Origin of the sequence: Enterococcus gallinarum NBRC 100675, assembly GCF_001544275.1 — a bacterium.
GTDB classification, from domain to species: domain Bacteria; phylum Bacillota; class Bacilli; order Lactobacillales; family Enterococcaceae; genus Enterococcus_D; species Enterococcus_D gallinarum.
In genome coordinates, this window is record NZ_BCQE01000003.1 from 115,344 (window position 1) to 164,190 (window position 48,847).

Consider the following 48,847-nt stretch of genomic DNA (forward strand, 5'->3'; position numbering starts at 1 on the left):
CGATGGGTATGGCCAAAAACTACTTGACGCACATTGTCCGCCTCATCAATAACTGCCCCAAATTCTGGTGAACCTAGAAACGCGTTCAAATGATTCCAACGAACATACTTCCCCGTTTGTTTGACGATAAAGGTTGCTTTCGGAACAAAATGAGTCGTTACGATAACTTCTTTATCTTGAGGGAGCCCTCGCAATGTTTGACGCAGTCTTTCATTGATCTGATGACTGATTTCCGGATCGGTTCCTGTCCGCTGAATCATACGATCATACCAAAAGAGGTGCTTGAGACGAAGGATCTCTTCTGTGCTTTGCAAGTCAGAATAGCCGTAGTCATACCAGCCATTGACACCTAACAAGAGTGTTTTTTCCGATAAAGCGACTGTTTGAAAGTTCAAGAAAGCTGGATCAGGATAGGTTTCGATCAATGATTCTGATAAATCAGCCATTTCATGATTGCCCCAATGAAAGGTAGTAGGCAGCTGTCTTTGAAAGAAATCAATGACGGTCATCGCTGCTGTCTCTTTGTTTGCAATATCTCCAGCTAGATGCAAGTGCGTCGCTTGATTGGCGTCTAGCAATTCGGCTATCAGCTGCAAGTCTGTTGCACTGAAATGATTGATATCGACATGCAAATCGCTGATAACGGCTAATTTCCCCATATCAGTTTCCTGCCACCTTTTTGTCCATGCGCAACAGTTGAACGTTAGATGCCAGCAGACCGCTGTCACTAGTCAACTGCAAGCGCTGATAGTCAGGATCGACCACCAAGCGTGTCCGCTCTTCTAAATACATTGCTGCGCCTTGTTTTAACCAAACTGTTCCAATTGCTGTATCCAGCTTCGTATCATAGATAGACAATCCGTCTTCTGGATAATCTGCTGGTACGAGGATCAAGCGAAAACTAATATCTAACCGGCAAGAGATCGCCGTAGCCGGAAAAGGTCCCACACCATCTTCAAAATCTAGATAAATTCGATCTCCCTCCTGTTTGACTTCTAAGATTTTTGCTACTGCTGCTGCATCCATATCAATCGTTATTTCCATATCGATTCTCCTTTACATGATTCGTTTTTGCCACTCGTCTCGGGTAATTCCCCGCATCACTTCGTCCACTACTTGCCCACGAAATCTTCGCGCAGCCGGAATCTGTGCTTCCACTTTCATGCCAATTTTTTCCATCACGCGACCAGATCGATGATTTCGCTGATCGTGCAGTGCATAAATACGAACAAGCGCTAATTTTTCAAAACCCAAAGACAAAAGCATCCGAGCAGCTTCCGGTACGATCCCTTGCCCCCAGAAAGCTTTATTCAAGGTATAGCCTAGTTCTGCCACTTCCTTTAGCGGGTCCACCCGCAAGTCAATCGTTCCGATCATTTTGCCACTCATTTTCTCTTCAATAGCAAATTTACCTAATGGCGCCGCTAAAAAATACGTTGCAATGGCGATTTTTGTATCCACAAGTGATTGATGCCTCGGAAAAACAAACTCCGTCGTTTCTTCATCACTTGCGTATTCGAATAAATCATTGGCATCTGCCATCGTCACAGGACGCAACCATAATCGTGGTGTCTCGATTCGTTGATTTTCTGCTAAAATCAATAAGTGGTTCTTTTGGATTTCCATGTTTTCACCAGCTTTCTTTCTGATCTTTTTTAGTCTTTCTTATGACCTCACTGAAATAGCTAAATGTTTCTAATAATCGACGCTCCCTTTTTTGTGCTATAATATAAAGCAAGAAAACGCTTAGGAGGATTTTCAATGTCCGATGAATTGGAGAAACGCCTAGATACAGGAATGTACGGGACACCTCGTGTTAATCCAGATGAACAAAGAAAATACTTGGGAACGTTTCGTGAACGTTGTTATCTAAGTATGACGGTAGCAGAAATGAAGAAAAAGGACAACCAAGAAACGTTACAGTCGGTTCTCCCTAACTATCAAGGGGCACTGATCTTGATCAACGGAAAATTGCCCGAAACGCTTCAGACGACCTTTATTTCATTGATTACGAAACAACAGCTCGATTTTCGAGTGGTGACTGACGCCCAGACTGCTGATCCTGACAGTATCGGTTTACTGATCGTTGCCAATGAGGCAGTGAATGAAGAGGTAATCGATATCGAAGAAAAGTATCCTCAAAAGACAAAATCATCTTCCGAAGAAGATCCCATCAAAGAAAAAAAACCATTCTGGGAACGATTCTTCCGCTAAACAAACCAACGGATCAATTACTAGTGATCCTTAACTAGTACGAACAGCAAAAGAAGTTGTATTAGAAATGGTCAGCTTTAAGATATTTCGGCTTATTTCCGAAGAAGCTACTTCTAACCATTTATTCTAAAAAAAGGAACAGTGACAAAAGCCTTGTCACTGTTCCTTTTTCAACTTCTGACTGTTAAACAGCTGTTAAAATCGTTCCGGAAAAAGCAGCTTGAGGACAGACATGGTTAAGCGGCGGCTTTGTCCTTGGTACGGGTAAATATGCATATGCATAGCGGGATTGAAGTTCGCTTCAATAATGCCGTATGCTCCCGGATCCTCCGCGGGCTTTTCCTTGTCAGGAATAATCAAATCAATCCCACTGATTCGTGCCTGTAATGCGGTCACGGCATCTGCAGCGATTTTTTTGTAGTCATCATTAAATTGATCGGTGACATCGATCGAATCGCCGCCCGTGCTGATATTGGAATTTTCCCGCAAGTAAACGATTTGTCCTTTTTCTGGGACAGAATCTATGTGATAGCCTTGCTCTTTCAACATCAATTGTTCCAATTCACCTAATTGGATCTTCTCCAACGGTGTCCGATGGTGGGTCCCCCGTAATGGATCGGTATTTTTCTCTGCAACTAATTCCTTGATCGTGCGCCGACCATCTCCTATTACATTTGCCGGTATTCGTAGCAAAATTGCTTCAACTTGACCATCGATCACAAAGAAACGATACTCTGTTCCAGCAAGGAATGCTTCAACTAAAATCGACTGGTCTTCAGCAAAAGCTAAACGGACAGCAGCTTGATAGTCCTCCAACGAAGCGCCATCCTTAAAGATCGAGATTCCCACGCCATAGTTGGTTGTTTTGGGTTTGACGACAAAACCTCTGTCAGCAAATTGCGGGTAAGCAGCAAGCGCCTTTTCTACAGTGGCGAATTCTGCTCCTGCAGGAACCCGAAAGCCATTCTCAGCTAAAATCTTTTTTGTGACCGTTTTATTGGCCATGATCAAAGGAACGATATAACGATCCTTACTTGTCATATTAGCGTTTTTGACATATTCAACATGTTCATCGATCGATAATTTCAAGAACTGATCAGATTCATCCAACACTTCCACCTTGATTCCCTTTTGAATCGCATCGAACATCAAAATTTGTGTTGACAGTTCCATGTTGGTGAAGCCTGCTAACTGATAAGGTTTTTCCCAGGCAACTTGATGATAAAATACTCCTAGTTCAGTTGCCACTTGAGCCTGACTTGACCTTTGGCTGGCTTGATATAAACGACCGGCAAAAGTTTTGCCGGGATCTTCCAACATTGGCAGCAGTTGATCCAGTAAAGGCATTGTCGGCAGACTGATTTCCTTTGCAAAAGCGATCAATTCTTCCGCAACTGCTTTAGCTTCTTCAAGATAGATCGTTTGATTCAATGGGTGTTCCAATGCCACTTGATTGTTTTTGCGATTTCCTTCTTCGACCCAAGCATCGGCATCAGCGCCCTCCTCTTTCGTTGCTAAGTATAACAAGAAAAGGTGCAGAAATTTCACTTGATCTTGCGAAATACCGTACATTTCAAAGGGATTGATATCAATATTGCGTAATTCAATGTAACGAATTCCCGCTGTTGCTAAGTTGGCAACCTTTTGCCCCCCTCGCAGGCGAACTGGTGCATAAAACTCTTTTTCCTCAGATAGTTTGCCAGTTTCTACCAGCTCAGCGATATCCGCCAGATAGGTCTCAAGAGAGGCATAAGACACGTTGACATCGGTATGATTCGTGTAGCCATAGCGGCTGTTACGAATGCTGCGGACAGGTTCTTGCGGTCCAGAACCCGCCATAAAATAATTGGCTTCCGTTTGCGGCGTTGCTCCAAAGAAATAAGTCAAAAACCAGCGGTAATGCAAGTAATTTCGGGTAACTTTCAAGTAAAGTTCTGTTTTAAACCTACGATAATCTGTTTCTGACGACTTGGTAAATAACTTTCTTAAAAAATCATCCCCAAATTCAAAATTGAAGTGGATGCCGCTGACCATTTGCTTACGACGCCCATACGTCCTTGCCAAAAACCGACGATAAAGAACATCTTCAAAACGATCCAGCTTTGCGATCACGATATCCTCTTCTTTTTCCGGCAACGCAGGCGGCATACTTAATGGCCAAAGCATCTCCTCAGGTGCCATCGAACGATAAGCAACATCATGGATCGCAGCCAGATAACGAAATAGTTCCTCTGAGCTTTCCGCGACTGGCGTGATCAATTCCAACTGATTTTCAGCAAAATCGGTTTGTATGTACGGATGAAAACTACGATTGCCTAATGCTTCAGGATGATCTGTCCCAGCAAAACTTCCGTCTAAACGTGCACGCTGCGCCTCACGTTCGATCCCATAACGCCCATCAAATAAGTAGGGACGCAGTTCTTCTTGTATAAAAAGTGATTTTAGTGTCATATCATTGCCCTCTTTGTCTTAGATTCTTCCTTATTATAGTCAATAATCCAGCAGAAAAAAATGAAATTGTGCGATTCTCTTTGCTAGTTTTTTAAAAATTACCAAGTTTTTACAAATTACTTGAATAAATTTGATATTTGACCTCTAAATAAAGTATACTTACTATATAATAGTAAATTATTATGTCAATATTACAACTTTTTTGAAAGGAAGAATAGTGAATGAAACCACTCAATCTTACCAAACGCGAACGTCAGATCATGAATATCTTCTGGAATGCTGAAAAACCTTTGTCTGCAAATGACATTGCGGTTCAACAACAGGACTTAAGTAAAAACACGATCCAAGCCGTTGTCCGAAAATTAAAGAACCATGATTTATTGAAAGTAGCTGACATCGGCTACAGCGGTACTGTCTTGACCCGCTTGTATTCTCCAAATGTTTCTCAAGAAGATTTTCTAGCTGCCGAACTCTCTGAACAATCGTTGCTGAATCTAGTCTCGAATTTCATTGAAAACAGTGAGGATGCCGAGACATTGAATGATTTGGAAAAAATCATCAAAGAGCGGCAAGCACAGCTAAAAAACTGATTTCTGAAACAAGTTGTTCTTGTTCACAGAGAAATGTCCACGCTGAACATTTCTGACAAGACAAGGAATCTTTCTTGGAATGATTTCAATTTCAGGAACAGCAGCTACATCCTTTTAGCTGCTGATGGGGAGGTTTTGTGAACCAGAAGTCACACGTCATCTGTTACGTATTCTGCTGTGGTACTTCATGTACATCGCAGCTGTCAAACAAACGTATGCCTATAAAGTTTATTTCCATAACCGAGGAGCTTTATGCAAGTTCCTTAACAAAAAATATCCGAACTACTACTGATTACTCCTACCGTTAACGCCATCGCGAGATGATGAAGAGGAATAATCAAACATAGTTCGGATATTTTTGTCTTATTTCAAGCGATGAACAGCATCAACCTTCGTTGATGAGACCTTTAAATAGCCCAACAACAAACTCATTTGGATCAAACGGCTCAAGGTCGTTGATTCCTTCCCCTAATCCGACCAATTTAACCGGTAAACGCAATTCATTGCGAATCGCTAAAACGATCCCACCTTTGGCAGTTCCATCTAATTTCGTCAAGACCAATCCTGTAACATCCGTGGTTTCTTTGAATTGTTTGGCTTGGTTCATCGCATTCTGACCAGTCGTCGCATCTAACACGAGCAACACTTCATGAGGCGCATTCGGCTCTACTCGTTGAATGATCCGTTTGATTTTCTCTAACTCATTCATCAAATTGACTTTATTTTGCAAACGACCAGCGGTATCAACTAATAGAACATCTGCTTGCTCTGCTTTCGCTCGTTCCATCGCATCAAATACGACGGCTGCCGGATCACCACCAGCTTTCCCTCGAACGACTTCCACACCTGCTCGATCCCCCCAAACGACGAGCTGATCGATTGCTCCAGCTCGAAAGGTATCCGCAGCTGCCAACAACACTTTCTTGCCTTCTGATTTGAATTGATGCGCCAGTTTTCCAATGCTGGTGGTTTTACCGACGCCATTCACACCGACAAATAAAATGACGGTCAATCCAGGTTGCATATTTAGTTCGTTGACTTCGTCGACACCCGCTTCACCGTAAAGATCGACTAGTTTTTCAATAATAACATTTTGAACCTCTGCCGGCTTCTTGACATTTCGCAACTTGACCTCTTGACGCAGTGCATCCGTGATCTTGATCGCTGCATCAAAGCCTACATCGGCTCCAATCAATGTCTCTTCGACTTCTTCAAAAAAATCTTCGTCTACAGAGCGAAAATTCGCGAACAGCTCATTGAGTCGTTGCCCGAAAGTTTTGCGAGATTTCGATAGTCCCTTCGTGTACTTATCTTGTACATCCTCTTTGTGAACCGCTGTTGGCTGAGGTTGTACTTCAGGTTTTTTTACCGTTTCACTAGGTGTCACGACGTCGAATGGTTCAGCTGATTTCAGATCTTGTGCTCCTTCTGATGATGAAGTATCAGCCGCGGACTCCTCTGTTTCTGTTGGCTGCAACGCGGAATCGGTAGTAGTTTCTGGACGAGAATCCAGTGTTGGTTCCGTCGATTCTACTGTTTGTTCTTGTGCGGAATGGTCATCTGCGACGGATGACTCATCGACAGATGACTCTGGAGATTCAACTGGTTCCTCTACTTCACCTTGCACTTTGTCTTGCTCTTTTGATTCACCAATCAAAGCTTTTTTAATTTTGTCAAAAAATCCCATTTCAAACGCCTCCTTTCAAAACATATTTTTCGATGACAGTTGCTACACCGTCTGCTTCATTCGAATCTGTTACCACATCTGCGGCTTCCTTGATTAAAGGCACGGCATTAGCCATCGCTACACCGAGTCCTGCATAGCGAATCATCGGCAGATCATTTTCTTCATCTCCGATCGCCATGACTTCATCGATAGTGATACCTAAATCCCGAGCCAGCAATTCAATCCCATAGGCTTTCGTAATTCCTTTAGGCATAAATTCCAGCAAATTATTCCGAGTTTTGATTACTTCATATTTCTCTCTGATTGCTGAAGGAATTGCCAAAATCTTCGGATCCAGTACTTCTTGATGATAAGCAATCACAGCTTTATTATAGAGTTTCGACTCATCCAGAGCTTCTATCGCATACGGGCGGCAATCCAGCAATGGATTCAGCGAACCATAGATCGACTGATTCGTTGCTGAAGTCGGCAAGCACAAAACGATTTCTTCGGATACGACATCCAGCGGCAAATCCAGTTCTGCTGCGACAGCAACCAATTCATGAATATCAGCCAATTGCAAAGCGGCTTTTTCCATGATTTCTCCCGTATCGTTTTTTTGCACCAGACCACCATTAAAAGTAATGCTATAGTCCCCTGATTCATTCAATGACAACTCTTCTAAATAAGGACGAATTGCCCGTAAAGGACGACCTGTGCAAAGGACGATTTTTACTCCTTGTGCTTTTGCTTGGGCAAGAACTTCTTTATTTTTTTGCGATACTTGTTTCTTTCCATCCAGCAAGGTACCGTCTAAATCAATTGCGACTAATTTGATCATTTTGCTACTCCTTCTTGATCTGCGACAAAATTTCCGCCTTCTTTGACATCTTCCAAACGCACAGAAACGGTCTTAGATACACCGGATTCCTGCATCGTCACGCCATACAACACATCTGCCGCTTCCATGGTCCCTTTGCGATGTGTGACAACGATGAACTGTGTATCATTTTGGAAGTCGCTTAAATAATGGCCAAAGCGTGATACATTGGCTTCGTCTAAAGCAGCTTCAACTTCATCCAGCACACAAAACGGGACGGGACGGACTTGAATGATCGAAAACAGCAGTGCGATGGCTGTCAGCGCTCGTTCGCCTCCAGAAAGTAGACTCAAGTTTTGCAGCTTTTTACCTGGTGGTTGGGCTTCGATCTCAATACCAGTATTTAGTAAGTCCTTTGGATCTGTCAAAATCAATTCCGCATGTCCCCCGCCGAACATATTGGGGAAAACTTGCTTGAACTGCAGACGAATCGCATCAAAAATCTCACCGAAACGTGTTTTGACTTCTTCATCCATCTCGGACATTGTATCGAATAATTGTGCTTTTGCAGAAAGCAGATCATCTCTTTGACTGGTCAAGAAGCTGTGACGCTGTTCCACTTGATCATATTGCTCGATAGCATTCAAATTGACTGGTCCAATCGCATCGATTTTTCCTTTTAGATCTTGGATTTCTCGTTTTGCAGCTTCCGGGTCATCGATTGCTGGATAGTCATTGGCCGCTTTTTCAAAGCTCAATGCATATTCTTCCTGCAAGTAAGCCAACCGATTATCCATCACCAAATCCGCGCGGTTTTTCTCAATTTCTACATTGGTCTTTTCGGATAGTTTTTCTTTTTGTTGCAAGTTTGCCAAACTGAGAGCTTCATCCAACTGTCCAATTTCCTGTTGGACGATTTGTCTTTGTTGCCGAATGTCCGCCAATTCTTGTGTCAGTGTTATTTTTCGTTGAGTAAAATCACTGATTTGCTGATCCAGGCTTTCTTCCGAAATTTCATGGTCACTCACATTCGAATTGATTGCTGCTAACTGCCGTTCTAGCGACTGTTGGCGTGCTTCATTCTCCGCTAACGCTTCCGCATTCGCAGCAATTTTTTGTCTTAAATGTTCCACTTGTTCTTTTTGAACAGCAAAATCAGCTTGTAATTGGGCGGCTGTCGCTGCTAACTGGCTTCTTTTTGCTTCGATTAAATCTTCTTCTGCATTCATGCTTTGAATGTCGTGATCGATTTTTTTCAGCTGCTGCGCAATGGTTTGCTGTTCCGATTCCAACCGAGTCTTCTTCTCGTTATACTCTTCAAAAAAGGCCTGAATCTCGCGATTTTCAAAGTCAAAGACTTGCTGCTCTTTTCTCAACCGTTCCAACTCGTTGGTGAGGTTTTGCAGTTGATTTTTTAGTTCGTGTTCCGTCATTCGAGCCGTTTCACCGGTGGTTCGCAGCTCTTCCAAGGCTGCTTGAGCATCTTTTGTCACCGTTTCGAAGTGCTGCACTTGTTTCTCTGTTTTTTGCAGGCGTTCATCCAATTGAGCGGCTTGAGCCGTTAATTGCTGCAACTCATTGCTTTGACTAAATAGGCTGCCGGCATTTTTCTTCGTCGCTCCACCGGTCATCGAACCCCCGGCATTCATCACGTCGCCTTCCAGTGAAACGACACGATAGCTATAGTTCAGCGCTTTAGCTAATGCATTAGCACTTGTCAGATCTTCTGCGATGACGATACTTCCCAATAGATTTTCGGCAATGTTTTTTACATTTTCATTGAAACGCACCAGCTCACTAGCAACGCCGATAAATCCTGGTACTTGTTGTGCTTGAGAAACAGCATAACTAGGTAATTGGCGAGACTTGATTGTCGTCAACGGAAAGAATGTGGCCCGACCACCACGATTTTGTTTCAAATAGGTAATCGCTGCTCTGGCATCACGTTCGGTTTCTACTACTACGTGCTGGGCAGAAGCGCCCAGTGCTGTTTCGATAGCAACTGTATATTCTTCTGGTACTTCGATCAATTCTGCAACAGCACCCACGACACCGGTTAGCTGCTGCTTATTTTTTAGAACTAGTCTGACGCCTTGATAAAAGCCAGCATAGTTTTCTTGGATATCCTGTAAACTCCGTTGTTTTGCCCGCACTTGTTGGACTTGGTTCATTAACTGATACATTTTTTTCTGTGCATCATCAAATTTTTCTTTGTTATCTTTGGCTTTCTCTTGTAAATGGATATATTGCTTCCGCTGTTCGTCCAACTGTTGCTGCACGGCTTGCAAGCGTTCATTAACGATTTCTGCGGCTGTCGCTTTTTCTTTGATCGCTGTCGACAGTTCTGTCTGCTTCGTAACGGCTGTCTGATTTTTTGCCGATTCTTGCTGGTATTGGCGCTCAAGATATTTGAGCTCATTGCCGACCGTTGCTTGCTCCTGCATTGCTTCAACATATTGACTGCGTAGTTCTTCGATGATCTCTTTGGCCGATTTCTGATACTTTTCTTGTTCCGCTCGACAATCAGCAATCGCTACTTCTGCCTCTTGGACACTGCGATTCTTTTGCGACAGTTCATGAATCAATTCAGCTTTTTCGTCATTCAACTGTTGGAGGCGTTCACTGACGGCATCCAAGGTCTCTTGATATTCTGCTGTGCTTTTTTGCGTATGCTTGGAGCGCTCCAACAGTACTTCTTTTTGGCCTTCGGCTTGCTTCAGCCCTTCCGTTACTTGCAACAGCTGCTGATTGAGCTGCTCCAATGATTCATCGAAGGCTGCTCGACGCTGCCGCAATTGCTGCACACTGCGTTCATCGGTATTGATTTGCTGCGTGATTTCAGCCAACTGATGATTTAATAGTTCCAGCTGTTCTGTAGCTGTTTCCCACGCCCGTTTGGCTGTCTGGATCTCCATGACAGAAAAAGCCACGTCTACTTCCGTTAATTTTTCCTTCAATGACAAAAATTGTTTGGCCGCTTCACTTTGAGCAGCTAACGGAATCAATTGATCCTCTAACTCATAAATAATATCTTGTAGACGGTTAAGGTTGTCTTCTGTTTCAAACAATTTCTGTTCTGCTTTTTTCTTACGCTGTTTGTATTTCAAAACACCGGCAGCTTCTTCAAAAATACCGCGACGATCTTCTGGTTTGCTGCTGAAAATCGCTTCGACTTTCCCTTGAGAAATAATCGAAAATGATTCTTTTCCTAGCCCGGAATCCATAAAGAGTTCCTGGACATCTCGCAGGCGGCAACTTTGTTTGTTCAAATAAAAGTCGCTTTCACCGGTTCTCCTTAACCGGCGAGTCACACTGATCTCACTGTAATCCATTGGTAAATAGTGATCGGTATTATCTAAAATAATCGTTACTTCCGCTACATTTAATGGCTTGCGAGTGTCAGATCCTGCAAAAATGATATCAGGCATCTTGCCACCACGCAGGCTTTTGGCAGACTGTTCTCCTAAAACCCAACGAATCGCTTCAGTAATATTGCTCTTGCCGCTGCCATTTGGTCCTACGACCGCAGTCACACTATTTTCAAAATCAATGATCGTGCGGTCTGCAAAGGATTTGAAACCGGCAATCTCTATTCGTTTTAAATACACTCCGCCATTCCTTTCTTATTGATCAAGACTTGCTAAGGCATTTTCTGCCGCTGCTTGCTCTGATAATTTCTTTGATTTTCCTTGCCCCTCGCCAATCAGCACATCGTCACAATAGACTTCTGTCCAAAAGATTCGTTCGTGGGCAGGACCTTCTTCTTTCGTTAAACGATAGTTGATGGACACATCGCCAGATCGCTGCAAGACTTCCTGCAATCGGGTCTTGTGATCCATCTCATGGGAAAAAGCACCTGCTTTTACTTTTGGAAAAACAACAGCCGTCAAGAAACCGTCGACGCTCTCCAAACCTTGATCCAAGTACAACGCACCTAAAAAAGCTTCAAAAAGATCGCATAACAATGAGGGACGCTTACGTCCGCCAGAGTTTTCCTCTCCTTTGCCTAACCGAATATATTGATCAAAACGGCAATCTTTGGCAAACATTGATAAGCTATCTTCGCGAACGATTGCTGCCCGCAGCTTTGTCAACTTCCCTTCAGGAAGGTCCGGCAGTTCACGGTACAAATACCGTGAGACGATCAATTCTAAAACAGCATCTCCTAGAAATTCTAGGCGCTCATTATCGGATAGGTGCAAATTGCGATGCTCATTCACATAAGATGAATGCGTAAACGCTTGTTCGAGTAAATCTACATCATGGAAGACAATGCCGTAATCCTCTTTTAATTCGTTCATTAGCTGTGTATTCATTTGCCACATTCCTTCATTAGTTTATCGACACTTCCCTATTATACTGGTTTTTGGCTAATTATGAAATGTTTCGTCCAAAAACTTGAAGCCTCCATAAAAAAATTTTAACTGTTTATTCTCCTGCTCTTTGTTTCCATGACTGATTCATTGTTTTTTATTGATTTTGCCGCGAACAAAATAAAAAAAGACGTTCCCGAAAGAACGTCTTTTCCTAAATTAGCGAGATTCTGCTGTTACAGAAACTGTTGCCCATGGATTGTGATCTGCATCATATGCCCATGTGAAATCTTTGACGCGATTAGATACTGGTAATACTTCGTTACGGTAAAGCGAAGGAATAACAAATGCTTCATCCGCAGCGTATTCTTGCCATGCATCAAATGCTTCTTTACGTTTTGCTTCATCAAATGAATCTTTAGAGTCGATTGCTTCTAATAGCTTCGTATTTTCATCAGATTCAAAACGAGTGTAGTTAAATGCTGAGTTTGGTCCATAAAGTCCGGTTGGTGAAGGATCTGAACCTGTTCCCCATGCACCTTGATACACATCGATTTCAGGATCATCATTTTTCAATTTATCATAGAATGCTTGGAAATCAATCAAACGACCAGTTGTGTATTTCACATCTAAGCCGATTTCATTCCATTGTTGGATGTAGTAATCAGCCAATGGTTGAGCTGTTTCGCCACCTGACATTGAAGCAAAATTGATGGTTAATTTTTCACCGTTTTTGTCTTCACGCATGCCGTCGCCGTCAACATCTTTGTAACCAGCATCGTCTAACAATTTGTTTGCTTTGTCGATATCTTGTGTGTAACCTTTAACTTCTGTATCGTGCAATGTTCCAAATACCGGTGGGATCAATGTTGTCGCATTTGAACGTAGGCCATTATAGAAACGGCTACCGACAGCATCATTATCTAGTGCGTAACCCATTGCTTGACGCAATGATTTGTCCGCCATTTTTGATTCAGGATTGTAGTTAACTTTTCCTTCTTTATCATCCCAAGTACCTAACTTAAATCCAATATACGTATAAGCTTGCTCAGGACGGCCCAAGATTTGGTAGCCATCTGCATCTTTGTAAGTTGGGTAAGTATCTGTTGGCATTGACAATGCTAAATCATATTGCTTCGCTTTTAAACCTTCTACGATTGAAGCTGCTGGAACTGCTTTAAATGACAATTTATCCATTTTAGGTTTGCCACCGTAGTAATACTCATTTGGTACGTATTCTACAGATTCACCGGCTACGATGTTTGACATTACGTAAGGTCCGAAAACGATTGGTGTTTTACGAACAGGATCACTTGATTCCATATCTTTGACTGCAATACCTTCAAACGCATGTTTTGGTAAAGCAGAAGACCAGATACCGCCGCCTGCTTGCATCATACCAGGGTGAACTTCTTTGTATTGAATTTTAACGACTTTGTCGCTTTCTTTTGTGATTCCTGAGATTGTGTCAGATTTGCCATCGTGGTAATCTTCCATCCCAACAATATTTGTAAAGTTGTTGTCATAACGGATTCCTGTGTAATCTTTGTTACCGATCACTTCATAGGAGAAAATCACGTCATCTGCTGTTACATCTTCGCCGTCTGACCATTTCAAATTGTCGCGTAATGTAATCGTTGCTGTGTTATTATCTTCATCTAATTTAAGATTTGCAGCCCCACCATCAACAATTCGAAAATCAGCATCTGTTAAGAATAAACTTTCATTACTTGGTTGCATGAACTGAGAATCATAATTGTCTTGATAAAATTCAGTTTGGAACAAACCTTGGAATTGTGTATCCATAACTACTGCGACGTCCAATGTACCGCCTTTGATTGCTTCTGCGTCATTTTTGACTTCAACCGGCATAGAGCTAATATCTTCTGTTTCAGTTGCTGAGTTGCTGCCGCCTGATGAATCTGTTCCGCCACTATTGCCGCCACAAGCTGCCAATGCTAAGACTGACAAAAGTGTGACCATACCAAAAATATTTTTCTTCATCCTGTATCCTCCTTGTTTTAACCTAGTCGTTGACGTGCATCGGCTGAACGCTTAAATGCCTGACCAACGTAGTTTATACTCAACATCAATACTAAAATCAATATTGACGCGGGTAACCATATCCATTGTCTGTTGACCAGCACATCACCGCTGCTGGCGTACCCAATCAATGTTCCCAAACTTGGAACATTCGTTGGCAGACCAAAGCCCAAGAACGTTAGAGTTGTTTCGATACCGATATTTGCTGCAAAGTTCATCGTCAAGTTGGTGATGATCAATGAGCTTAAGTTCGGCATGATTTCGCGAAACATGATCACAAAATCATTGGTCCCTAATGTTTTTGACGCACTCACATAATCTCGGCGCCCTTCAGAAAGGGTCTTACTGCGGAAGAGTCTCGCTTTTCCGACCCAATAAAAGGCACTCATGACCCAGATAAACGTCCAAACATTGTAGCGAGGTATGATCGAAACAATAACGATAATGATCAACATGATCGGTAAGATCATGACAAAATCGACGATACGCATCAAGATATTATCAATCAACCCGCCATAGTAACCTGAAATGATCCCCAAGCCAACTCCGACGATCGATGTAATGATCGTGATGGAAAACCCAATCAAAATCGAATTACGCGCTCCAATGATCAATTGTCCCCAAACATCACGGCCACCTTCATCCGCCCCTAATAGGTAGGTGCCGCCATTTGGTGAGACTGCTCCTGGTGCAGCATATTTATCTAGAATACTTACATGCATGACTTGGCTTTGATCAATGACTGCCGAGCCGATGAATACGAAAAGCAGTACTGCTACCAACAAGACCAACGAAAAAATAGCGATCTTGTCTTTTAAAAATTCACGAAAAATCATTTGTAATCCCATAGGTGGGATACTTTCTTGTTTTAACACTTTTTCTTTCTTTTCAGACACGTTTATCCCCTCCTACTGGATTCTGATTCTTGGATCAACAATACTCATAATGATGTCTGATAGCAATGTACCGATCAATGTCGCCAGACCTAATATCAAAGTCAACGAAGTGATCACGGCATAATCCCGCTGTACAATACTATCGATAAATAATTTTCCGACACCTGGGTAAGCAAAGATTTTTTCAATGACCACTGAACCAGCGATCAATGAAGTGATCTCATACCCCATTTGAGATGCGATCGGCAAGGATGCATTTCGGAACACGTGACGTGAGAAGACTTTACTAGTTGGCACCCCTTTCGAACGAGCAGTTCGCACGAAATCCAATGATTTGGAATCAATCACTTCACTCCGCAGATACTGGATCGTCACAGCGGTACCTAATAGCGCAGAAGTGATAGCCGGTAAGATCAGATGATACAGACGGCTCCAAAACTCAGCCATTCCCGTTACGCCTGGTGCTACAGACCCCCCAGTTGGGAACCAACCTAAACGATAACCAAAGATAAACAGTGCAATCAATGCAAAGATAAACAATGGTACCGCAAAACTAAAGAAGTTATACACGACAACGACTTTATCTAAAATCGAATTTTGGTAACGTCCAGCCAACATTCCTAAAGGAATCGCGATCACATACGTTAAGATAACTGTTAACAAAGATAGCCACAATGTGTTGCTGATCCGTCCTGAAAGTAATGTTGCTACTGGTAGTTTATAGATAAAACTTTGACCAAAATCTCCTTTAAGTGCATTTCCGATCCAACGGAAATATTGTGTATACCAAGGATCATTCAATCCGGCTGCTTCCCGCATCCGTTCAATAACTGCTGGATCTTGGTTCGGATTAATCAATCCTGTAAATGGATCCCCGGGCATTGCTTGTGCAATCAAGAAAATTAAGACACTCAAAATAATGACTTGCGGGATCATTAATATCAAACGACGTAGAATTGTTTTCCACATTATTCAGCACCCCCATTTTTCAAAGCGACTTGATGTGTTCCTGTGATGGTTCTAAGGTCATAAACACGACCTGTTTCATCATAGTAATCTTTTTGGTGAGTGACATATTCCAACTCTACCCGACGGCGGTTTTCTTTATGCGCCTCACGATTTTTCACATCAATTTGAGGAATAGCTGACAATAACCGCTTCGTATAAATATGACGCGGATCTTGATAAATATCTTGGCGTGTACCGATTTCAACAAAACGACCTTTATACATGATGGCGATATTGTCGCACATGTGTTTCACAACACCCAAGTCATGAGAGATGAATAAGAAACTTAAGCCAAACTCTTGTTGGATTCGTTTCATAAAGTTGAGCACCTGTGCCTGTACAGACAGGTCCAATGCAGAAACAGGTTCATCAGCAACGATCAATTTAGGGTTCGATGCCACTGCGCGGGCAACCCCCAAACGTTGTCTCTGTCCACCAGAGAATTCATGTGGGTATTTGTATAAAGCATCTTCTGGCATCCCAACGATATCCAAAAGCCGTTTCACCCGTTGTTTTTCTTCTTGGTCACTCAAACGTTCAAAATTCCGTAGCGGTTCAGCAATAATATCCACTACCCGCTTTTTAGGATTCAGACTTGACATAGAATCTTGAAAAATCATTTGAACATCCTTGTTGTAATTCATTTTTTTGCGGACAGAGCGCTTTGTGACATCTTGTCCTTCGTAAATGACTTCACCGCTGGTAATCTTTTCCAAGCCAACGATTGCTTTCCCTGTTGTTGATTTTCCAGAGCCTGATTCTCCTACCAGACCGTAAGTTTTTCCCTTTTCGATGATGAAATCCACACCGTCAACAGCATAGACATAGTCCGTTACGCGGTTGAAAAAACCGCTGCGAATCGGATAGTGGACTTTCAGATCTTTGATTGTGATTAATTCTGACATCTACACTTCTCCTTCTTCGTCTCTAAAATGAAAATGCTTATAGCAAGTACAGCGAACTAAATGATCTGGTGCAACTTCATGCAGGACAGGATTTTCTTCGTGGTCACTAGCTGGGATCCAAGGGATACGAGCAGCAAAACGGCAACCAGTTCTTGGCATGTTTTTCAATGAAGGAACGACGCCTTCAATCACGTGCAGTTCACTGTCTTGAGAATCTTCTTGTGGAATTGAGTTCAGCAAAGAGCGTGTATAAGGGTGTTTTGGATTTGCAAACAACTCTTCCGCTGTGGCAACTTCAACAAACTGACCGCCATACATAACGGCTACACGATCAGCCATTTCTGCCACTACACCTAAGTCATGGGTGATCAAAATGATTCCCGTTTGTGTTTCAGCCTGCAAATCTTTCAACAAATCTAGGATCTGTGCTTGGATGGTTACATCCAATGCAGTGGTTGGCTCATCAGCAATAACAATTGGCGGTTTGCATGCGATGGCAATGGCAATGATCACCCGTTGCCGCATCCCACCGGATAATTCGTGGGGATACTGGCGACCCACCCGTGCTGGATTTGGAATTCCTACTTGATCTAGTAATTCAAGGGCCCGGGCTTGTCTCTGTTCCGCATTCATATTTGTATGATAAGATAAACCTTCTTTGATTTGGTCTTCAATACGCATGAGTGGGTTCAAAGCGGACAATGGATCTTGGAAAATCATCCCAATGTCGTTCCCGCGAATTTTGTTGTAAAGTGTTTCATTTAAGTTTGACAAATTCAAGTCTTTGTATAAGATTTCACCGGTGATTTTGGTATTGTTTGGATCATGCAATCCCATAATCGTTGTAGCTAAGGTACTTTTTCCACATCCGGATTCGCCTACGATCGCTAAAATCTCATTGCGTTCCAACGTAAAAGAAACACCGTCTACAGCGTCATAGTAATCATCTTTAATACGAAAACCTGTATGTAGGTTTTGAACATCTAGTAATTGATTATCAGTTGACAATCGAATACCCCTCTCTTTTTTATAAGATGAAGTGCCCTCTAATGTAAAAAAGTAGGAATTATAAGTCAAATTCCAAATGCTTTCTTAACATCGTGTAATATTTTCTTAATAATTATATAGAATCACTCACTAGATTGCAAGTCTATAAATTTTTAAGATACTGAATTTTCAGAATACTTACATTCCATTTACATTTTTTCAGGATGGTGCAAAGAAAAGGCACTTTTTTTCGAGAAACGAATGGTTATTAAACAAATTCTGATAAAGAAAGAGCTGGGTCATCTATGACTCAGCTCCTGTATCTGTCTTAAGCAAGATGGCTTGAAATATAATCAACTGCTCCGCCGACTGTTTCAATCTGTTCGGCATCTTCATCAGAAATCTCCGTACCAAATTCATCTTCTAATTCTAAGACGAATTCCATCACACTGATTGAATCAGCATTTAAGTCGTCTTTAATACTCATTGTATCCGTTACTTTATCTGCATCGATCTCAAAATGGTTTGCGATCACTACTGCAACTTTCTTGAATACTTCTTCTCGCGTCAATTGCCTTCACCTCCACGCGTTCGCACAAAACATAGAATGGCTAACAAACATTGTACTGCTTACATGCAAATTTGTCTAGTCCTTTTTTGCATTTTCATTACAATGATTGCAGTCTCATTGCGTTGGCTCTTCATGCTTAGGTGTTTCTTCAAAATGAGCCACCAATTGAGGAACCACATCTGCCTGCAACATGGTATAGATTTGTTTGATGGTTGCTGCCACGGCATCTGGTCCAGTCGCTCCATGTGTTTTGATCACTGGTGCTTTCAGACCAAACAAGACAGCCCCTCCGTGTTTGGCATAATCCATCTCATTTTTTAAATTGCGCAAGGCATCTTTCAATAATAAAGCCCCTAATTTCCCTTTGGTTCCGGAATTCATGATGGATTGTTTCAATAACGACATCATATTCAATGCGGTTCCTTCAATGGATTTCAAGACGGCGTTCCCAGTGAATCCATCTGTGACCACAACATCCGCTGCACCGTTCAAAAGTTCCCTAGCTTCAACATTTCCGATAAAGTGAATCGATGATTCTTTGGTCAACAATTCAAACGCTTTTTTGGTTAACTCGCTGCCTTTGGTCTCTTCCGTCCCATTGTTTAGCAACCCTACTCGCGGTTGTTGAATGCCTCGGACTTTTTGAGCGTAAAAAGAACCTAACACAGCATATTGAACGAGATGTTCTGCTTTATTGTCAGCATTCGCTCCTAGATCCAGCATATCAAAGCCAGTTTCTTTCCCAAGTACAGGCATCGTCGACATTAAGCCAGGACGTTCGATTCCTTTGATACGACCTACGATAAACAAACCTGCAGCTAACAAAGCACCGGTATTTCCAGCAGAGAAAATGGCATCCGCTTGACCTTCTTTGACCGCTTGGGCTGCTAAGACCATCGATGCGTTCTTTTTGCGGCGGATCGCTTTAACAGGTTCATCATCACTGTTGATTTTTTCATCGGTATGAATGATTGTAAGCTGACTTTCGTCTGTCACATATTTTCTGATTTCATCTTCTTTTCCGTATAATAGAAATTCGATTTCTGGATATTCTTTTTTTGCTAACATGACGCCTTCAACGATCGCTTTTGGTGCGTTATCGCCACCCATGGCATCTACGGCAATTTTCATGACATACGCCACTCCCTTCATTTTTCCAAGTTAGTATACCATATTCTTTAATCAAAAAATTGATTGTCTCGTTTTTCTGCTGCTAAATAATCGGCTAGCGCTTGATACTCCGGTAAAATCTGCCATTGGTGCTTCTGCCAGATTTGAGTTGCTTCTACTTGTGCAACTTCAAGAATATGGGCATCGGCTACTAAATCGGCTGCGGCGAATTCAGGTAAACCTGATTGACGATTACCAAAGACTTCCCCGGGACCTCGCAATTGCAGATCTTTTTCACTGACGACAAAGCCATTGGTGGTTTCAGTCATGATTTTCATCCGCTCTATTCCGGTTTCATTTTTGGGATTTGCCACCAAAATACAGTAAGAAGCATCTGCACCACGGCCGACACGCCCCCGCAACTGGTGCAACTGAGCTAACCCAAAACGATCTGCATCAATAATCAACATGACTGTCGCATTGGGTACATTTACCCCTACTTCAATAACTGTCGTTGATACCAAGATCTGTAACTGGTTGTCCTTGAACTCTTCCATGATCGCGTCTTTTTCTATATTTTTCATTTTGCCGTGGAGAATGCCCACTTGGTAGTTAGGGGCAAAATAAGCCTGCAGCTGCTCGTAAATCTCCGTAGCATTCTTGACATCTAACATTTCTGATTCTTCAATCAGCGGACAGATCACATACATTTGATGTCCTTTCGCTAATTCCTGACGAGCCCAGTCCAGCACAGATTCCAATTGAGGTGGTCGTACCCAACGCGTTTCGACCGGAATCCGGCCAGCTGGCATCTCATCGATGATGGAAACATCCATCTCACCATAGGCCGTGATGGCCAAGGTTCGTGGTATCGGCGTCGCCGTCATGAACAAAACATCCGGCAAATATCCTTTTTCTCGCAATATTTTTCGCTGATTGACACCAAAGCGATGCTGCTCATCTGTGATGACTAAACCTAGACGGGCAAAATTGACCCCTTCTTGGATCAACGCATGCGTCCCTACGACAATATCGATCTCACCTGCAGCCAATTGCTCCAAGATCACTCGCCGTTCCTTTGTCTTGGTGGACCCTGTCAGCAGTGCCGTTGTCACTTCTAGCGGATCAAATAACTGGTTAAGGCTTTCCAAATGTTGTTGTGCCAGAATCTCAGTTGGTACCATTAACGCCCCTTGAAAGCCAGCTGTCATAGTGGCGTACAGTGCGATAGCAGCCACAACTGTTTTGCCGCTACCGACATCTCCTTGCAGCAGTCGCTGCATATGTTGCGGACTTTTGAGGTCATGACAGATCTCGTTGGTGACTCGCTTTTGAGCAGCAGTCAATTCGAAAGGCAGTGTCTGGGTGAAAGCTTTTAACCGCTGAACATCATAGTCAATGGCTAAGCCGTTCTTTTCAGCCTTTTCGGAAATTTTCAATCCTTGGATCTGCATTTGAAATAGGAAGAACTCTTCAAAGATGATTCGCCGCTTTGCTTGATGACTTTCTTGCGGATCTTTTGGAAAGTGCATAGCTCGCATAGCAGTCTGGCGATCCAATAACCGATATTTCTCCGTTAAAGTTAGAGGTAAGATTTCCTCGATCTGGTCTCCGTATGATTCAAATGCCTGCCTGATCAAGTCAACCAGCACGCTTTGCCGTACCGATTTGTTTACATGATAGATAGGAGCGAAATCACCTGGCTTCTTGCTGCCAAGAATCTTCATCCCAGCTAGTGATTTCCGTTTCGCATCCCATTTCCCGTAAACCGCGATTTCTTCAGACAAAACAACTTTATCTTTTAAATAGGGCTGATTAAAAAAGGAAACATTGAATACATCATGATCTTGCATCATTCGAAACTGCAGCCGACTCTTTTTGTAACCAAAACGATTTACAACAGCCGGGGAAACAACGATTCCTTTGATCGTGACTTTTTCTTGATCTTGTATCTCGTTCAATTGACGCTCTTGAATATCTTCGTAGCGAAAGGGGTAATATCGCAATAAATCTTCGATTGTCTGGATTCCAAGCGCTGCGAGATCTTTTGCTCGCTTTTCTCCGACACCAGACAAAACAGTGATTGGCTGATCAAGCATTTCTTCCCTCCTCAAAACTAGTTGTTTGCAGATTGCTTTCTTTATTTTACTCTTCTCTGTTTAAATTACGAAGAATTTGAATGAAAAAAGATGAGCAAAAACAGGCTGTTTCTCTATCAATCAAAAAAGAGACGGAAACAAAAATCGCCCTGCGACTTTTGCCCCGTCTGCTTTCAAGTTTTATTCAGCCGAGAAAAGATACGGATAAACAGGTTGATCTCCTTGATGGATCTCCACTTCGATCTCCGGATAGATTTCTGTCAATGCTGCTTCGATTTTTGCTGCTTCTTTTGCTTTTCCTTCTTCGCCGATAATAATCGTAACGATTTCTGTTTCATCTGAAATCATCTTCTGCAATGTATCCATGGAAGCAGAGAAACAATCGGGTACAGAAACCACGATTTTCCCATCAACCATTCCCAAGAAATCACCTTCTGTGATTTCAATTCCATCGATCGCTGTATTACGAATCGCGTGTGTCACCGAACCACTGACAACACTTGACAAGATTTCAGTCATCGCTTGTTGATTTTCCGCTAACGTTGCTTGTTCATTGAAGGCCAACATTGCTGTCATCCCTTGTGAAATCGTACGGGTCTCAACAACAGCGACTGGGATGTCCGATACTTCTGCTGCTTGTTGTGCAGCCATAAAGATATTCTTATTGTTTGGTAAGACGATAACCTGATCTGCGTTCACTTCATTGATAGCAGTCACGATGTCTTCCGTGCTTGGATTCATCGTTTGACCACCGCTGATCACATAGCTTGCACCTAAGCTGGTAAATAGTTTATTTAATCCATCACCGGCTGCGATAGCAATGATTGCATAAGGTGTACGCGGACGTTTCACTGCAGCAGAGGGTTGATCGTGCTCCAGAATTGTTTCATGCTGTACACGCATATTATCCACCTTGATCTTGATCAAAGAACCAAATTTTTGGCCATAGTTCATGACTTCACCTGGATGTTCTGTGTGTACATGGACTTTGATAATCTCATCGTCATTGACGACTAAAAGAGAATCTCCAAGTTCGTTTAGATAATTTCGGAATGTTTCATAATCAAACGTACTGTCCACTGTTGGTCCTTCACCAATTTTGACCATGATCTCTGTACAATAACCGAATTTGATGTCTTCTGTAGCCATTTGTCCTTGAACGCTGCGATGATGTTCGGCATTGACCATTTCATCCATTGCTGCTGGTGTTGGTTCATAGACCTCATTGGCTTGATATTCTCCAGTCAGTGCATTTAAGAACCCTTCATAAATGAACAATAATCCTTGGCCACCACTATCGACTACACCAACTTCTTTCAAGACTGGCAATAGATCTGGTGTTTTGGCTAGCGCACGTTTTGCTCCGTGAACGACTGCTTTCATGACTTCTACACAGTCATCACTAGTTTGTGCTTTTTTCTCACCGTATTCTGCAGCAATACGTGCTACTGTCAGAATCGTTCCTTCTACGGGTTTCATGACTGCTTTATAGGCGGTTTCGACCCCATGTGTAAAGGCTTGTGCCAATTCTGGCGCAGTTAATGTTTCGACCGTGGGGATCGCTTTAGCAAATCCACGGAACAATTGAGACAAAATGACGCCTGAGTTTCCTCGTGCGCCCATTAGTAGTCCTTTTGAAAGAGTTGTGGCAAGATCGCCCACTTTTTCTGAAGTGGCATCTGCTACTGCTTTAGCACCGCTTGTCATTGATAAATTCATATTCGTTCCTGTATCTCCATCAGGTACTGGAAATACATTCAATGAATTGACAAACTCTGCATTTACTTGTAGACGAGCCGCGCCTGCCTGCACCATCTCTTGAAACTGACCTGCGCTGATATTCGTTACCTTCACTGATAATCCTCCTTAAAATCATCCGCCGCAAGCGGATCACTTGCCTAATCTGGCAGTACACGTACACCTTGGACAAAAACATTCACTGAATTTGCTGAAACGCCTAGCATTGTTTCAAGATTATATTTCACTTTTTCTTGCACATTGCGGGAAACTTCAGAAATTTTTGTACCATAGCTAACGATCGTGTAGACATCCACTGCAATACCGTTTTCTTCTTGACGAACAACGACACCGCGAGAATAGTTTTCTTTGCGTAAAATTTCATTGATGTTGTCCTTGATCTGTTTCTTGCTGGCCATGCCCACAATACCAAACACATCTGTTGCTGCGCCACCGACAACTGTGGCGATGACCTCGTTGCTGATTTCAATAATACCTGATGAGGTTTTGATTTTTACAGCCATAATATAGCCTCCTTAAGCGGGATATTCCCATCTTTCTTCTCTCACATTTTATCATAGCTGCTAGTCAAATAAAAGGATGTGACTTATGAAAAGGGGCTTGGCATCAGATATTCTTGTATTCTGACCTTGTTTAATTTACAATGTTTACTGCTAAAAGTCAATCTTTCTTGAAAATTACCCTTGCATTTTCTAACTTTCTATGATAAATTCAGATGGTATGAGCTGAAATAGCGCTCCAACATCAAGGCAAAGGAGGAAATAACCACATGGCTAAAGTTTGTTACTTTACTGGACGTAAAACTACAAGTGGAAACAACCGTTCACACGCAATGAATGCGACAAAACGTACTGTGAAACCTAACTTGCAAAAAGTTCGCGTTATGATTGACGGAAAACCTAAAAAAGTTTGGGTGTCAACTCGTGCTTTGAAATCTGGAAAAGTTGAGCGCGTATAATCTTAACCACACATTTTCGGCCGTTCTTGCGAGCGGTCTTTTTTGTTGTCTTCCGTTTCATTCCTCCTTTCCTTTCTTATGTCCTTTGTTTTTTCTTTAAACAGCTAATGACATTGTTTTTTTAATCCTTTGAATTATGGTACACTAATAAAAAATTCATAAGGATTAGGTGACTATTCTTGGCTACTATCAAATCATTCATCAAACAACATTGGCCTTATATGACCGCCAGTTTTCTGCTGCCGTTACTGATTATGGCAGTCATTTATTTAACGATCGGAATCTATCCCGGCAGCAGCCGCAGTGTCTTAGCGAGCGATGCCTTTTCGCAATTTTCGAATTTCCATGCCAGTTTTCGTAATGTCTTATTAGGCAAGCAGAGTATCTTCTATACTTGGAATGCCTCTTTAGGGTTGAACTATCTTGCACTGATCTCTTACTATTTAGGTGGTCTTTTTACGCCGCTGGTTTTATTGTTTCCCAATCAATTGATGCCAGATACGCTCTATGTGCTGACACTTTTGAAAATCGGCAGCGCCGGACTCGCATTTTGGTTTTACGCGAGTCAAACATTTAAAATCCAACGGTGGCATCATGTTACGCTTGCTGTCTGCTATGCGTTGATGTCCTTTATCACTGCTCACTCCGAATTGATCATGTGGCTAGATGCACTTATTTACCTGCCATTAGTGATTCTAGGGATTGATCGGCTCTTGCAACAAAAAAAACCGACTCTTCTGTTTGTCAGTTACCTACTGTTATTTATCTCAAGTTTTTATATGGGATTCATGATCGGAGTGTTCTCCGTCTTGTATCTATTCGTGCAATTAGGTCGCGATTGGAAGCAAAACAAGAAAGCAATCATCCCTTACGGCATCACTTCTTTATTAGCCGGTGGGGCTTCCATGATCATCATTTTGCCTGCTGTACTTGATTTACGTTCAAATGGGGAAGAATTGTCCACTATCACGAAGTTCAAGACAGAAGCTACTGGTGTTTTCGATCTTGTAATGAAAAATATGATTGGCGTATATGATACAACTAAATACGGTTCGATCCCGTTTATTTATATTGGCCTACTGCCATTACTACTTTGTATTTTATACTTTGTTTCTAAGAGAATTCCTTTAAAAGATAAACTGCTATATGCTGGATTGTTTAGCATTTTGATCGCCAGTTTCTATATCGTTCCCTTGAATCTCTTCTGGCATGGGATGCATGCCCCAAACATGTTCTTGTTCCGCTATGCCTATTTGTTCTCCTTTCTAGTGATTCTTTTGGCTGGTTATGGTTGGGAACAGCTGCAGCAAAAAGACCGAGGTCTGTTTGTGATTGTCGGACTATCTACGATTGCTCTCTTTGCACTTTCTTATGGACTGGGAGGAAACTCGTATGAATTCGTCACCACAGCCTCTTTTGCGTTAACGATTGTTTTCTTTGCCCTTTACTTGCTGTGTATCGGTTTCGGTCAACTTGGTATGCTAACTAAAAAGAAAGTGGCACTTCTCTTGTTGGTTTTCGTTTGCGGTGAAATGGCGATCAACACGAGTGGGATGGTTCGCGGAATCTTAAATGATTGGAATTACGCCTCTCGAAGTCTGTTCACTGATCCTTATCCTTCAATCAAGCAATTGGTGGATCAAGCCGATAAAGACAATGAGACCTTTTTCCGTTTGGAAAATCTGGATCCCGTTTCTTCCAATGACAGTATCAACTATGGTTACAGCGGTGTCAGCATGTTTTCTTCAATCCGCAACCGCAACTCCTCTAGTTACTTAGATAAATTAGGTTTTCGTTCAAGAGGAACGAATCTTAATATCCGTTATCCGAATAATACATTGCTAATGGATGCTTTCACCGGCATCAAATACAATATTAGCAAACAAAACTTAACAAAATACGGTTTTGAACGCGTAGGAGAAGCTGGAGACTACAAGCTTTATCAAAATAGCAACGCTCTTCCCCTTGCCATGTTAGCAGAGCCTTCGATCAATAAGATCCAACAGCCTGCCAACGACAATCTAACCAGCCAGAAGAATTTGATCAACGGTTTGGCAAACATTGAACAAAACTATTTTGATTTTCAACCGATCACTGTCATTCACAGCAAAAACACCGATATCACTGAAAATGGCATGTACACGACATTCCAAGAGCAAGAAAGCAATGTGGCGAAAGAGATTACTTGGCAAGTAGAAGTACCTGCTCATTCCCAAGCCTATCTTAGTCTGTATCCGGCAAACTTCGGTGAATTAGAGAGTTCTACAGCTACGATCACTGTGAACGGGGAACAGCGGGAAAGTCAAATTGGAATCAATGGTCAATATTATGATCTAGGCTACTATGATACGGCAACGACCGTGCAGTTTACGGCAAGTTTCTATGGCACTCAGTCAATTTCTTTCCAAAACCCACAGGTGGTGACATTAGACACTACCGCCTTTCAACGGGCAATCGATGCCATTCAAGAGAGAGGTGTTGCGATGACTGTCGGCAAACAAAATGCCGAAGCCGATATCACTACTGAGAAAGAACAGCAGCTTATCACTACGATTCCTTATGACAAGGGCTGGTCTGCCAAACTGGATGGCAAACCTATCGCTATTGACGCTTTCCAAGATGCGTTTATCAGTGTGAAGATCCCAAGCGGTACCCACCATCTTGAACTGACTTATTTACCGCAAGGTTTTGTGATCGGAGTCATTTTATTCTTTAGCTGCCTACTGCTCTTTATTTTGTTCCGCTATTTCTATCAAAGAAAAGTAGCAGCTGAGATAGAACACACACCCACAGACAAGCCAGGCAGATGAGAGCAATCGATACCTTCTTTATCTGCCACAATAGCAGTCAGCTGCGAAAAGAAGCGCCCCCCAACGGATCGATACGAATCGAACCTTAGGAGGCGCTTCTTTCTTTTAGTTCTCTTTTATTCATAGGCTACGCGAACCAAATACAACCCTTCCGGATGAGCAGTAGGTCCAGCGGCATTGCGGTCTTTTTGGGCAATAATGGCGGGAATGCTATCTGCTGGTAAGCGTCCATTACCGATCTTCAACAGGGTTCCGACCATGATGCGGATCATTTTATATAAGAAGCCATCGCCTCGAAAGGTAAAGAGTAGTTCGTCTCCGGCCTCATTCACTTCCATACTAGCTTGGTGAATCGTCCGGACTTTATCTTCTACGGAGCTGCCAGTGGCACAAAAACTGGTAAAATCATGCGTACCTAATAAATCGGGTAAAGCTTGCTGGATTTTCATTAGGTCCAACGGATACGGGTAATAGCTTGCGTAATATCTACGAAAAGGGCTTCGTGGTTTGCCGATATCTACGCGAAATTGATAGGTCTTCTCCCGCACAAGATAGCGGGCGTGAAAGTGTTCATCGACGATTTCCACCTGTTTCACAGCAATATCTTCCGGTGTTTGTGTATCAAGTCCAAAGCGCATTTTTTCTAATGGACGTTCGTCAAAGTCAAAATGAATCACTTGACCTAAAGCATGGACACCCGCATCGGTCCGTCCTGAACCGTGGATTTGGACTGCTTGTCCATTGTTCATGCGAGTCAATGTTTTTTCGATTTCTTCTTGTACTGTGCGTCCATTGGGTTGGCGCTGAAATCCTTGGAAATTGGTGCCATCGTAAGCAATCGTTGCTTTATAACGTACCATCTTCTCACCTGCTTTCATTTTCTCAAAAAAATCTGAGGAGCCGATTGCACTCCCCAGACATTTACTTTTATCCTCTTAATAATACTAAACCTACTGTAAAGAGCACAAAGACCAACACTACGAGTGTGTCGCGGTTGTGCCAGTGAAGAATCCGATACTTGGTCCGCCCTTCACCGCCTTGATAGCCTCTAGCCTCCATGGCTGTAGCTAGGTCCTCTGCCCGGTTAAAACTGCTGACAAACAAAGGGATCAGCAATGGGACGATAGCTTTCATCTTTTGCAACAACCCGCCTTCTCCGAAATCGACTCCGCGGGCACGCTGGGCATTCATAATTTTCTCAGTCTCATCCATTAATGTCGGCACAAAGCGAAGTGCGATCGACAGCATCAAAGAAATTTCATGCACGGGAAATCGGATGGCTTTTAATGGGCGTAATATATATTCGATTGCATCTGACAACTCCAAAGGTGGTGTCGTCAACGTCAGCAATGTCGACATAAAAATAATCAAAACAAAACGGCAAAAAATGAACGCACCATTCTGCAAACCAAATTCGGTAATATTGAAGATCCACCAGGACCAATAGACTTCTCCACCCGTCGTAAAGAGAATCTGCAATGCTACAGTGAATAAAATCAGCCAGATCAACGGGCGAACACCACGAACGAAAAAACCCAAATCAATTTTGGAAAGAAAAATGCTAAATAGCGTAAAAACAGCTGCCAAAAGATAGCTCTGCCAATTGTTTGCCAAAAAAATGATTCCAATAAAATAAAAACTGGCAAGTAATTTCACCCGTGGATCGAGTTTATGGATAAAGGAATCTCCTGGAATAAAGCGGCCAAAGATTAGTTTATTCATCATTTGCGGTCGCCTCCTTTGCTACGAGTTGATCCGCAAGTTCTTCTGCTGTCAATGGCAAGCGTTCGAAATGCAACCCTTTCGCTTGCAACAACGCTGCAAAAGCAGTTGCTGTTGGTACGCCTAATTGTTTTTCTTGTAGCCATTCGATATCTTGAAAAACATTCTTCGGTGCACCCTCTTTAACGATTCGTCCTTTTTCTAATACATAGACATAATCTGCAAAATTAGCCACATCATCCATCAAATGGGTCACTAAGATGATGGTCATATTTTTCTCTTGATGGAGTCGATGGAACATCTCCATCATTTCTTTGCGTCCTTGTGGATCTAAACCCGCTGTCGGCTCATCTAATACCAATACTTCCGGTTCCATTGCTAAGACCCCGGCAATGGCTACTCGGCGCATCTGTCCTCCTGAGAGATCAAATGGGGAACGTTCAAGAAAGCTTTCATCTAAACCAACGAGTTTAATGTACTCTTTCGCTAGTTCAGCTGCCGCTTCTTCACTCACACCAAAATTTTGGGGACCAAAAGCGATATCTCGAGCCACAGTTTCTTCAAACAATTGCGATTCAGGAAATTGAAAGACGATTCCTACTTTTTTACGCAATGGTTTTAAATTCTTATTATCAGTTTCAGGAGTGATCACGCGATCACCAATCGTCACTTTGCCCGCTGTTGGCTTTAATAATGCATTCAAGTGTTGTAGTAATGTTGATTTGCCACTACCAGTGTGACCCACCAATGCTGTATACGAGCCTTCTTTGATTTCGAGATCAATATCGAATAACACGCGTTGCTCAAATGGGGAATGCGGTTGATAAGTAAATGCTACTTTTTCAAAACGGATGTCCATAGCCAATCCACCATTCCTTCCTCTGTCAAGTATGCTGCAGGCACAGAGATGCCGCGCTGTTTCAAAGCTGCCTTCAATTTTTCTGGAAAAGGCAAATCTAGACCCAATTCGATCAATTCTGGGCCAGCCGAAAAGATTTCTGCCGGCGTCCCTTCACGAACAAGTTCTCCTTGGCGCATGACCATGACCCGATTGGCATTGGCTGCCTCATCAATATCATGGGTGATTGACAGAACAGTTAAATTATTTTCTTCCTTGATTTTCTTGATCGTTGAAATAACTTCTTCTCTTCCTTCAGGATCAAGCATACTAGTTGCCTCATCTAAAATGATGATATCGGGACGTAATGCCACAACACCAGCGATGGCTACTCGCTGTTTTTGTCCCCCAGAAAGTCTGGCTGGTTCTCGTGTTGCAAATTCTTCCATCCGGACTTGTTCTAGAGCATTTTTGACTCTGATCACCATTTCGTCACGAGGAAGCCCTTGGTTCTCTAGACCAAATGCCACATCATCTTCTACAGTTGAACCGACAAATTGATTGTCGGGATTTTGAAAAACCATTCCGACCATTTTACGGATATTCCAAATATTTTCTTCATTAAGCAGCATGTCTCCCACTGCAACGCTTCCTTCTTGCGGTAAAATCAAACCGTTGATCGTTTTGGCCAAGGTCGATTTTCCTGAACCGTTATGACCGATAAGCGCAACCCATTCTCCTTGCTCAATGGACAAAGAGACATTCTTCAACGCCGGACGATCTTCTTCGGTATAACGAACGGTGATAGCATTCAATTCAATGAGCGGCTTCATGATATACTCCTTCATTCCAGTTAATTCTTACTTACACTACCAAAAAAGTAAGTTATTTTCAATCATTCCGATGAGATTTCCAAACAGAACTTTGTTTTCACTTGCCATGACCTATCAAGACAGATCATCGAAAGTAAAAAAAAAGCACTTTATGATGAGTGCGTACACCTCGAAATACATCGAGGTGTAGGCGCTGAGCTAGACTCGGAAAGTTTCTTCCAACATCATAACACTCTTAATAAACATCTATAAAGTGATGATAAGTGTGATTTTAAACAAGTTCTAGGATAACCATTGGTGCAGCATCTCCGCGTCTTGGTTCTGTTTTCAAGATGCGAGTGTAGCCACCTTGGCGATCTGTGTAACGAGGAGCGATGTCATTGAATAGTTTTTGCAAAGCTGATTCAATAACTACTTCTTCGTTTTCTTCACGAACGCTAGCAACTTCATTACGAACAAATGCGGCAGCTTGGCGACGTGCATGCAAATCACCACGTTTACCTAAAGTGATCATTTTTTCTGCAGTTGAACGAACTTCTTTCGCACGAGCTTCAGTCGTAACGATGCGTTCGTTAATGAATAAATCAGTTGTTAAATCACGCAACATCGCTTTACGTTGGCTAGATGTGCGTCCTAGTTTACGATAACTCACGTGGTTTCCCTCCTTCACTTTCGTATGTCGTCTCGATCAGACGAGCCGAAACTAACGTAATCGAAGACGTATTAATCGTCTTTACGTAGTCCTAAACCAAGATCGTGTAATTTCACTTTGACCTCTTCAAGAGATTTACGGCCTAAGTTCCGTACTTTAATCATTTCTGGTTCAGATTTATTAGTCAATTCTTGTACAGTATTGATTCCTGCACGTTTTAGACAGTTGTATGAACGAACAGACAAGTCTAATTCTTCAATCGTCATTTCCAACATTTTTTCTTTTTGTGTTTCTTCTTTTTCCACCATGATCTCAGCGTTTTTCGCTTCGTCCGTTAGGTTTACAAAGATGTCTAAATGTTCGGTCATGATTTTTGCAGCTAAACTCATTGCTTCCAATGGTTCAATTGAGCCATCAGTCCATATTTCCATCGTTAATTTGTCAAAATCATCACGACGACCAACACGAGTATTTTCTACTTGGTAGTTCACACGACGTACTGGTGTATAGATTGAATCGACTGGAAGAACACCGATTGGCATGTCTTCTTTTTTATTTTCATCTGCTTGAACGTAGCCGCGTCCAGGTTTCACAGTTAAGCGAGCATGGAATGAAGCTCCTTCAGAAACGTTGCAGATATACATATCTTTGTTAAGGATTTCTACATCACTGTCTACGATGATATCGCCAGCAGTTACTGTAGCAGGTCCTGTAATATCGATTTCCAGGGTTTTTTCTTCATCCCCGTACATTTTTAATGCAAGACCTTTGATATTCAAGATGATTTGAGCAACGTCTTCCCGAACGCCCTTAACAGTTGAGAATTCGTGTAAAACTCCATCGATTTGAATATTGGTGATTGCTGCACCAGGTAAAGAAGATAATAAAATACGACGTAAGGAATTTCCTAAAGTAGTTCCGTATCCTCTTTCAAGAGGCTCAACGATGAACTTGCCATAATCTTTTTCTTCATCAATCTTTGCGATTCTTGGTTTTTCGAATTCAATCATTCTTATCTTTTACCCCTTTCAAAACGAAAAGTGTCTTGTTCAATGACGTAATTGTTACACTCAAAATGAGCAGCACTCATTAAACACGACGGCGTTTTGGAGGGCGGCATCCATTATGAGGGACTGGAGTCACGTCACGGATTGCAGTCACTTCCAAACCTGCTGCTTGTAATGAACGAATTGCTGCTTCACGTCCAGAACCAGGTCCTTTAACTGTTACTTCTACAGTTCTTAATCCGTGTTCCATTGCTGCTTTGGTAGCTGTTTCTGCTGCCATTTGAGCGGCAAAAGGAGTAGATTTTTTGCTTCCTTTGAAACCTAATGAACCAGCTGATGACCATGCTAATGCATTCCCATGAGTATCAGTGATCATAATGATTGTATTATTGAATGTTGAGTGAATATGTGCAATACCCGCTTCAATATTCTTTTTCACACGGCGTTTACGACTCACTTTTTTTGCTGCCATGAAGTTTTAACCTCCTTCACTTAGGAATTATTTTTTCTTGCCTGCGACTGTTTTAGACGGGCCTTTACGAGTACGTGCATTGTTTTTCGTGTTTTGTCCACGAACTGGCAATCCACGGCGATGACGGATACCACGGTATGAACCGATTTCCATCAAACGTTTGATGTTCAAGTTCACTTCACGACGAAGGTCACCTTCAACTTTTAATTTATCAACTTCAGCACGGATAGCATCTGTTTGTTCATTCGTTAGATCACGAACACGAACTTCTTCAGAAACGCCAGCGTTTGCTAAAATTTGTTTTGCAGTCGTGTTACCAATACCATAGATATAAGTAAGTGAAACGACCACACGTTTATCACGAGGAATATCTACTCCTGCAATACGAGCCATATTTGTTACACCTCCGATTATCCTTGACGTTGTTTATGTTTTGGATTTGCTGGGCAAATCACCATAACGCGTCCTTTACGACGAATTACTTTACAATGTTCGCACATTGGTTTTACTGATGGTCTTACTTTCATGATAATACCTCCTGTGGTTTTACGGAGTACAATTATTTAAAGCGATAAGTAATGCGGCCACGGTTCAGGTCATACGGTGATAATTCAACCGTCACTTTGTCTCCAGGTAATATACGAATGTAGTGCATCCGGATCTTACCAGAAACGGTCGCTAGAACTTGGTGTCCGTTTTCCAATTCGACTTTAAACATTGCATTCGGCAAAGTTTCGACGACTGTACCTTCGACTTCAATCATATCTTCTTTTGCCACGCACAGTACCTCCTTGTACTTGTGATTTTCACACGATAAAATGGCGGAAACGGGGTTCCCACCTGATATTCTCAAACTATGCTTCTACTTAATAACAGTAGAAGTCGGACTGACATATTTTATCATACTCTGTCAAAGGTTTCAAGAGAAAGTTTTGTAGCTGCAAGTCGGTGACGGGCAATCTATGATTAGTCAATGATGTTTTTAACATCTTTAAATACAGCATCGATGTCGCGATCACCATCAATCGACTGCAATAAACCTTTTTCTTTGTAATAAGCTAAGATTGGTTCACTGCTTTTGATATTGACAGCTAGACGATTTTTGACCGTCTCAGGCTTATCATCTTCACGTTGGTAGAAGTCATGACTTCCACAACGATCACATGTTCCTTCCACTTTTGGCGGATTGAACAATTTATGATAAGTTGCCCCACAATTGCGGCACATGAAGCGGCCGGCTAAACGTTCTACGAGAACTTCTTCAGGAACATGAATATCAATGACAGCATCTAGTTTTTTGTTTAGGTCTTTCAACATTTCGTCCAATGCTTCAGCTTGTTCCAAAGTCCGCGGAAAGCCATCCAATAAGAAGCCTTTCTCTGTGTCTGGTTCAGCTAAACGCTCTTTGACGATACCGTTGGTGACCTCATCTGGAACCAAAGCGCCTTGATCCATGTAAGATTTTGCTTTCAGGCCTAATTCTGTTTCGTTCGCCATTGCAGCCCGAAACATATCGCCTGTTGAAATATGAGGAAGACCGTATTCAGCAACGATACGTTCTGCCTGAGTACCTTTACCGGCACCAGGTAGTCCCATTAAAATGAGGTTCATTCTAATTCCTCCTGTAAGTTTTTGAATAGTGTTGAGGAAGACCTCAACACTTCAATAACTTTAATTGATAAAACCAGTATATTTCCGTTTCAGCATAAGTCCTTCTAGCTGCTTCGCAGTATCCAGAGCTACCCCGATAACGATCAATAAACTTGTTCCACCTAAACCGATTGATTGCGGCAAGTTCCAAACCATCTGAGCGATGATCGGCAACAGCGCAACTAGTCCCAAGAAGACCGATCCTACTGTACTTAATCGCATAAGCAGACGTGAGACGTATTCTTCTGTTCCTTTACCAGGGCGCACACTTGGAATGTAGCTTCCTTGTTTTTGTAGGTTTTCCGCTAATTTCTCAGGGTTAACTTGTACAAATGCATAGAAGAACGTAAACGCCACGATCAAAACAGTATAGATGATCGCACCAGGTACGGTGTTATAACTAAAAATCGTTTGTACTACTTCATACCAAGTTTCGCCTTTGTACGAACTACCTAATGCTTGAATGATCGCATTTGGTGTTGTAATAAACGAACTAGCAAAGATAACTGGGATTACACCGGCAGCGTTGACCTTCAATGGAAGATAACTACTTGTTGGCGCACCAGCTACTCGCTTCGTATATTGGATTGGAATCTTTCGTTCTGCTTGTTGTACATACGTCACAAATGTGATGATGACCAAAACAGCAACGACAAGCAAGACCATAAACAATGCATTCATCCAAATATCTGATGGATCCACGTTGATGAAATAATCTTCTACCAATTCCTTGATACTAGCGGGTAAGCGTGAAATGATCCCTGCAAAGATAATCATTGACACACCATTTCCAATTCCGCGTTCTGTGATTTGTTCTCCTAACCAAGTAACGAGCATCGTACCTGCTGTTAAGATCAAACCAATCACCACAAACGTCGAGATATTTGGATTGTTGACAAAGCCAAGTTGTGTATAATAGTTGAACCCTGCAGTTAACGTCATCGACTGAACAAAGGCCAAAACCAATGTTAGGTAACGAGTTGCTTGATTCAATTTCTTACGACCAACTTCCCCTTGCTTCGACCACTCAACAAATCTTGGCACAATATCCATCTGCAACAACTGAATAACGATTGACGCAGTAATATATGGTGACACACCCATTGAGAAAATCGAGAATTGCTGCATCGCGCCACCGCTGACCAAGTTCAACATGTTCAGAAACGGTAGATCAGCAATTTCCCGCAAACGGCTTGCGTCTACGCCTGGCACAGTAATATGTGTACCCAGACGAAAGACAAACAAGATAAGTACGGTGAAGAAAATTCTCGATCTAATATCTTTTACTTTAAAGGCGTCCTTTAGTAGTTTGAACATTAGATCACCTCGATTGATCCACCAGCAGCAACGATTGCTTCTTCAGCTGCTTTTGAGAATTTTGCTGCTTTCACAGTCAATTTCTTCGTTAGTTCTCCATTTGCTAATACTTTGATTCCAGCTTTTTCATCTTTGACGATTCCAGCTTCATGCAAAGCAACAGGTGTTACTTCTGCACCGTCTTCAAAGCGGTTTAATACATCAAGATTGATAACTGCATATTCTTTGCGGTTGACATTTGTAAATCCGCGTTTTGGCAAACGACGGAACAATGGTGTTTGTCCCCCTTCAAAGCCTAAACGTACTCCGCCACCTGAACGAGCTTTTTGACCTTTTTGTCCGCGTCCAGCTGTTTTACCGTTACCAGATGAAGTTCCGCGACCAACACGGTTACGTACTTGGCGTGATCCTTCTGATGGTTTTAATTCATGAAGTTTCATAGGTTTGGCACCTCCTTAATCAAACTAGATCTGCTGATCCTTAGACTTCTTCAACGTCCACTAAGTGAGAAACAGTGTTGACCATGCCTTTGATTGCATCATTAGCAGGTTTTACTACTGTTGAATTCAACTTTGTAAGACCTAACGCTTTTACAGTATCGCGTTGGTTTTGGGGACGTCCAATAATACTGCGTTTTAAAGTGATTTTCAATTCAGCCATTATAGTGTCCTCCTTAACCGATTAATTCTTCTACTGATTTGCCGCGAAGTGCTGCCACTTCTTCAGCGCGTTTCAATTGTTTCAACCCTTCAACTGTTGCGCGAACAACGTTGATTGGTGTGTTAGAACCTAAAGATTTAGATGTGATATCCGCTACCCCAGCTAATTCCAATACGGCACGAACGGGTCCACCAGCAGCTACCCCAGAACCTTCTACAGCAGGTTTCATAAGGATGCGTCCGCCGCCGAATACACCGATAACTTCGTGAGGGATTGTAGAACCAACCATTGGTACTTCTACCAAGTTTTTCTTCGCGTCTTCGATTGCTTTACGGATTGCTTCTGGTACTTCTTGTGCTTTACCAGTACCGAAACCTACGTGTCCGTTTTTATCACCGACAACAACTAATGCAGCAAAACGTAGACGACGTCCACCTTTAACAACTTTAGTTACACGGTTAATCGCAACAACGCGGTCTTCTAATTCCAAATGTTTTGGATCAATATAAACCATGAATGGTGTTCCTCCTTCTCTTAAAATTCCAGTCCATTTTCGCGAGCTGCTTCAGCTAAAGCTGCTACACGGCCATGGTAAAGGTATCCACCACGGTCAAAGACTACTACTTTAATACCTTTTGCTGCTGCACGTTCTGCAACTAATTTGCCGACAGCTTGTGCTTGTTCAGTTTTGTTTCCACCTGAAATTTCTTTATCTAAGGCAGAGGCACTTGCTAGCGTCACACCCGCTACGTCATCAATGATTTGAGCGTAGATGTTTTTGTTCGAACGGAACACGTTTAAGCGTGGGCACTCAGCAGTACCAGAGATTTTGTTACGTACACGACGATGTCTTTTCTGACGTGTTTTATTTTTATCTGGTTTTGTAATCACAATTGTCACCTCTTTTTATTTGCTAGCCTAAGCCGCTATTCGTAAATGCTTACGACTATTTACCAGTTTTACCTTCTTTACGACGCACAAATTCGCCAACATAACGAATTCCTTTGCCTTTATAAGGTTCTGGAGGACGAACGCCACGAATATTGGCAGCTAATTCGCCAACAACTTCTTTATCTGATCCTTTGATGATCACAGAAGTGTTTGAAGGAACTTCAATTTCGATTCCAGCTGGCGCTTCGATTTCAACCGGATGAGAGTAACCAACGTTCAATACAAGTTTTTTACCTTGCAATTGAGCACGGTACCCAACCCCGATCAATTCTAACGCTTTTTGGAAACCTTCAGAAACACCAACAACCATGTTGTTGAAGTTTGCACGGGTAGTTCCGTGGATAGTTTTCATTTCTTTACTATCGTTTGGACGAGTGAATGTTACTTCGTTTCCTTCGATATTCATTTTGATATCAGAAGAAAAAGTACGTTTCAATTCACCTTTAGGTCCTTTAACTGTAATGTCGTTTCCATCTTGTTTGATTTCAACACCTGCAGGAAGAACGACGATCTTATTACCGATACGACTCACTTAGAGGCACCTCCTTGTGGATTATTTTAAATTACCATACATAAGCGACTACTTCGCCGCCAACATTTTTTGCTCTTGCTTCTTTGTCAGTGATAACACCTTCAGAAGTTGAGATGATCGCGATTCCTAAACCGTTCAATACTTTTGGCACTTCGTCAGCTTTGACATAAGCACGCAAACCTGGTTTAGAGATACGTTTCAAGTTTGTGATAACACGTTCACCGTTTTTGCCGTATTTCAAGAATACGCGGATCACGCCTTGTTTGTCATCTTCGATATATTCAACATCGCGAACGAAACCTTCACGTTTCAAGATTTCAGCGATATCACGTTTGATTTTTGAAGCAGGTACTTCTAAGCTTTCGTGTTTTACCATATTGGCATTACGTACACGCGTTAGAAAATCTGCGATTGGATCTGTCATGACCATGGGATAATTTACCTCCTTTATGCGAGTATAGTTTACCAGCTAGCTTTCTTCACGCCGGGAATTTGTCCTTTATAGGCAAGTTCGCGGAAGCAAATACGGCAAAGATGAAATTTACGATAAACTGAATGTGGACGTCCGCAACGTTCGCAACGAGTATACTCTTGTGTTGAGAATTTAGCAGGGCGTTTGTTTTTAGCAATCATTGATTTTTTAGCCACGTAGTTCGCCTCCTTTTTTTATTTTTGGAATGGCATGCCTAATTGTGACAACAATTCACGAGATTCTTCATCTGTGTTGGCTGTTGTTACAATAACGATATCCATACCACGTACTTTATCGATCAAATCATAATCTACTTCAGGGAAGATCAATTGTTCTTTGATTCCTAATGTGTAGTTTCCGCGTCCGTCAAACGCTTTTTTGCTGACACCGTGGAAGTCACGGACACGTGGCAATGAAACTGTTACTAACTTGTCTAAGAATTCATACATTCTTTCGCCGCGTAGAGTAACTTTCGCACCGATTGGCATTCCTTCACGTAAACGGAATCCAGCAATAGATTTTTTCGCTTTTGTGATCAATGGTTTTTGACCTGAGATCAATTGTAATTCTTCAACAGCTTTATCTAAGTTTTTTGCATTCGATACAGCATCACCAACACCCATGTTGATAACGATTTTATCAACTTTTGGTGCTTGCATAACTGAGCTGTAGTTAAATTTGTCCATTAATGATGGGACAACTTCTTTTGAATATTTTTCTTTAAGGCGGTTCATCTGTTAGCCCCTCCTTCCTTTATTTGATTATTTATCAAGAACTTCTCCGGTTTTTTTAGAAACGCGGACTTTTTTGCCGTCAACTTCTTTATAGCCTACACGTGTTGCTTCACCGTTCGAAGGATCAACCACCATCACGTTAGAAACATGAATTGGTGCTTCCATCTCGACGATTCCGCCTTGAGGAGCTGTTTGAGAAGGTTTTTGGTGTTTTTTAACGACGTTCACACCTTCAACAACGACTTTGTCTTTCTTAGGAAACGCTGCAAGTACAACGCCTTCTTTGTTTTTGTCTTTACCAGTGATAACTTTAACTTTATCGCCTTTTTTAACAAACATGTTTGTTTCGCACCTCCTTTAGATAAGAATCACTATTACAATACTTCTGGTGCTAGGGAAACGATCTTCATAAAGTTGCCTTCACGCAATTCGCGAGCAACTGGTCCAAAGATACGAGTTCCACGTGGGCTCTTATCGTCACGGATAATAACCGCAGCATTTTCATCAAATTTAATGTAAGAACCGTCTGTACGACGTGCTCCTGATTTTGTACGAACGATAACGGCTTTAACGACGTCACCTTTTTTGACAACCCCACCTGGCGTTGCTTGTTTGACCGTAGCAACGATCACGTCACCAATATTCGCAGTTTTACGACCAGATCCGCCAAGGACTTTGATCGTTAGAATTTCACGGGCACCTGAGTTGTCCGCCACTCTTAATCGGCTTTCTGCTTGGATCACGATGTGTATCCTCCTTTCAGATTTTGCAATTCACAATCTATATAGGAAAATCTCGTGTGATTAGATAATCACTGCCTTTTCAACAATCTCTACTAGACGGAAACGTTTCGTAGCTGATAATGGACGAGTTTCCATAATTTTCACGATATCGCCAACTTTTGCTTCGTTGTTTTCATCGTGTGCTTTGTATTTCTTAGAATAGTTCAGACGTTTGCCGTAGATAGGGTGGTTTTTCTTAGTTTCAACGACAACAGTGATTGTTTTATCCATCTTGTCGGATACCACGCGACCTTGGTAAACTTTGCGTTGATTTCTTTCTTCAGTCATACGCTAAATGGCCTCCTTCCACTATTACTTTGCTTGTTCACGCAATACTGTTTTGATGCGTGCAATCGATTTACGTACTTCTTTGATACGTGCAGTGTTTTCTAATTGTCCTGTAGCTAATTGGAATCTAAGATTAAACAATTCTTCTTTCAATTGTTTTTCTTGATCTAGCATTTCGGCAGTGGTTAATTCTCTGATTTCTTTAACCTTCATTCGATTCACCACCCATTTCCTCACGTTTTACGATCTTTGTTTTCACTGGCAATTTGTGAGAAGCAAGACGTAACGCTTCACGCGCAACTTCTTCGGGAACGCCGGCAATTTCAAACATGATTTTACCACGTTTTACTGGTGATACCCATCCTTCAGGAGCCCCTTTACCAGAACCCATACGTACCCCAATTGCTTTGGCCGTATAAGATTTGTGAGGGAAAATTTTGATCCATACTTTCCCGCCACGTTTCATATAACGAGTCATTGCAATACGGGCAGCTTCGATTTGGCGGTTTGTGATCCAGTGTGATTCAACAGCTTGCAAGCCGTATTCACCGAAAACTACTTCTTTTCCGCCTTTCGCTTCACCGCGCATTTTCCCGCGGAATTCACGACGGTGTTTTACACGTTTAGGTACTAACATGTTTATTTCCCTCCTTTCTCAGTGTTCTTTTTAGTTGGAAGAATTTCTCCACGATAAATCCACACTTTAACTCCTAGTTTTCCGTATGTTGTATCTGCTTCTTCCCATGCGTAATCAATATCCGCACGTAATGTATGAAGTGGAACTGTTCCTTCTGAATAGCCTTCTGAACGAGCGATATCTGCTCCGTTTAGACGACCAGATACTTGTGTTTTGATTCCTTTAGCGCCAGAACGCATTGTGCGTTGGATCGCTTGTTTTTGCGCACGACGGAAAGCAACACGGTTTTCTAATTGACGTGCGATTCCTTCGCCTACTAATTTAGCATCTAAATCTGGTTTTTTGATTTCAACGATGTTGATGTGAACTCGTTTGCCAGTTAATTTGTTTAATTCTTTTCTTAGGTTTTCGACTTCAGATCCGCCTTTACCGATAACCATACCTGGTTTAGCTGTGTGGATTGAAATATTTACGCGGTTTGCTGCGCGCTCGATTTCAATTGTTGACACAGCGGCATCAGCAAGTTTAGATGCGATAAATTTACGGATTTTCAAATCTTCATGTAGAAATTCAGCATACTCTTTTTCAGCATACCATTTTGCATCCCAGTCACGGATGATGCCTACACGCATTCCAATTGGATGTACTTTTTGACCCACTGATTGTCCCTCCTTATTTTTCTGATACGACTACAGTAATATGACTTGTACGTTTGTTGATTGGAGAAGCTGAACCTTTCGCACGTGGACGGAAACGTTTCATTGTTGGTCCTTCGTTGACGAATGCTTCAGAAACAATCAAGTTTTCAACATCTAAGTCAAAATTGTTTTCTGCATTAGCGATAGCTGACATCAAGACTTTCTCGATGATTCCAGCCGCTTTGTTTGGTGTGAACTTCAAGATCGCGATTGCTTCAGCAACGCTTTTCCCTCTGATCAAATCAATAACTAGACGTGATTTACGAGGAGAAACGCGGACTGTTTTAGCAGTTGCTTTCGCTGATGTGATTTGTTCTGCCATTTTTGGATATCCTCCCCTCAAAATTAGCGTCTTGTTTTCTTATCGTCGGCAGCGTGTCCGCGATAAGTTCTTGTTGGTGCAAATTCACCTAGTTTGTGTCCTACCATGTCTTCTTGGATGTAAACTGGTACATGTTTCCGTCCATCATACACAGCAATTGTAAATCCGATAAAACTTGGGAAGATTGTGGAACGACGTGACCAAGTTTTGATCACTTTTTTCTTTTCAGCGCCTTGTTGTGCTTCGACCTTCTTCATCAAATGGTCATCGACAAAAGGTCCTTTTTTCAAACTACGACCCATGGTGTACCTCCTCTCAAAATGTGCGACACATGGTCAAGTAAATTATTTAGTCTTGCGACGACGAACGATAAGTTTGTCTGATTTAGCTTTCTTGTTACGTGTTTTGTAACCAAGTGCTGGTTGTCCCCAAGGTGAAACTGGAGCTTTACGTCCGATTGGAGCTTTACCTTCACCACCACCGTGTGGGTGATCATTAGGGTTCATTACGCTACCACGTACAGTTGGGCGTTTGCGCATCCAACGAGAACGTCCGGCTTTACCGATGTTGATCAATTCATGTTGTTCGTTACCAACAGAGCCAATTGTTGCACGGCATGTTGCCAAGATCATACGTACTTCGCCTGAGTTCAAGCGGATCAATACATATTTTCCTTCTTTACCAAGTACTTGTGCACTTGTACCAGCTGAACGGATCAATTGTCCGCCTTTTCCTGGTTTCATTTCGATGTTGTGGATAACAGTACCAACTGGAATATTTTCTAGTGGTAATGCGTTCCCTACTTTAATATCTGCATCTGGTCCAGAAACGACAGTCATGCCAACTTCTAATCCTTTAGGTGCTAAGATATATGCTTTTACTCCATCCTCGTAATGTACTAACGCAATGTTAGCAGAACGGTTTGGATCATATTCAATCGTTTTAACAGTAGCAACGACATTGTCTTTGTTACGTTTGAAATCGATCAAACGGTATTGACGTTTGTGACCGCCACCTTGATGACGAACCGTGATACGTCCGTTGTTGTTACGACCAGCATTGTTTTTCAATGGCGCTAACAATGTTTTTTCTGGTGTTGAAGTTGTGATTTCAGCGAAATCAGAACTTGTCATATTACGACGGCCGTTTGTGGTAGGTTTGTACTTTTTAATCGCCACGTCTTTTTCCCTCCCATTTAGTATTTAAATATGGTCTGCTTATTCAGCAGCGTCAAAAATTTGGATTTCTTTTGAATCTTCAGTTAAAGTCACAACAGCTTTGCGACGTTTTTTTGTGTATCCTGCATATTTACCCATGCGTTTGAATTTAGGGCGTACGTTGATGATATTCACGTTAGCCACTTTCACTCCGTCAAAGGCAGCTTCTACAGCTTGTTTTACTAAAGTTTTGTTCGCTTTTGTGTCTACTTCGAAAGTATATTTCTTGTCATCCATGGCAAGCATAGATTTCTCAGTGATCACTGGGCGTTTGATGACGTCTAGTAAGTTCATTATGCAAGCACCTCCTCGATCTGAGTAAGAGCAGTTTGTGTTACCAACATTTTATCTGCTGAAACAACATCCAATACGCTCACGTTATCAGCAGTTACTACTGAAACAGATGGCAAGTTGCGTGCAGATAATGCAGCAAAGTCGTTTTCTGTTTCTAAAACTACCAATACTTTTGAGTCAATAGTCAAGTTAGCTAAAACTTGTTTGAATTCTTTTGTTTTTGGTGCATCAAAGCTTAACCCTTCTACTGCTACCAAGTTATTTGAAGCAACTTTTTCTGACAATACAGATTTCATTGCTAAGCGACGAACTTTTTTAGGAAGTTTGTAGCTGTATGAACGTGGTGTTGGTCCGAAGACTACGCCACCTCCACGCCATTGTGGTGAACGGATTGAACCTTGACGAGCACGACCAGTTCCTTTTTGGCGCCATGGTTTACGGCCACCGCCACGAACGGCACTGCGATTTTTCACAGCGTGTGTTCCTTGTCTTAATGAAGCACGTTGCATGATGATTGCATCGTAGACAACTGTTTCATTTGGTTCAATTCCGAAGATTTCTTCGTTCAATGTAATTTCGCCATTTTGGCTTCCATCTTGTTTGAATAATGCTACATTCGGCATTCCTTAGTTCCTCCTTTCTTCCTATCTACTTATTTAGCTTTCACAGCTGATTTGATTGTAATCAATGATTTTTTCGCGCCAGGTACATTACCTTTAATCAAGATAACGTTACGTTCTGCGTCTACACGCACGATTTCCAAGTTTTGGATCGTGATGCGGTTACCGCCCATACGTCCAGCAAGACGTTTGTTTTTGAATACACGGTTAGGTGCAACTGGACCCATTGATCCAGGACGACGGTGATAACGAGAACCGTGAGCCATTGGTCCGCGGCTTTGTCCGTGACGTTTGATAACGCCTTGGAATCCTTTACCTTTCGAAGTGCCGGTTACATCAATGATGTCTCCTGCTTCAAAAATATCAACTTTAATTTCTGAACCTACTTCTAAGCCCTCTAGCTCTACATTCTTGAATTCGCGAATGAAGCGCTTAGGAGCCGTGTTTGCTTTTGCAACATGACCTTTCGCAGGTTTGTTAGACAAAACTTCACGCATATCTTGGTAGCCGACTTGAATTGCTTCGTAGCCGTCATTTTCGATTGTTTTCACTTGTAGCACTACGTTTGGAGTAGCTTCTACTACAGTTACTGGAATCAATTCGCCAGATTCAGTGAAGATTTGAGTCATTCCCACTTTTTTCCCTAAGATTCCTTTGGTCATGATTACACCTCCATCTTAATTATTATAGTTTGATTTCAATATTTACACCGCTTGGCAAGTCTAGCTTCATTAAAGCATCAACTGTTTTTGGTGTTGGATTCACAATGTCGATTAGACGTTTGTGTGTACGCATTTCGAATTGTTCGCGTGAATCTTTGTATTTGTGTGTCGCACGGATGATCGTGTACAAGCTGCGTTCAGTTGGCAATGGAATTGGACCAGATACGCCAGCTCCAGTTCTTTTTGCAGTTTCTACGATTTTATCCGCTGATTGATCTAAAATACGATGTTCATACGCTTTTAAACGGATACGAATTTTTTGTTTTGCCATTGTTTTCCCTCCTTCGCCTATTTTGAAAAGTAGACATAGCTCCACGAAAATTTCCGTCACGCTCGTCCATGGCAAAGCGTCCGGGCGTGTCGCAACCTCTCGTTTCGTAGCCGGCAGTTTTTTCTTTGCTGCCAGTGTGACTTACGCATATACGTAAACAGCACCTTTATGATTATATTATGGATAAACGCTGATTGCAAGCTTTTTTTAATGAAAAGAAACGATTCTTTTGCGTTTTTTTCAGAAAACTTTCTTTTCTCTTGAAAACAACAAAAACCTTGCCTAATGACTTGCTCTAAGCAAAAGCTTTTCCAACAACCATAGCTACTAACGCAAAAGCGCCCCTTCCGGAATAATTCTCCAGAAAAAGCGCTTCAAACCACTAATCATCTCGATTTACTACTAGTTGATTAATCCTTTAGTCACACGTTGGATTGCTGCTTTTAACGGAAAATAAGCAATAGCGACAATCAAAATCGTGGCCACTACATTGATGACTGTTGCCGGCAATTTGATGACCGCTGCCGACCAAGCTCCTGACCAGCTGCTGCCAAGATACCAAAGCATAACAGTATTTTTGATTTGCGTCATAGCAAGTTTCGCCAAGCCAGTAACAGACCCAATAACCACTAACTGCCATATTGCTTGCGGACGTTTTTTAAATAAGAGAAACGCACCATATGCAAAAGCCCCCACAATAAAACTTTCCAAAATAAAATAAGGGGCCTCTGTCGCATACCCATTCAGCAAATCAAAAATCGCAAAGCCTAGTCCCCCAGCAAGGGAGCCTTTCACATAACCTAATAATAAAACTGCTAATAAAAGAACGGCATTCCCCAAGTGCACAAAGGCGCCGGTGGGCAATGGGATCTTGATCATCGTACCAATGACTGTCAACGCTGTAAACAATGCCACAAAGACAATACTTCGAATTCTGTGATCATTCATGTGGTATCATCCTTTCTTCCGCATGATTATAAGCACCGTGCCAGACGTGACCGACATAAGGATTGATCAGAACCCCTTGTCGAATCGCCGCAACGACGAAGTCTTTGGCCAAGCGAATGCTTTCTAGTAACGGCAGCCCTTTTGCTAATCCAGCAGTAATGGCTGCAGAAAACGTACAGCCTGCACCATGGTTGAAATCAGTATCGATCCTCCGGCTTTCTAGAGTAGTAAAAGAGTGTCCATCATAAACTAAGTCAATTGCCTGCGCTCCTGGCAACCGATGACCTCCTTTGACGACGACACACTTCGCGCCTAAATGATAAATCCTTTTCGCAGCTTCTTTCATAGCAACAAGGTCTTTTAAGTCCCCCATCCCCGATAAAATTCCAGCTTCAATCAAGTTAGGTGTCACCACATCCGCCAAAGGCAGCAAGTATTCGATCAATGCATCCACACTCTTTGGCTGCAAAATATGTGCGGTCCCTTTACAAGCAATAACAGGATCGATCACCACCTGTTTCACTTGTTGTTGCTGGATCATCTTGGCAGCCTGCGCAATATTGGCTTCATTCCCCAACATCCCTGTCTTAACGGCATCCATTGGTTCCCCCGTGAAAGCCGAAATCAATTGTTTTTCGACCAAAGAAGTGTCCATAGCTGTCACTTCGTGGGTCCATCCCATTGACGGATCCATGGTGACGATCGAGGCAATCGAAGCAAAACCAAAAACACCATACTCTTGAAAGGTCTTTAAATCAGCTTCAATTCCTGCGCCGCCTGTTGAATCGGACCCGGCGATCGTTAATACTTTCTTCATTATTATCGACTCCTTTTATTCAGTATAACCAATGGTCCCCTTGACGAAAACAGCCAATTGGCTTATTTTTATACCATCCAATAAAAAAGGAGGGCTCTAATGACCGATTGGCAAATCGATAAACAGAAGAAGCAACCACTCTATCAGCAAATCGTCACTTACTTTATCGAGGCCATCCAAAATGGCGATTACACACCTGGTGAACAGTTGCCCGCCGAACGAAAACTAGCCACTCAATTCGGGGTCAACCGTTCAACGATCGTCAAGGCACTGGATGAGCTTCGGAGTTTAGGATGGATCACGCGCAAACGAGGCAGCGGCACACAAGTCTCTGAAGGTCGATGGGGCAACCGTCAGACCCCTCTGTCTTATCTCCGCTCGTCTCTATCTAGTCCCTACTTACAGCAAGACCCCTTTGTTGAAGAGATTCAGCGATTGCGCACAAAAGACCAAATTCTCGACCTTTATACAGGTGATCTGCCACAAGAACTGCTTCCTGATTTCCAATTTCCTGCCTTTACTTGGGAGATGATCCGCAACGAAAGCCTGCAAAGCACCCCAGCCGGCTATCCACCATTGCAAGAAGTCTTGATGCGGCACTTGACGGAAGATTTCGGAATCCCCTTATCTGGACAAAAACTCGTGATCACTTCTGGCTCCACGCAAGGTATCACACTGCTTATGCAAGTTTTGTTGACTTCAGGTGATAGTATTCTTACGGAAGATCCTTCCTTTTTGTTTTCATTGCCCTTATTTACAACAATGAATGTCCGCGTTCTCGGAATCAAACAGGACGAAGAAGGGATGCGACCGAAAGACTTAGAACAAGCATTGAAAGAGCAGAAAATCAAATTTGTTTATTTAAATCCGACATTCCAAAATCCCACCGGTCGTACCATGAGCCTTGGCCGCCGCAAAGAAATTATCGCTATTTGCCAGAGGTATCAAGTACCGATCATAGAAGATGATATCTTTAGTGAGTTAGCCTTTACGCCGCAACCCGAAAAATTTAAGGCACTAGCACCAGATTCGGTCATTTATCTCGGATCTTTATCAAAACTCTTTGGGTCTTCTATCAAAATCGGCTGGTTATTAGCTCCTGAAGCATTGGCGGATCAATTTGCTCAAGCTAAAAAAAGGATGTCTATCGAGACAACGATTTTTCCTCAACTGTTAGCTAATCTTGCTCTCCGTTCCATGGAGTACCCTCAACAACAACAGGACTTGCTAAAAAAGATGGCTCAAAAGCAACATGCCTTGATTCAGCGACTGGACGCTTTTTCTGAGGATTGGGCATTCCAACAGACCACTGGGGGACTATACCTCTGGCTGCAATGGCAACACGCCCCACTGAAACGGAGAGACTGGACACTTTTCTTAAAAAATGATTGTCTAGTTGCCCCAGCCTTTCTCTTCAGCAATGATACAAACGGATTTCGTCTGAACTATACACGACTTTCGGAAAATCAACTAGACTTGTTTTGTCAGCAATTCAGAAAAATCACAACACAATTAAAGGAGCATCTGTATGAATGAGACAATTGATCTATTAACCAACCACCGCACTTATCGCCAATTCGATAGCAACTATCAATTATCAAAGGAGCAGTTAGAAGCAATTTTATCTGCTGCACGACAAGCACCTAGCTGGATGAACGGGCAAGCTTATTCCATTCTCGTGATCGATGATCGTTCACTTCGACAACAGCTGGTTACTTGGAATCCAGGTAATCCTCATATCGCTGAAAGTTCTATCTTTTTACTTTTCTTGGCTGATTTAAACCGCACCAAGAAAGTTGCTGAGAAAAAACAAACACCTTATCTGGTTGATGAAGGTCTACAACCATTGTTGATCGCAACAACCGATGCTAGTATCGCTTTACAGTCAGCTGCCATTGCTGCGGAATCTCTTGGTCTAGGAACAGTTATTTCCGGCAGTGTCCGCAAAGACAGCAAAGCGATCGCCGAATTGCTCGAACTGCCAGAATACGTTTACCCTGTGGCTGGATTAAGTATTGGCAAACCAATTGTAGATATGGCTCTCAAGCCTCGCTTGCCTCAAGAGGCGGTAATCCATTACAACAAATACCAGGATTATTCCTATCAAGCGATCGAAGACTATGACCAAATCATGACCGCCTTCGGTGAAGCGAGAGAAACAATGCCTTGGTCCGAAAAATTCGCCAATTTCT

Annotated in this window: 59 protein-coding genes (1 of these 59 running past the window's edge); 6 read left to right on the plus strand and 53 right to left on the minus strand. The window is 42.3% G+C overall.

The features are described 5' to 3' along the window. The 3 genes in view from EG2_RS01945 to EG2_RS01955 are tightly spaced (at most 12 nt apart) and all read right to left on the minus strand, a layout consistent with a single transcriptional unit that may run on beyond the window. Window positions 1–659, minus strand: the 5' portion of a protein-coding gene (locus EG2_RS01945; RefSeq protein ID WP_003128069.1) for a metallophosphoesterase. The gene continues 232 nt to the left of window position 1, outside the view; 659 of the gene's 891 nt are visible here — the first part of the coding sequence; its start codon is at window positions 657–659; its stop codon lies beyond the left edge, outside the window. A 1-nt stretch (window position 660) separates the two neighbouring features. Then, complete coding sequence (locus EG2_RS01950; protein ID WP_060813265.1) at window positions 661–1,044, minus strand: iron-sulfur cluster biosynthesis family protein; 384 nt, start codon at window positions 1,042–1,044, stop codon at window positions 661–663. 12 nt (window positions 1,045–1,056) lie between these two features. Then, window positions 1,057–1,626 carry a GNAT family N-acetyltransferase gene (locus tag EG2_RS01955; RefSeq protein ID WP_060813266.1) on the minus strand — a complete coding sequence of 190 codons (570 nt, stop codon included), beginning with the start codon at window positions 1,624–1,626 and terminating at the stop codon, window positions 1,057–1,059. A gap of 135 nt (window positions 1,627–1,761) precedes the next feature. Between EG2_RS01955 and EG2_RS01960 the strand changes: the two genes are divergently transcribed. After that, window positions 1,762–2,214 carry a YueI family protein gene (locus EG2_RS01960; RefSeq protein ID WP_041119905.1) on the plus strand — a complete coding sequence of 151 codons (453 nt, stop codon included), beginning with the start codon at window positions 1,762–1,764 and terminating at the stop codon, window positions 2,212–2,214. Between the two features lie 195 nt (window positions 2,215–2,409). Here the strand turns inward: EG2_RS01960 and gshAB are convergent, their stop codons facing one another. Beyond that, window positions 2,410–4,665 carry a bifunctional glutamate--cysteine ligase GshA/glutathione synthetase GshB gene (gene gshAB / locus EG2_RS01965; protein WP_060813267.1) on the minus strand — a complete coding sequence of 752 codons (2,256 nt, stop codon included), beginning with the start codon at window positions 4,663–4,665 and terminating at the stop codon, window positions 2,410–2,412. A gap of 221 nt (window positions 4,666–4,886) precedes the next feature. Here gshAB and EG2_RS01970 point away from each other — a divergent pair, with 221 nt between their 5' ends. Then, the gene (locus EG2_RS01970) at window positions 4,887–5,255 is read left to right on the plus strand and encodes a BlaI/MecI/CopY family transcriptional regulator (protein WP_003128064.1); all 369 of its coding nucleotides are present in this window, start codon (window positions 4,887–4,889) and stop codon (window positions 5,253–5,255) included. 385 nt (window positions 5,256–5,640) lie between these two features. Here EG2_RS01970 and ftsY read toward each other — a convergent pair whose 3' ends face one another. The 14 genes from ftsY to EG2_RS02040 all read right to left on the minus strand — a co-directional run bounded on the left by ftsY (window position 5,641) and on the right by EG2_RS02040 (window position 23,934). Next, the gene (ftsY, locus tag EG2_RS01975) at window positions 5,641–6,942 is read right to left on the minus strand and encodes a signal recognition particle-docking protein FtsY (protein WP_060813268.1); all 1,302 of its coding nucleotides are present in this window, start codon (window positions 6,940–6,942) and stop codon (window positions 5,641–5,643) included. A 1-nt stretch (window position 6,943) separates the two neighbouring features. Continuing rightward, window positions 6,944–7,762, minus strand: coding sequence for a Cof-type HAD-IIB family hydrolase (locus tag EG2_RS01980; RefSeq protein WP_003128060.1), 819 nt, complete (start codon window positions 7,760–7,762; stop codon window positions 6,944–6,946). Then, the gene (smc, locus tag EG2_RS01985; protein ID WP_060813269.1) at window positions 7,759–11,349 is read right to left on the minus strand and encodes a chromosome segregation protein SMC; all 3,591 of its coding nucleotides are present in this window, start codon (window positions 11,347–11,349) and stop codon (window positions 7,759–7,761) included. The genes EG2_RS01980 and smc overlap by 4 nt, the downstream gene beginning before the upstream one ends. A gap of 15 nt (window positions 11,350–11,364) precedes the next feature. Continuing rightward, window positions 11,365–12,057, minus strand: a complete 693-nt coding sequence (gene rnc / locus EG2_RS01990) for a ribonuclease III (RefSeq protein WP_003128057.1) — start codon at window positions 12,055–12,057, stop codon at window positions 11,365–11,367. Between the two features lie 216 nt (window positions 12,058–12,273). After that, window positions 12,274–14,058 (minus strand): oligopeptide ABC transporter substrate-binding protein, encoded by a 1,785-nt coding sequence (locus tag EG2_RS01995; RefSeq protein ID WP_060813270.1) that lies wholly within the window; start codon window positions 14,056–14,058, stop codon window positions 12,274–12,276. 17 nt (window positions 14,059–14,075) lie between these two features. Further along, window positions 14,076–14,945: an ABC transporter permease gene (locus tag EG2_RS02000; RefSeq protein WP_202399184.1), complete on the minus strand. Its 870-nt coding sequence runs from the start codon at window positions 14,943–14,945 to the stop codon at window positions 14,076–14,078. Window positions 14,946–15,005: 60 nt separating this feature from the next. Next, the gene (gene opp4B, locus EG2_RS02005) at window positions 15,006–15,962 is read right to left on the minus strand and encodes an oligopeptide ABC transporter permease (protein ID WP_005470040.1); all 957 of its coding nucleotides are present in this window, start codon (window positions 15,960–15,962) and stop codon (window positions 15,006–15,008) included. Next, window positions 15,962–16,906 carry an ABC transporter ATP-binding protein gene (locus tag EG2_RS02010; protein ID WP_021150619.1) on the minus strand — a complete coding sequence of 315 codons (945 nt, stop codon included), beginning with the start codon at window positions 16,904–16,906 and terminating at the stop codon, window positions 15,962–15,964. The genes opp4B and EG2_RS02010 overlap by 1 nt, the downstream gene beginning before the upstream one ends. Continuing rightward, window positions 16,907–17,914, minus strand: a complete 1,008-nt coding sequence (locus tag EG2_RS02015; RefSeq protein ID WP_003128052.1) for an ABC transporter ATP-binding protein — start codon at window positions 17,912–17,914, stop codon at window positions 16,907–16,909. A 307-nt stretch (window positions 17,915–18,221) separates the two neighbouring features. Continuing rightward, window positions 18,222–18,464 (minus strand): acyl carrier protein, encoded by a 243-nt coding sequence (acpP, locus tag EG2_RS02020; RefSeq protein WP_003128051.1) that lies wholly within the window; start codon window positions 18,462–18,464, stop codon window positions 18,222–18,224. A 114-nt stretch (window positions 18,465–18,578) separates the two neighbouring features. After that, the gene (gene plsX / locus EG2_RS02025) at window positions 18,579–19,595 is read right to left on the minus strand and encodes a phosphate acyltransferase PlsX (protein WP_003128049.1); all 1,017 of its coding nucleotides are present in this window, start codon (window positions 19,593–19,595) and stop codon (window positions 18,579–18,581) included. A gap of 47 nt (window positions 19,596–19,642) precedes the next feature. Further along, complete coding sequence (recG, locus tag EG2_RS02030; RefSeq protein WP_260617732.1) at window positions 19,643–21,706, minus strand: ATP-dependent DNA helicase RecG; 2,064 nt, start codon at window positions 21,704–21,706, stop codon at window positions 19,643–19,645. Between the two features lie 147 nt (window positions 21,707–21,853). Continuing rightward, window positions 21,854–23,527, minus strand: coding sequence for a DAK2 domain-containing protein (locus EG2_RS02035; protein WP_003128047.1), 1,674 nt, complete (start codon window positions 23,525–23,527; stop codon window positions 21,854–21,856). Between the two features lie 44 nt (window positions 23,528–23,571). Next, a complete protein-coding gene (locus tag EG2_RS02040; RefSeq protein WP_003128046.1) occupies window positions 23,572–23,934 on the minus strand; it encodes an Asp23/Gls24 family envelope stress response protein in 363 nt (120 codons plus the stop codon). Between the two features lie 266 nt (window positions 23,935–24,200). Between EG2_RS02040 and rpmB the strand changes: the two genes are divergently transcribed. Both rpmB and EG2_RS02050 read left to right on the plus strand, forming a co-directional pair. Next, on the plus strand, window positions 24,201–24,389 hold the full coding sequence (rpmB, locus tag EG2_RS02045) for a 50S ribosomal protein L28 (RefSeq protein ID WP_003128045.1): 189 nt from the start codon (window positions 24,201–24,203) through the stop codon (window positions 24,387–24,389). Between the two features lie 179 nt (window positions 24,390–24,568). Then, on the plus strand, window positions 24,569–27,199 hold the full coding sequence (locus tag EG2_RS02050) for a YfhO family protein (RefSeq protein ID WP_003128044.1): 2,631 nt from the start codon (window positions 24,569–24,571) through the stop codon (window positions 27,197–27,199). A 116-nt stretch (window positions 27,200–27,315) separates the two neighbouring features. On the opposite strand, the gene truA is transcribed toward EG2_RS02050, so the two are convergent. The 35 genes from truA to thiD all read right to left on the minus strand — a co-directional run bounded on the left by truA (window position 27,316) and on the right by thiD (window position 46,655). Next, window positions 27,316–28,059: a tRNA pseudouridine(38-40) synthase TruA gene (gene truA, locus EG2_RS02055; protein WP_003128043.1), complete on the minus strand. Its 744-nt coding sequence runs from the start codon at window positions 28,057–28,059 to the stop codon at window positions 27,316–27,318. Window positions 28,060–28,126: 67 nt separating this feature from the next. Further along, entirely contained in the window at window positions 28,127–28,924 is a 798-nt protein-coding gene (locus tag EG2_RS02060) for an energy-coupling factor transporter transmembrane component T family protein (protein ID WP_003128042.1), read from the minus strand. Beyond that, window positions 28,914–29,780 (minus strand): energy-coupling factor ABC transporter ATP-binding protein, encoded by an 867-nt coding sequence (locus tag EG2_RS02065; protein WP_060813271.1) that lies wholly within the window; start codon window positions 29,778–29,780, stop codon window positions 28,914–28,916. Before EG2_RS02065 ends, EG2_RS02060 begins: the two co-directional genes overlap by 11 nt. Continuing rightward, a complete protein-coding gene (locus EG2_RS02070; RefSeq protein ID WP_060813272.1) occupies window positions 29,756–30,592 on the minus strand; it encodes an energy-coupling factor ABC transporter ATP-binding protein in 837 nt (278 codons plus the stop codon). Before EG2_RS02070 ends, EG2_RS02065 begins: the two co-directional genes overlap by 25 nt. Window positions 30,593–30,863: 271 nt before the next feature. Continuing rightward, on the minus strand, window positions 30,864–31,244 hold the full coding sequence (rplQ, locus tag EG2_RS02075) for a 50S ribosomal protein L17 (RefSeq protein ID WP_003128038.1): 381 nt from the start codon (window positions 31,242–31,244) through the stop codon (window positions 30,864–30,866). A 71-nt stretch (window positions 31,245–31,315) separates the two neighbouring features. Continuing rightward, window positions 31,316–32,254, minus strand: coding sequence for a DNA-directed RNA polymerase subunit alpha (locus EG2_RS02080; protein ID WP_003128037.1), 939 nt, complete (start codon window positions 32,252–32,254; stop codon window positions 31,316–31,318). Between the two features lie 79 nt (window positions 32,255–32,333). After that, complete coding sequence (gene rpsK, locus EG2_RS02085; RefSeq protein WP_003128036.1) at window positions 32,334–32,723, minus strand: 30S ribosomal protein S11; 390 nt, start codon at window positions 32,721–32,723, stop codon at window positions 32,334–32,336. A 27-nt stretch (window positions 32,724–32,750) separates the two neighbouring features. Continuing rightward, complete coding sequence (rpsM, locus tag EG2_RS02090; protein ID WP_003128035.1) at window positions 32,751–33,116, minus strand: 30S ribosomal protein S13; 366 nt, start codon at window positions 33,114–33,116, stop codon at window positions 32,751–32,753. A gap of 17 nt (window positions 33,117–33,133) precedes the next feature. Beyond that, window positions 33,134–33,250, minus strand: coding sequence for a 50S ribosomal protein L36 (gene rpmJ / locus EG2_RS02095; protein WP_002288710.1), 117 nt, complete (start codon window positions 33,248–33,250; stop codon window positions 33,134–33,136). A 32-nt stretch (window positions 33,251–33,282) separates the two neighbouring features. Beyond that, entirely contained in the window at window positions 33,283–33,501 is a 219-nt protein-coding gene (infA, locus tag EG2_RS02100) for a translation initiation factor IF-1 (RefSeq protein WP_002288695.1), read from the minus strand. Window positions 33,502–33,689: 188 nt separating this feature from the next. Further along, complete coding sequence (locus EG2_RS02105; RefSeq protein ID WP_003128018.1) at window positions 33,690–34,334, minus strand: adenylate kinase; 645 nt, start codon at window positions 34,332–34,334, stop codon at window positions 33,690–33,692. A 60-nt stretch (window positions 34,335–34,394) separates the two neighbouring features. Beyond that, the gene (secY, locus tag EG2_RS02110) at window positions 34,395–35,690 is read right to left on the minus strand and encodes a preprotein translocase subunit SecY (RefSeq protein WP_003128017.1); all 1,296 of its coding nucleotides are present in this window, start codon (window positions 35,688–35,690) and stop codon (window positions 34,395–34,397) included. Next, window positions 35,690–36,130: a 50S ribosomal protein L15 gene (rplO, locus tag EG2_RS02115; protein ID WP_003128016.1), complete on the minus strand. Its 441-nt coding sequence runs from the start codon at window positions 36,128–36,130 to the stop codon at window positions 35,690–35,692. Before rplO ends, secY begins: the two co-directional genes overlap by 1 nt. 40 nt (window positions 36,131–36,170) lie before the next feature. Next, window positions 36,171–36,350, minus strand: coding sequence for a 50S ribosomal protein L30 (gene rpmD, locus EG2_RS02120; protein WP_003128015.1), 180 nt, complete (start codon window positions 36,348–36,350; stop codon window positions 36,171–36,173). Between the two features lie 13 nt (window positions 36,351–36,363). Further along, window positions 36,364–36,864 (minus strand): 30S ribosomal protein S5, encoded by a 501-nt coding sequence (rpsE, locus tag EG2_RS02125; protein WP_003128014.1) that lies wholly within the window; start codon window positions 36,862–36,864, stop codon window positions 36,364–36,366. A 20-nt stretch (window positions 36,865–36,884) separates the two neighbouring features. After that, entirely contained in the window at window positions 36,885–37,241 is a 357-nt protein-coding gene (gene rplR, locus EG2_RS02130) for a 50S ribosomal protein L18 (RefSeq protein ID WP_003128013.1), read from the minus strand. A gap of 55 nt (window positions 37,242–37,296) precedes the next feature. Continuing rightward, on the minus strand, window positions 37,297–37,833 hold the full coding sequence (gene rplF / locus EG2_RS02135; RefSeq protein ID WP_003128012.1) for a 50S ribosomal protein L6: 537 nt from the start codon (window positions 37,831–37,833) through the stop codon (window positions 37,297–37,299). Between the two features lie 31 nt (window positions 37,834–37,864). Then, on the minus strand, window positions 37,865–38,263 hold the full coding sequence (gene rpsH / locus EG2_RS02140) for a 30S ribosomal protein S8 (RefSeq protein ID WP_003128011.1): 399 nt from the start codon (window positions 38,261–38,263) through the stop codon (window positions 37,865–37,867). Window positions 38,264–38,295: 32 nt separating this feature from the next. Next, window positions 38,296–38,481, minus strand: a complete 186-nt coding sequence (locus EG2_RS18275) for a type Z 30S ribosomal protein S14 (protein ID WP_003128010.1) — start codon at window positions 38,479–38,481, stop codon at window positions 38,296–38,298. An 18-nt stretch (window positions 38,482–38,499) separates the two neighbouring features. Beyond that, window positions 38,500–39,039 carry a 50S ribosomal protein L5 gene (gene rplE / locus EG2_RS02145; protein WP_003128008.1) on the minus strand — a complete coding sequence of 180 codons (540 nt, stop codon included), beginning with the start codon at window positions 39,037–39,039 and terminating at the stop codon, window positions 38,500–38,502. Between the two features lie 27 nt (window positions 39,040–39,066). Further along, a complete protein-coding gene (gene rplX / locus EG2_RS02150) occupies window positions 39,067–39,378 on the minus strand; it encodes a 50S ribosomal protein L24 (RefSeq protein ID WP_003128007.1) in 312 nt (103 codons plus the stop codon). 35 nt (window positions 39,379–39,413) lie between these two features. Continuing rightward, window positions 39,414–39,782, minus strand: coding sequence for a 50S ribosomal protein L14 (gene rplN, locus EG2_RS02155; protein ID WP_003128006.1), 369 nt, complete (start codon window positions 39,780–39,782; stop codon window positions 39,414–39,416). A gap of 60 nt (window positions 39,783–39,842) precedes the next feature. Continuing rightward, window positions 39,843–40,109 carry a 30S ribosomal protein S17 gene (rpsQ, locus tag EG2_RS02160; RefSeq protein ID WP_003128005.1) on the minus strand — a complete coding sequence of 89 codons (267 nt, stop codon included), beginning with the start codon at window positions 40,107–40,109 and terminating at the stop codon, window positions 39,843–39,845. Between the two features lie 24 nt (window positions 40,110–40,133). Beyond that, window positions 40,134–40,322 (minus strand): 50S ribosomal protein L29, encoded by a 189-nt coding sequence (gene rpmC / locus EG2_RS02165; RefSeq protein WP_002288664.1) that lies wholly within the window; start codon window positions 40,320–40,322, stop codon window positions 40,134–40,136. Beyond that, window positions 40,312–40,746: a 50S ribosomal protein L16 gene (rplP, locus tag EG2_RS02170; protein ID WP_003127975.1), complete on the minus strand. Its 435-nt coding sequence runs from the start codon at window positions 40,744–40,746 to the stop codon at window positions 40,312–40,314. Before rplP ends, rpmC begins: the two co-directional genes overlap by 11 nt. A gap of 2 nt (window positions 40,747–40,748) precedes the next feature. Beyond that, the gene (gene rpsC / locus EG2_RS02175) at window positions 40,749–41,405 is read right to left on the minus strand and encodes a 30S ribosomal protein S3 (RefSeq protein WP_003127974.1); all 657 of its coding nucleotides are present in this window, start codon (window positions 41,403–41,405) and stop codon (window positions 40,749–40,751) included. A gap of 13 nt (window positions 41,406–41,418) precedes the next feature. Next, window positions 41,419–41,766, minus strand: coding sequence for a 50S ribosomal protein L22 (rplV, locus tag EG2_RS02180; RefSeq protein WP_003127973.1), 348 nt, complete (start codon window positions 41,764–41,766; stop codon window positions 41,419–41,421). A 23-nt stretch (window positions 41,767–41,789) separates the two neighbouring features. After that, entirely contained in the window at window positions 41,790–42,068 is a 279-nt protein-coding gene (gene rpsS, locus EG2_RS02185; RefSeq protein ID WP_003127971.1) for a 30S ribosomal protein S19, read from the minus strand. Between the two features lie 42 nt (window positions 42,069–42,110). Continuing rightward, the gene (rplB, locus tag EG2_RS02190) at window positions 42,111–42,944 is read right to left on the minus strand and encodes a 50S ribosomal protein L2 (protein ID WP_003127970.1); all 834 of its coding nucleotides are present in this window, start codon (window positions 42,942–42,944) and stop codon (window positions 42,111–42,113) included. 39 nt (window positions 42,945–42,983) lie between these two features. Beyond that, on the minus strand, window positions 42,984–43,277 hold the full coding sequence (locus EG2_RS02195; RefSeq protein WP_003127969.1) for a 50S ribosomal protein L23: 294 nt from the start codon (window positions 43,275–43,277) through the stop codon (window positions 42,984–42,986). Continuing rightward, window positions 43,277–43,900 (minus strand): 50S ribosomal protein L4, encoded by a 624-nt coding sequence (gene rplD, locus EG2_RS02200; RefSeq protein ID WP_003127968.1) that lies wholly within the window; start codon window positions 43,898–43,900, stop codon window positions 43,277–43,279. The genes EG2_RS02195 and rplD overlap by 1 nt, the downstream gene beginning before the upstream one ends. 29 nt (window positions 43,901–43,929) lie before the next feature. Beyond that, on the minus strand, window positions 43,930–44,559 hold the full coding sequence (rplC, locus tag EG2_RS02205; protein WP_003127967.1) for a 50S ribosomal protein L3: 630 nt from the start codon (window positions 44,557–44,559) through the stop codon (window positions 43,930–43,932). A 22-nt stretch (window positions 44,560–44,581) separates the two neighbouring features. Next, window positions 44,582–44,890 carry a 30S ribosomal protein S10 gene (gene rpsJ / locus EG2_RS02210; protein ID WP_003127966.1) on the minus strand — a complete coding sequence of 103 codons (309 nt, stop codon included), beginning with the start codon at window positions 44,888–44,890 and terminating at the stop codon, window positions 44,582–44,584. A gap of 402 nt (window positions 44,891–45,292) precedes the next feature. Continuing rightward, the gene (locus tag EG2_RS02215; RefSeq protein WP_021150626.1) at window positions 45,293–45,838 is read right to left on the minus strand and encodes an ECF transporter S component; all 546 of its coding nucleotides are present in this window, start codon (window positions 45,836–45,838) and stop codon (window positions 45,293–45,295) included. Further along, the gene (gene thiD, locus EG2_RS02220) at window positions 45,831–46,655 is read right to left on the minus strand and encodes a bifunctional hydroxymethylpyrimidine kinase/phosphomethylpyrimidine kinase (protein WP_003127963.1); all 825 of its coding nucleotides are present in this window, start codon (window positions 46,653–46,655) and stop codon (window positions 45,831–45,833) included. Before thiD ends, EG2_RS02215 begins: the two co-directional genes overlap by 8 nt. Before the next feature lie 99 nt (window positions 46,656–46,754). On the opposite strand from thiD, the gene EG2_RS02225 reads away from it, so the two are divergent. Continuing rightward, window positions 46,755–48,191, plus strand: a complete 1,437-nt coding sequence (locus EG2_RS02225; protein ID WP_005470028.1) for an aminotransferase-like domain-containing protein — start codon at window positions 46,755–46,757, stop codon at window positions 48,189–48,191. Next, the coding region (locus EG2_RS02230; RefSeq protein ID WP_060813273.1) for a nitroreductase family protein at window positions 48,184–48,847 on the plus strand (664 nt) is incomplete at its 3' end. The genes EG2_RS02225 and EG2_RS02230, both read left to right, overlap by 8 nt.

What these genes read in the sequence shown, in the direction of transcription:
- EG2_RS02060 (WP_003128042.1), bottom strand. Translation starts at nt 28,924, where the DNA reads ATGATGAATAAACTAATCTTTGGCCGCTTTATTCCAGGAGATTCCTTT.
- plsX (WP_003128049.1), bottom strand. Translation starts at nt 19,595, where the DNA reads ATGAAAATTGCCGTAGATGCCATGGGTGGCGATAACGCACCAAAAGCG.
- EG2_RS02195 (WP_003127969.1), bottom strand. Translation starts at nt 43,277, where the DNA reads ATGAACTTACTAGACGTCATCAAACGCCCAGTGATCACTGAGAAATCT.
- EG2_RS02010 (WP_021150619.1), bottom strand. Translation starts at nt 16,906, where the DNA reads ATGTCAGAATTAATCACAATCAAAGATCTGAAAGTCCACTATCCGATT.
- rplC (WP_003127967.1), bottom strand. Translation starts at nt 44,559, where the DNA reads ATGACCAAAGGAATCTTAGGGAAAAAAGTGGGAATGACTCAAATCTTC.
- EG2_RS02080 (WP_003128037.1), bottom strand. Translation starts at nt 32,254, where the DNA reads ATGATTGAATTCGAAAAACCAAGAATCGCAAAGATTGATGAAGAAAAA.
- rpsJ (WP_003127966.1), bottom strand. Translation starts at nt 44,890, where the DNA reads ATGGCAAAACAAAAAATTCGTATCCGTTTAAAAGCGTATGAACATCGT.
- rplV (WP_003127973.1), bottom strand. Translation starts at nt 41,766, where the DNA reads ATGGCAGAACAAATCACATCAGCGAAAGCAACTGCTAAAACAGTCCGC.
- EG2_RS01995 (WP_060813270.1), bottom strand. Translation starts at nt 14,058, where the DNA reads ATGAAGAAAAATATTTTTGGTATGGTCACACTTTTGTCAGTCTTAGCA.
- rplP (WP_003127975.1), bottom strand. Translation starts at nt 40,746, where the DNA reads ATGTTAGTACCTAAACGTGTAAAACACCGTCGTGAATTCCGCGGGAAA.
- EG2_RS02040 (WP_003128046.1), bottom strand. Translation starts at nt 23,934, where the DNA reads ATGGCTGTAAAAATCAAAACCTCATCAGGTATTATTGAAATCAGCAAC.
- EG2_RS01960 (WP_041119905.1), top strand. Translation starts at nt 1,762, where the DNA reads ATGTCCGATGAATTGGAGAAACGCCTAGATACAGGAATGTACGGGACA.
- rplX (WP_003128007.1), bottom strand. Translation starts at nt 39,378, where the DNA reads ATGTTTGTTAAAAAAGGCGATAAAGTTAAAGTTATCACTGGTAAAGAC.
- rpmB (WP_003128045.1), top strand. Translation starts at nt 24,201, where the DNA reads ATGGCTAAAGTTTGTTACTTTACTGGACGTAAAACTACAAGTGGAAAC.
- EG2_RS01950 (WP_060813265.1), bottom strand. Translation starts at nt 1,044, where the DNA reads ATGGAAATAACGATTGATATGGATGCAGCAGCAGTAGCAAAAATCTTA.
- rpsQ (WP_003128005.1), bottom strand. Translation starts at nt 40,109, where the DNA reads ATGACTGAAGAAAGAAATCAACGCAAAGTTTACCAAGGTCGCGTGGTA.
- EG2_RS01980 (WP_003128060.1), bottom strand. Translation starts at nt 7,762, where the DNA reads ATGATCAAATTAGTCGCAATTGATTTAGACGGTACCTTGCTGGATGGA.
- EG2_RS02000 (WP_202399184.1), bottom strand. Translation starts at nt 14,945, where the DNA reads ATGGGATTACAAATGATTTTTCGTGAATTTTTAAAAGACAAGATCGCT.
- rplO (WP_003128016.1), bottom strand. Translation starts at nt 36,130, where the DNA reads ATGAAACTTCATGAATTAAAACCATCAGAAGGATCACGCCAAGTACGT.
- rpsK (WP_003128036.1), bottom strand. Translation starts at nt 32,723, where the DNA reads ATGGCAGCAAAAAAAGTGAGTCGTAAACGCCGTGTGAAAAAGAATATT.
- rpsE (WP_003128014.1), bottom strand. Translation starts at nt 36,864, where the DNA reads ATGGTTTATATTGATCCAAAACATTTGGAATTAGAAGACCGCGTTGTT.
- EG2_RS02215 (WP_021150626.1), bottom strand. Translation starts at nt 45,838, where the DNA reads ATGAATGATCACAGAATTCGAAGTATTGTCTTTGTGGCATTGTTTACA.
- rpmD (WP_003128015.1), bottom strand. Translation starts at nt 36,350, where the DNA reads ATGGCTGAATTGAAAATCACTTTAAAACGCAGTATTATTGGACGTCCC.
- rplD (WP_003127968.1), bottom strand. Translation starts at nt 43,900, where the DNA reads ATGCCGAATGTAGCATTATTCAAACAAGATGGAAGCCAAAATGGCGAA.
- gshAB (WP_060813267.1), bottom strand. Translation starts at nt 4,665, where the DNA reads ATGACACTAAAATCACTTTTTATACAAGAAGAACTGCGTCCCTACTTA.
- rpsH (WP_003128011.1), bottom strand. Translation starts at nt 38,263, where the DNA reads ATGGTCATGACAGATCCAATCGCAGATTTTCTAACGCGTGTACGTAAT.
- EG2_RS02105 (WP_003128018.1), bottom strand. Translation starts at nt 34,334, where the DNA reads ATGAACCTCATTTTAATGGGACTACCTGGTGCCGGTAAAGGTACTCAG.
- EG2_RS02065 (WP_060813271.1), bottom strand. Translation starts at nt 29,780, where the DNA reads ATGGACATCCGTTTTGAAAAAGTAGCATTTACTTATCAACCGCATTCC.
- rpmJ (WP_002288710.1), bottom strand. Translation starts at nt 33,250, where the DNA reads ATGAAAGTAAGACCATCAGTAAAACCAATGTGCGAACATTGTAAAGTA.
- ftsY (WP_060813268.1), bottom strand. Translation starts at nt 6,942, where the DNA reads ATGGGATTTTTTGACAAAATTAAAAAAGCTTTGATTGGTGAATCAAAA.
- rnc (WP_003128057.1), bottom strand. Translation starts at nt 12,057, where the DNA reads ATGAATACACAGCTAATGAACGAATTAAAAGAGGATTACGGCATTGTC.
- opp4B (WP_005470040.1), bottom strand. Translation starts at nt 15,962, where the DNA reads ATGTGGAAAACAATTCTACGTCGTTTGATATTAATGATCCCGCAAGTC.
- EG2_RS01955 (WP_060813266.1), bottom strand. Translation starts at nt 1,626, where the DNA reads ATGGAAATCCAAAAGAACCACTTATTGATTTTAGCAGAAAATCAACGA.
- EG2_RS02070 (WP_060813272.1), bottom strand. Translation starts at nt 30,592, where the DNA reads ATGAAGCCGCTCATTGAATTGAATGCTATCACCGTTCGTTATACCGAA.
- rpsM (WP_003128035.1), bottom strand. Translation starts at nt 33,116, where the DNA reads ATGGCTCGTATTGCAGGAGTAGATATTCCTCGTGATAAACGTGTGGTC.
- thiD (WP_003127963.1), bottom strand. Translation starts at nt 46,655, where the DNA reads ATGAAGAAAGTATTAACGATCGCCGGGTCCGATTCAACAGGCGGCGCA.
- rpmC (WP_002288664.1), bottom strand. Translation starts at nt 40,322, where the DNA reads ATGAAGGTTAAAGAAATCAGAGAATTAACCACTGCCGAAATGCTAGAT.
- truA (WP_003128043.1), bottom strand. Translation starts at nt 28,059, where the DNA reads ATGGTACGTTATAAAGCAACGATTGCTTACGATGGCACCAATTTCCAA.
- secY (WP_003128017.1), bottom strand. Translation starts at nt 35,690, where the DNA reads ATGTTCAAACTACTAAAGGACGCCTTTAAAGTAAAAGATATTAGATCG.
- EG2_RS02225 (WP_005470028.1), top strand. Translation starts at nt 46,755, where the DNA reads ATGACCGATTGGCAAATCGATAAACAGAAGAAGCAACCACTCTATCAG.
- EG2_RS01970 (WP_003128064.1), top strand. Translation starts at nt 4,887, where the DNA reads ATGAAACCACTCAATCTTACCAAACGCGAACGTCAGATCATGAATATC.
- rplE (WP_003128008.1), bottom strand. Translation starts at nt 39,039, where the DNA reads ATGAACCGCCTTAAAGAAAAATATTCAAAAGAAGTTGTCCCATCATTA.
- rpsS (WP_003127971.1), bottom strand. Translation starts at nt 42,068, where the DNA reads ATGGGTCGTAGTTTGAAAAAAGGACCTTTTGTCGATGACCATTTGATG.